Annotated in this window: 49 protein-coding genes (2 of these 49 running past the window's edge); 24 read left to right on the forward strand and 25 right to left on the reverse strand. The window is 62.4% G+C overall.

Annotated features, from left to right (window positions below; all coding sequences use genetic code 11):
* The 3 genes from chrA to QOL82_RS09770 all read right to left on the reverse strand — a co-directional run.
* A protein-coding gene (chrA, locus tag QOL82_RS09760; protein ID WP_283442055.1) for a chromate efflux transporter crosses the window boundary here: on the reverse strand, positions 1-881 show its 5' portion. The gene continues 487 nt to the left of window position 1, outside the view; the window shows 881 of its 1,368 coding nt (coding positions 1-881); its start codon is at positions 879-881; the stop codon falls past the left edge of the window.
* Entirely contained in the window at positions 878-1,816 is a 939-nt protein-coding gene (locus QOL82_RS09765; RefSeq protein WP_283442056.1) for a chromate resistance protein ChrB domain-containing protein, read from the reverse strand. The genes chrA and QOL82_RS09765 overlap by 4 nt, the downstream gene beginning before the upstream one ends.
* 74 nt (positions 1,817-1,890) lie before the next feature.
* The gene (locus tag QOL82_RS09770; protein WP_283442057.1) at positions 1,891-2,094 is read right to left on the reverse strand and encodes a CNNM domain-containing protein; all 204 of its coding nucleotides are present in this window, start codon (positions 2,092-2,094) and stop codon (positions 1,891-1,893) included.
* A 632-nt stretch (positions 2,095-2,726) separates the two neighbouring features.
* Here QOL82_RS09770 and QOL82_RS09775 point away from each other — a divergent pair.
* The 7 genes from QOL82_RS09775 to QOL82_RS09805 all read left to right on the forward strand — a co-directional run bounded on the left by QOL82_RS09775 (position 2,727) and on the right by QOL82_RS09805 (position 11,190).
* The gene (locus QOL82_RS09775; protein ID WP_283442058.1) at positions 2,727-3,941 is read left to right on the forward strand and encodes a TolC family protein; all 1,215 of its coding nucleotides are present in this window, start codon (positions 2,727-2,729) and stop codon (positions 3,939-3,941) included.
* Entirely contained in the window at positions 3,938-4,492 is a 555-nt protein-coding gene (locus tag QOL82_RS09780; RefSeq protein ID WP_283442059.1) for a hypothetical protein, read from the forward strand. The genes QOL82_RS09775 and QOL82_RS09780 overlap by 4 nt, the downstream gene beginning before the upstream one ends.
* 2 nt (positions 4,493-4,494) lie before the next feature.
* The gene (locus tag QOL82_RS09785; RefSeq protein WP_430438461.1) at positions 4,495-5,616 is read left to right on the forward strand and encodes an efflux RND transporter periplasmic adaptor subunit; all 1,122 of its coding nucleotides are present in this window, start codon (positions 4,495-4,497) and stop codon (positions 5,614-5,616) included.
* Between the two features lie 10 nt (positions 5,617-5,626).
* Complete coding sequence (locus tag QOL82_RS09790; RefSeq protein WP_283442061.1) at positions 5,627-8,731, forward strand: efflux RND transporter permease subunit; 3,105 nt, start codon at positions 5,627-5,629, stop codon at positions 8,729-8,731.
* 56 nt (positions 8,732-8,787) lie between these two features.
* Entirely contained in the window at positions 8,788-9,162 is a 375-nt protein-coding gene (locus tag QOL82_RS09795) for a hypothetical protein (RefSeq protein ID WP_283442062.1), read from the forward strand.
* 60 nt (positions 9,163-9,222) lie between these two features.
* Entirely contained in the window at positions 9,223-9,531 is a 309-nt protein-coding gene (locus tag QOL82_RS09800; protein ID WP_283442063.1) for a hypothetical protein, read from the forward strand.
* A gap of 312 nt (positions 9,532-9,843) precedes the next feature.
* Entirely contained in the window at positions 9,844-11,190 is a 1,347-nt protein-coding gene (locus QOL82_RS09805) for an MFS transporter (RefSeq protein ID WP_283442064.1), read from the forward strand.
* A gap of 18 nt (positions 11,191-11,208) precedes the next feature.
* Here QOL82_RS09805 and QOL82_RS09810 read toward each other — a convergent pair whose 3' ends face one another.
* Together QOL82_RS09810 and QOL82_RS09815 are read right to left on the reverse strand one after the other, a co-directional pair.
* Complete coding sequence (locus tag QOL82_RS09810; protein WP_283442065.1) at positions 11,209-11,853, reverse strand: IS630 family transposase; 645 nt, start codon at positions 11,851-11,853, stop codon at positions 11,209-11,211.
* Positions 11,775-11,999: a winged helix-turn-helix domain-containing protein gene (locus tag QOL82_RS09815; protein ID WP_283442066.1), complete on the reverse strand. Its 225-nt coding sequence runs from the start codon at positions 11,997-11,999 to the stop codon at positions 11,775-11,777. The genes QOL82_RS09810 and QOL82_RS09815 overlap by 79 nt, the downstream gene beginning before the upstream one ends.
* Before the next feature lie 35 nt (positions 12,000-12,034).
* On the opposite strand from QOL82_RS09815, the gene QOL82_RS09820 reads away from it, so the two are divergent.
* Complete coding sequence (locus QOL82_RS09820) at positions 12,035-12,691, forward strand: hypothetical protein (RefSeq protein WP_283442067.1); 657 nt, start codon at positions 12,035-12,037, stop codon at positions 12,689-12,691.
* Positions 12,692-12,789: 98 nt separating this feature from the next.
* Here the strand turns inward: QOL82_RS09820 and QOL82_RS29360 are convergent, their stop codons facing one another.
* Positions 12,790-13,053 (reverse strand): cation transporter dimerization domain-containing protein, encoded by a 264-nt coding sequence (locus QOL82_RS29360; protein ID WP_488158808.1) that lies wholly within the window; start codon positions 13,051-13,053, stop codon positions 12,790-12,792.
* Between QOL82_RS29360 and QOL82_RS09825 the strand changes: the two genes are divergently transcribed.
* Positions 12,970-13,179 (forward strand): hypothetical protein, encoded by a 210-nt coding sequence (locus QOL82_RS09825; RefSeq protein WP_283442068.1) that lies wholly within the window; start codon positions 12,970-12,972, stop codon positions 13,177-13,179. The genes QOL82_RS29360 and QOL82_RS09825 overlap by 84 nt on opposite strands.
* Here the strand turns inward: QOL82_RS09825 and QOL82_RS09830 are convergent.
* Positions 13,168-13,902: a hypothetical protein gene (locus QOL82_RS09830; RefSeq protein WP_283442069.1), complete on the reverse strand. Its 735-nt coding sequence runs from the start codon at positions 13,900-13,902 to the stop codon at positions 13,168-13,170. The two genes, QOL82_RS09825 and QOL82_RS09830, sit on opposite strands and share 12 nt — an antisense overlap.
* 104 nt (positions 13,903-14,006) lie before the next feature.
* A complete protein-coding gene (locus tag QOL82_RS09835) occupies positions 14,007-14,795 on the reverse strand; it encodes a hypothetical protein (RefSeq protein WP_283442070.1) in 789 nt (262 codons plus the stop codon).
* Between the two features lie 87 nt (positions 14,796-14,882).
* Here QOL82_RS09835 and QOL82_RS29250 point away from each other — a divergent pair, with 87 nt between their 5' ends.
* Positions 14,883-15,113: a helix-turn-helix domain-containing protein gene (locus QOL82_RS29250; RefSeq protein ID WP_430438462.1), complete on the forward strand. Its 231-nt coding sequence runs from the start codon at positions 14,883-14,885 to the stop codon at positions 15,111-15,113.
* 230 nt (positions 15,114-15,343) lie between these two features.
* Here the strand turns inward: QOL82_RS29250 and QOL82_RS09840 are convergent, their stop codons facing one another.
* The gene (locus QOL82_RS09840) at positions 15,344-17,272 is read right to left on the reverse strand and encodes an ORC-CDC6 family AAA ATPase (RefSeq protein WP_283442071.1); all 1,929 of its coding nucleotides are present in this window, start codon (positions 17,270-17,272) and stop codon (positions 15,344-15,346) included.
* Between the two features lie 463 nt (positions 17,273-17,735).
* On the opposite strand from QOL82_RS09840, the gene QOL82_RS09845 reads away from it, so the two are divergent.
* Positions 17,736-18,419 (forward strand): cysteine hydrolase family protein, encoded by a 684-nt coding sequence (locus QOL82_RS09845; protein WP_283442072.1) that lies wholly within the window; start codon positions 17,736-17,738, stop codon positions 18,417-18,419.
* 375 nt (positions 18,420-18,794) lie between these two features.
* Here the strand turns inward: QOL82_RS09845 and QOL82_RS09850 are convergent, their stop codons facing one another.
* On the reverse strand, positions 18,795-19,379 hold the full coding sequence (locus tag QOL82_RS09850; RefSeq protein ID WP_430438463.1) for an MBL fold metallo-hydrolase: 585 nt from the start codon (positions 19,377-19,379) through the stop codon (positions 18,795-18,797).
* A gap of 91 nt (positions 19,380-19,470) precedes the next feature.
* Positions 19,471-19,668 carry a hypothetical protein gene (locus QOL82_RS09855; protein ID WP_283442073.1) on the reverse strand — a complete coding sequence of 66 codons (198 nt, stop codon included), beginning with the start codon at positions 19,666-19,668 and terminating at the stop codon, positions 19,471-19,473.
* Positions 19,669-19,871: 203 nt separating this feature from the next.
* On the opposite strand from QOL82_RS09855, the gene ku reads away from it, so the two are divergent.
* Complete coding sequence (ku, locus tag QOL82_RS09860) at positions 19,872-20,768, forward strand: non-homologous end joining protein Ku (protein WP_283442074.1); 897 nt, start codon at positions 19,872-19,874, stop codon at positions 20,766-20,768.
* The gene (gene ligD, locus QOL82_RS09865; protein WP_283442075.1) at positions 20,765-23,419 is read left to right on the forward strand and encodes a DNA ligase D; all 2,655 of its coding nucleotides are present in this window, start codon (positions 20,765-20,767) and stop codon (positions 23,417-23,419) included. The genes ku and ligD overlap by 4 nt, the downstream gene beginning before the upstream one ends.
* A 105-nt stretch (positions 23,420-23,524) precedes the next feature.
* Here the strand turns inward: ligD and phaP are convergent, their stop codons facing one another.
* Together phaP and QOL82_RS09875 are read right to left on the reverse strand one after the other, a co-directional pair.
* Positions 23,525-24,115, reverse strand: a complete 591-nt coding sequence (gene phaP / locus QOL82_RS09870; RefSeq protein ID WP_283442076.1) for a TIGR01841 family phasin — start codon at positions 24,113-24,115, stop codon at positions 23,525-23,527.
* Positions 24,116-24,290: 175 nt separating this feature from the next.
* Positions 24,291-25,085: a phasin family protein gene (locus tag QOL82_RS09875; RefSeq protein ID WP_283442077.1), complete on the reverse strand. Its 795-nt coding sequence runs from the start codon at positions 25,083-25,085 to the stop codon at positions 24,291-24,293.
* A 352-nt stretch (positions 25,086-25,437) separates the two neighbouring features.
* On the opposite strand from QOL82_RS09875, the gene QOL82_RS09880 reads away from it, so the two are divergent.
* Positions 25,438-26,883: a hypothetical protein gene (locus QOL82_RS09880; RefSeq protein WP_283442078.1), complete on the forward strand. Its 1,446-nt coding sequence runs from the start codon at positions 25,438-25,440 to the stop codon at positions 26,881-26,883.
* Positions 26,884-26,956: 73 nt separating this feature from the next.
* Here the strand turns inward: QOL82_RS09880 and QOL82_RS09885 are convergent, their stop codons facing one another.
* Positions 26,957-29,611, reverse strand: coding sequence for a bifunctional diguanylate cyclase/phosphodiesterase (locus tag QOL82_RS09885; protein WP_283442079.1), 2,655 nt, complete (start codon positions 29,609-29,611; stop codon positions 26,957-26,959).
* 260 nt (positions 29,612-29,871) lie between these two features.
* Positions 29,872-30,582 (reverse strand): GntR family transcriptional regulator, encoded by a 711-nt coding sequence (locus QOL82_RS09890; protein ID WP_283442080.1) that lies wholly within the window; start codon positions 30,580-30,582, stop codon positions 29,872-29,874.
* A gap of 177 nt (positions 30,583-30,759) precedes the next feature.
* Between QOL82_RS09890 and QOL82_RS09895 the strand changes: the two genes are divergently transcribed.
* Positions 30,760-32,037, forward strand: coding sequence for an allantoate amidohydrolase (locus QOL82_RS09895; protein ID WP_283442081.1), 1,278 nt, complete (start codon positions 30,760-30,762; stop codon positions 32,035-32,037).
* Positions 32,038-32,080: 43 nt separating this feature from the next.
* Complete coding sequence (locus tag QOL82_RS09900; RefSeq protein ID WP_283442082.1) at positions 32,081-33,706, forward strand: HAL/PAL/TAL family ammonia-lyase; 1,626 nt, start codon at positions 32,081-32,083, stop codon at positions 33,704-33,706.
* 24 nt (positions 33,707-33,730) lie between these two features.
* Here the strand turns inward: QOL82_RS09900 and QOL82_RS09905 are convergent, their stop codons facing one another.
* From QOL82_RS09905 to QOL82_RS09920, 4 genes are all read right to left on the reverse strand, one after another.
* The gene (locus QOL82_RS09905; RefSeq protein WP_283442083.1) at positions 33,731-35,059 is read right to left on the reverse strand and encodes an HlyD family type I secretion periplasmic adaptor subunit; all 1,329 of its coding nucleotides are present in this window, start codon (positions 35,057-35,059) and stop codon (positions 33,731-33,733) included.
* 11 nt (positions 35,060-35,070) lie between these two features.
* Complete coding sequence (locus QOL82_RS09910) at positions 35,071-36,750, reverse strand: type I secretion system permease/ATPase (protein WP_283442084.1); 1,680 nt, start codon at positions 36,748-36,750, stop codon at positions 35,071-35,073.
* A 12-nt stretch (positions 36,751-36,762) separates the two neighbouring features.
* Positions 36,763-43,608, reverse strand: coding sequence for a peroxidase family protein (locus tag QOL82_RS09915; protein WP_283442085.1), 6,846 nt, complete (start codon positions 43,606-43,608; stop codon positions 36,763-36,765).
* A gap of 361 nt (positions 43,609-43,969) precedes the next feature.
* Positions 43,970-44,113 (reverse strand): hypothetical protein, encoded by a 144-nt coding sequence (locus QOL82_RS09920; RefSeq protein WP_283442086.1) that lies wholly within the window; start codon positions 44,111-44,113, stop codon positions 43,970-43,972.
* A gap of 20 nt (positions 44,114-44,133) precedes the next feature.
* Between QOL82_RS09920 and QOL82_RS09925 the strand changes: the two genes are divergently transcribed.
* The 5 genes from QOL82_RS09925 to QOL82_RS09945 all read left to right on the forward strand — a co-directional run bounded on the left by QOL82_RS09925 (position 44,134) and on the right by QOL82_RS09945 (position 49,999).
* Entirely contained in the window at positions 44,134-44,928 is a 795-nt protein-coding gene (locus tag QOL82_RS09925; RefSeq protein ID WP_283442087.1) for a response regulator, read from the forward strand.
* A 45-nt stretch (positions 44,929-44,973) separates the two neighbouring features.
* A complete protein-coding gene (locus QOL82_RS09930) occupies positions 44,974-46,353 on the forward strand; it encodes a sensor histidine kinase (protein WP_283442088.1) in 1,380 nt (459 codons plus the stop codon).
* Between the two features lie 243 nt (positions 46,354-46,596).
* Complete coding sequence (locus tag QOL82_RS09935; RefSeq protein ID WP_283442089.1) at positions 46,597-48,324, forward strand: multicopper oxidase family protein; 1,728 nt, start codon at positions 46,597-46,599, stop codon at positions 48,322-48,324.
* A gap of 26 nt (positions 48,325-48,350) precedes the next feature.
* Positions 48,351-48,929 carry an SCO family protein gene (locus QOL82_RS09940; RefSeq protein ID WP_283442090.1) on the forward strand — a complete coding sequence of 193 codons (579 nt, stop codon included), beginning with the start codon at positions 48,351-48,353 and terminating at the stop codon, positions 48,927-48,929.
* A gap of 278 nt (positions 48,930-49,207) precedes the next feature.
* A complete protein-coding gene (locus QOL82_RS09945; protein ID WP_283442091.1) occupies positions 49,208-49,999 on the forward strand; it encodes an XDD4 family exosortase-dependent surface protein in 792 nt (263 codons plus the stop codon).
* Between the two features lie 22 nt (positions 50,000-50,021).
* Here the strand turns inward: QOL82_RS09945 and uraD are convergent, their stop codons facing one another.
* From uraD to QOL82_RS09965, 4 genes are all read right to left on the reverse strand, one after another.
* Positions 50,022-50,540: a 2-oxo-4-hydroxy-4-carboxy-5-ureidoimidazoline decarboxylase gene (gene uraD / locus QOL82_RS09950; protein ID WP_283442092.1), complete on the reverse strand. Its 519-nt coding sequence runs from the start codon at positions 50,538-50,540 to the stop codon at positions 50,022-50,024.
* Complete coding sequence (gene puuE, locus QOL82_RS09955; protein ID WP_283442093.1) at positions 50,537-51,484, reverse strand: allantoinase PuuE; 948 nt, start codon at positions 51,482-51,484, stop codon at positions 50,537-50,539. The genes uraD and puuE overlap by 4 nt, the downstream gene beginning before the upstream one ends.
* A 21-nt stretch (positions 51,485-51,505) precedes the next feature.
* The gene (locus tag QOL82_RS09960) at positions 51,506-52,987 is read right to left on the reverse strand and encodes a nucleobase:cation symporter-2 family protein (protein ID WP_283442117.1); all 1,482 of its coding nucleotides are present in this window, start codon (positions 52,985-52,987) and stop codon (positions 51,506-51,508) included.
* Positions 52,988-53,133: 146 nt separating this feature from the next.
* Entirely contained in the window at positions 53,134-53,868 is a 735-nt protein-coding gene (locus QOL82_RS09965; RefSeq protein ID WP_283442094.1) for a GntR family transcriptional regulator, read from the reverse strand.
* Between the two features lie 232 nt (positions 53,869-54,100).
* On the opposite strand from QOL82_RS09965, the gene uraH reads away from it, so the two are divergent.
* From uraH to QOL82_RS09980, 3 genes are all read left to right on the forward strand, one after another.
* A complete protein-coding gene (gene uraH / locus QOL82_RS09970) occupies positions 54,101-54,454 on the forward strand; it encodes a hydroxyisourate hydrolase (RefSeq protein WP_283442095.1) in 354 nt (117 codons plus the stop codon).
* Between the two features lie 30 nt (positions 54,455-54,484).
* Positions 54,485-55,675 (forward strand): urate hydroxylase PuuD, encoded by a 1,191-nt coding sequence (locus QOL82_RS09975; protein WP_283442096.1) that lies wholly within the window; start codon positions 54,485-54,487, stop codon positions 55,673-55,675.
* A 272-nt stretch (positions 55,676-55,947) separates the two neighbouring features.
* Positions 55,948-56,415, forward strand: a complete 468-nt coding sequence (locus QOL82_RS09980; RefSeq protein ID WP_283442097.1) for a pilin — start codon at positions 55,948-55,950, stop codon at positions 56,413-56,415.
* A gap of 79 nt (positions 56,416-56,494) precedes the next feature.
* Here QOL82_RS09980 and QOL82_RS09985 read toward each other — a convergent pair whose 3' ends face one another.
* Positions 56,495-57,256: a PP2C family protein-serine/threonine phosphatase gene (locus QOL82_RS09985; RefSeq protein ID WP_283442098.1), complete on the reverse strand. Its 762-nt coding sequence runs from the start codon at positions 57,254-57,256 to the stop codon at positions 56,495-56,497.
* Positions 57,257-57,531: 275 nt separating this feature from the next.
* Positions 57,532-57,671, reverse strand: partial view of a succinate--CoA ligase subunit alpha gene (sucD, locus tag QOL82_RS09990; RefSeq protein ID WP_283442099.1) — the 3' end only. 742 nt of this gene lie beyond the right edge of the window; the window shows 140 of its 882 coding nt (coding positions 743-882); the start codon falls outside the window, past its right edge; the stop codon is at positions 57,532-57,534.

Consider the following 57,671-nt stretch of genomic DNA (forward strand, 5'->3'; position numbering starts at 1 on the left):
CCATAATTGCCAATCGCCCCCTGGTAAATGTAGGGCAGAACGGCGTACGCGCCTCCAAAGGTCAGGAGTGCCGCCTTGGTGAAAAACCAACTCATCTGCGTAAACGTATGATCCCAGCCGTAAATCATGTTTAACAACACCATTGGGACCGCCCAAAGTATTGCACCGATGATTAATACGCGTGCCAAACCTGACCAGTGGAACAATGCATGTGCCGGAGTGGGCATGTCATCGTCAATAACCGCCGGACCGTACGACTGCTTGGCACTTCCATGGCCGCCTCCTAATGCGAACTTGTCGGGTGCCATGCGTCCGCCGATATAGCCGATCACTATTGCTGCTACAACAATGGCTGGAAACGGCATATTGAACGCGAAGACTGCTACAAATGCCGTTGCTGCAATTGCCCACAACACATTATTTTTCAAGGCGCGCGAACCAATGCGATGCACCGCGTGCACCACAACAGCGGTTACTGCAGGTTTGATGCCATAAAACAGTCCTGCCACCAAAGGAACGTCCCCATAAGCGATATAAAGCCACGACAACCCAATCAGGAAACATAGACCTGGCAAGACAAACAGGGTGCCAGCAACGATACCGCCCCAGGTGCGGTGCATGAGCCACCCCATGTAAGTAGCGAGCTGCTGCGCCTCCGGGCCAGGGAGCAACATGCAATAGTTCAGGGCATGCAAAAATCGGCCCTCGCTAATCCAGTGTCTTTGCTCAACCAGTTCTCGATGCATGAGCGCGATTTGTGCAGCCGGTCCGCCAAAACCCGTGCAACCAAGTTTTAGCCATAATCTGAATGCTTCCCAGAAGCCGACATCGGCTGGCCTGGTCAGTGGCACATTGTCGGCCACGCCCTTGGTATTACTCATTTAGTTTGCACCTTTTCAAAAGAAACCAGTAAGCCATCGAACACGCTGCTGGCCATGGCTAAAAGTTGATCGTCGTCTGTAATTGTTTCTCGCAGCCCGGCCAATACGGTTTCAATCCCGACCGATTCAACAGGCTGCACACCGCCGACATCGAGGTAATGCACGAGTGCGCCGATGCGCTGCAAGCCAGGACGATCCAAACCAAAGCTGGTGACTAAGACTTCAAACGTCACTTTGGCGCCGACATGGCTGAAGGTAGCTCCATCAAAATCAAAGCCCAATGCATCGCTGGGACAGTCGGAGGGATGGGCGAGCCAGAGAATAGTTGCAGCCTGGTCAATAAACCGGCGAATTAGCCAGGCGCTAGCTAACCGATCTACCCAAGGTCGGTGGCGGGTCGCCCATGTTTGACCTTGATACTCAGCAATCTTTAAGCACTGAATTTGCCCTATGCCGGGTTGCGGTTCATTGGGTGACAATACGCGATTGACCGCGACTTCCAATTCCTGAAGGGCAGCATCGGCCTGTTTTTGCGCTTCGCCGGGGAAGAAATCGACTTCGGAAATGGTAGCAAAGGTCTTGCGTAGCTTGCGGATGTGTTTCGCGACACTCAAAGCCATATCAGCAGTGAGCTCACTGCGCACTGTTTGAATGTCTACAAGCAAATTAGCATAGTCGTCACCGCGGTCGAATTGTTCTTGAAAATAAAGATCAGATGGCTCTTCAGCTCGTAGCACATAAGCACTACCGCTATTTGCAACCACATCCGCAGCGACCGCATCAAAAGTAGAGCGGCAGTTGTGCTGATCAGGCAAAAGATAAACGCCATCCCGCAAGACGGCTGCGCCTGATGCTTTCAGAGAGCGCCAGGCACGCATGCGGGCCGTTGCGTTTTCAGTTGGCAAGCTAATAATAAGGATAAGCCACATATTCATGTAGCGAACTCTACTTAACTGTATCGATCAATACAAGATAATTTTGAATTTTTAAAGAGGTGAATTAGGGTTTCTTAAAATCTTTGCAATGAAAATAACACCATAAGTTCTATGTGAGCTGGTACCGCATTTTCAAGATGAAGCGCGGCGCGTGCGCCTCGGCTACCGTTCTCTGAAAGCTTCTCCAGCCATATTCGTTTGGATGACACCACGGCAAGTTCAGACATTGCAAACACGCCGTTCAGAAAAATCAAACCCAAGATAATCAATATATCCACTGCGAAAGAACCCCTTGGTTTCCCACTGACTCTCGTATTTGAAGAAAAAAGACTTTGTACTCGGTACGCTTTTGCGCCGTTGTAGGCGGAGCGGCCCCCAAAGTAGGTTAAAGACCGGCTGTTATAATCTCAGCCCTCATTCTCAGATTGGTGTCTCGTGCGTCGCCTACTGTGCATTTTCTTGCTGATGCTTCTCCCCTTACATAGCTTTGCTATGCAAGGCGGGGGGCTGTTCGCAGGAAAGATGTTCGACATCGCGCACGAGGTTGAGCACTTGGAAGCCACAAGCCATCATCACGACGATGACGGTTCGGTCCACTATGACGACTCTGGCGAATCCGCAGCCCATTTCGCGGACCATTCAGCTTCCCAGCAGTCAGCTTCCTTGCCGTCCGGGGCAATGCCGTCCCTGATGATAGAACCGTACACAATCAAGCTCCATGAGCCTGCGTATTACTTTCCCGACCCCTTCCTCGAAGACCCTCAGCGTCCTCCCTCATCCCTCGGTTAATCTGCCGAGGGTGTTATTGCACTTTTGATAACCCTTAAGTCTGTCTGCGCGGCGCTTTGCCGTTTGTGCTGCCACTGCCCTCGGCCACTCTGTTTTTCATTGAAAACCGAATGGAGAAGGCATGCGTGCTTGTTATCTGATTTCCCGTATTTGTATTTTGTCTGCCATGGTGCTCGCGTCGCCATTGGCGCTATCCCAAGCCGGGTTGCCCGGGTTGAAAGCAGCCGTGGACGCGGCCTGGCAACGCTCTCCCCAAGGGCGCACATTGGAAGCGCGGCGCGACGAGACACTCGCTGGCCGGGAGGCGGCGCAGTCTTGGATAGCCGGTTCGCCCTCAGTGGGGCTATCTCAGCGTAGCGACCGTTGGACTGACCGGAACGGCATGCGGGAAACCGATCTCTCCTTGTCTGCGCCGGTCTGGCTGCCGGGGCAGAAGTCGGCTCGCCAGGCGTTGGCACAGACGAGCGCTGACGACTTGGAAGCCCAGATTGCCAGTGCGCGACTAGCCATCGCAGGCGAAGTCCGGGAACGTCTTTGGGCCGTCGCAGCTGCCCGTGAAGCATTGACTGAAGTACAAGACCACCTGCACCACCTTGAAGGCTTGGCCGAGGAAGTGAGTAGCCGAGTCAAGGCTGGCGATTTGGCACGAACTGACGAGTTGCTTTCCCGACAGGAGGTTCTGGCTGCTCAAGGTTCCGTGACTGCGGCACAGGCGAAGCTGCAAGAAGCCCAAGCCCGCTACACGGCACTTACTGGGCAACAGGAGATTGCGAAGCCTGAACTGGAACCGGTCGTCACACAGAATGGCCTGCATCCACGTCTGCTGGCTGCCCGCAGCTCTCTGGACCGTGCGCAGGCGGCCCATAAAGTTGTCACGGCAACCCGTAGCGACCCGCCAACGGTCGGCGTTTCCATGCGCCGCGAACAGGACAGTTTCGCTGGTGGTAATAGCCGCAGTGTCGGTATCGCCGTCCAAATTCCCCTTGGGACCAATGCCAGGAACCGTCCACTGGAAACTGCGGCGCTAACTCAAATCCAGTCGGCCGCGGCGGAAGCGGCGCAGGCCGAAGCGGTCCTGCAGGGTGACGTCGAGCTGGCGCGCAAGCAGTTTGCAACGGCTGAGCAGGCGCTAGGTACGGCGACTACGCGTGCGGCCCTGATGCATGAGCACACGCAGCTTATTGAAAAGGCCTTTCGCTTAGGAGAACGCGGGCTGGCTGAACTGCTGCGCTCGGAAGCCTTGTCGCATGAAGCAGATGTCGCCGTGCACCAACAGCAAATTGCAGTGGGCCTCGCACGGGCCCGCCTGAACCAAGCATTCGGAGTCCTTCCATGAAAAATTTAGCAAAATTCCTCTCTATTTCTTTTCTCAGCATGTCCGCCGCTTTTGCCGCGCCAGGCGCGCACGGGCCGAACGGCGAACACCTGGACGCTCCCGGTGGGCAGGCTCAAGGCACCTCCGGCCCACGCGTGGAAACGTTCACCGAGTCATTTGAGCTTGTTGGGAAGGTGCAAGGCGGCGAGTTCTCGATTTTGATTGACCGCTATGAAACCAATGAGCCAGTGCTTAACGCCACGTTGGAAGTAGAAGCCAATGGTTTGAAAGCACCTGCCAAATTTCATGCCGACCTTGGCGACTATGCCGTCGACGATGCGAAGTTTCTTGAGGCACTCGCCGTGCCCGGCAAACACGCAGTGATCTTCACGCTCACTGCAGGTGGCGAAAGCGACCTACTGGAGGGCACCTTGGAAGTGAAGGCCGCCGATCGTGCGGACGATCATTCGCATTCCCTAACCCGCTGGGCCGTTGCAGGGGGGCTTGTTGCAGCTGCGCTCACAGCGTTGGTTGTCGCCCTGCTCCGCCGTAAATCCCAGACTCGGAAATGACCATGTTAAACAAAATTTCTACCCTCATTGTTATGTTAGTCGCCGCCAGCGCCTTCTCGCCGGCCACCATAGCCGCCCCCGGCGCCCACGGCCCGAATGGCGAGCACCTGGACGCCCCTGCTGCAGGTGGCGGAAGCGGCCTCGCGCGGCTGCCTGATGGCAGCGTCAACGTGCCGAAACTCGCCCAGCGCCGCATGGCTATCCAGACCGTCATGGCGAAAGAGACTGAACACCCGTTGACAGTGGAACTGAACGGGCGCATTGGCATTGACCCGAACGCCGGTGGCCGGGTGCAAGCACCTTTTGCCGGTCGTATCGAGCCCGGCCCGAAGGGACTGCCAGTCGCTGGCCAGCGGGTTGAGAAAGGGCAGGTCCTGGCGCATGTGCGTCCAGTCGCCAGCGCCATCGACCGTGGCAACCAGCAAGCAACGTTGGCCGATATCCGGGCCAACCGCCGCTTGGCCGAGCAGCGGGTCAAGCGGCTGGAGTCCTTGGAAGGCACCGTTCCACAAAAGGAAATCGAGGCGGCCCGCGCCGAACTGACCAGCCTGGGCGGCCGGGAACGCGCAGTATCGGGCAGCGTGGGCGGGAGTGAAGCGCTTGTTGCTCCCGCATCAGGTGTCATCGCCACGGCAAACATCCTGAATGGTCAAATTGTCGAGGCGCGTGATGTGTTGTTCGACATCGTTGACCCGAACCGCATGGTCGTGGAGGCAGTGACTACGGATGCAGCGCTTGCCGGCCGGATTGGCGACGCTACCCTTGCCGGCTACCCCGGTGTGCAATTGAGCTTCCTGGGTGGTGGCCGCGTTCTTCGTGAAGGTGCCTTGCCCCTGACGTTCCGGGCAAGCGCCAAGGACGTCGCTCTTGCGGTCGGGCAGCCAGTCACCGTAGTGGTCGGGCTGACGGACAAGGTCAAGGGAATAGCACTGCCGGCGGAGGCGCTGGTGCGCAACCAGGCCAACGAATCGGTCGTCTGGATCAAATCGGGCGCCGAGCGCTTCATTGCTCAACCGGTCGAGGTCAAGCCTCTCGATGGCAAGACGATTGTGGTGGTCAAGGGTCTGGCTGCAGATAACCGCGTTGTCGTGTCCGGCAGCTCGCTCATCAACCAGATTCGATAGGAACGACCACATGTTTAATTGGATCGTTCGTTTCAGCCTTGGCAACCGGCTCTTTGTCCTGGTCGCGGCATTGCTGTTGGTGGTGTATGGCACGTTCATGGCTTCCCGTACGCCGGTCGATGTGTTTCCGGCGCTGGACAAGCCGCTTGTCACTGTACTCACGGAAGCAGGCGGGATGGCGCCGGAAGAGGTGGAGCAACTGGTGTCCTTCCCCATCGAGACGACGTTGAACGGGATGCCAGGCGTGACAAGGGTGCGTTCCGTCTCCGGCGTCGGCCTGTCTATCGTCTATGCCGAGTTCGACTGGGGCACCGACGTCTATCGCAATCGGCAGCTTGTCTCCGAGCGTCTCGGCTTGGTCAAGGAACAGCTGCCCGGCAGCATCACGCCGATCATGGGCCCGGTGTCGTCCATCATGGGCGAGATCATGCTGATCGCGCTGCCCATCGACATTGCGAAGGCGACCCCGATGCAAGCGCGGGAATATGCCGACTTCGTCCTGCGGCCCAGGTTGTTGTCGATTCCCGGCGTATCCCAAGTCATCCCCATAGGCGGCGAAGTGCGGCAACTGCGGGTTGAACCCGATACGGCGCGCATGGCCCAGTTCAACGTGAAGCTCGATCAGGTGGAGGCGTCATTGCGTGGCTTTGCGGCCAATACCAGTGGCGGCTTCATTGACCTGAACAGCCGGGAATACCTGATTCGCAACCTTGGCCGTACCAATCGCCTTGAAGACATCAAGGGCTTGGCGGTTGCATATCGCGATGGCGCGCCGGTATTGCTGGAGCAGGTGGCGACGGTTCGTTATGCGCCAGCATTCAAGCGCGGCGACGCCGGTATGAATGGCAAGCCCGCCGTGATTGTCAGCGTGCAGAAACAGCCAGCCGCCGATACAGTGAAGCTGACTCGCCAGATTGAAAACGCGTTGTCGGAACTCAAGCAAGGGCTGCCTGCAGGCTTGTCCGCGCCGGAAGTGCTGTTCCGCCAGGCGGACTTCATCGAGTCGTCCATCAACAACGTGGTGGAGGCGCTGCGCGACGGCGCCATCCTGGTGGCGGTCATCCTCTTCCTGTTCCTGCTGAATGTCCGCACCACCGTCATTTCGCTCATTGCCATACCGCTGTCTCTGGCAGTGACCGCGGCCGCGTTTCACCTGCTCGGCCAGTCCATCAATGTGATGACGCTCGGCGGCCTGGCGATCGCCATTGGCGAACTGGTGGACGACGCGGTGGTCGATGTCGAGAACATCCTGCGACGGCTGAAGCAACGCAAGGAGGAAGATAATTCCGTGTCCGTGCTGGAAACAATCTGGCACGCCTCGGTAGAAGTGCGCTCGGGCATCGTCTATGCCACGGTCATCGTTGTCCTGGTGTTTGTGCCGCTGTTCGTCTTGCCTGGCATCGAAGGCCGCCTGTTCGCCCCTCTGGGCATCGCCTACATCGTCTCTATCCTGGCGTCGATGCTGGTCTCGATGACAGTCACGCCGGTATTGGCTTACTACCTGCTGCCACGCATGAAGCAGCTAGGCCATGGCGACAGCCCGGTCGTGCGCCGTCTGAAGGCTTGGGATACGCGCATTCTGGAATGGTCTTTTCCGCGCGCGAAACCGATCCTGGCTACCGCAGTGCTGGCAGTCATTCTGGCACTGGCCACCGTCCCGTTTTTCCCGCGCGCCTTTCTGCCCGCGTTCAACGAGGGTTCGTTGGTGATGGGGATGACCTTCACGCCGGGTACGTCGCTGGCCGAGGCCAACCGCATGGGTAGCCTGGCGGAAACGCTGGTTCAGGGCGTGCCTGAAGTGACGAAAGTCGGCCGGCGTACTGGTCGCGCCGAGCTGGATGAGCATGCGGAAGGCGTGCACTCGTCGGAAATCGACGTCGACCTGAAGCGGTCCGGCCGCGACCGGGAAGCCGTCATGGCGGATATTCGTGCCCGGCTGGCAGTGATTCCAGCCTCGATCGCGATCGGCCAGCCAATATCCCATCGGCTTGACCATCTGTTGTCAGGTGTTCGCGCACAGATTGCCTTGAAAATTTATGGCGACGACATCGATACGCTGCGGGGCCTGGCCGAGGGCTTGCGCGGCAGGTTGGCCGCAGTTCCTGGACTGGTCGATTTGTCGGTGGAGCGTCAGGTGCTTATCCCGCAGATCAAGGTGCGCATCGATTATCGGAAAGCGGCGCAGTACGGCTTGGCGCCCGGCGAGATACTGAAGACCTTGCAAACGCTGTCTGAGGGTGAGCGCATCACGCAGGTGGTCGACGGCCCGCGTCGCTTTGACCTCGTGGTGCGTTTGCCAGACGAAGGACGTTCTCCGCAGGACCTGGCGCGTGTCATGCTGGACAGCCCCGCAGGCCGCATTCCCCTTTCCGCAGTGGCCACGGTCGAGGAAGGCGATGGGCCGAACCAGATTGGACGGGAGAATGGCCGGCGCCGCATTGTGGTGTACGCCAACACTGACGGATCCGACATGTCGCGGGTGATTGGCGATGTCCGCAAGGCGATCGCGGCAACCCCGCTCCCGGGTAGCTACTTTGTTAGCATCGAAGGCCAGTTCCAGGCGCAGGAACAGTCGACCAGGCTTATTGCCGGCCTGTCTCTGGTGTCGCTGGCGATGATTTTCATGGTTCTGTATTCACGTTACCGATCCAGTGTGCTAGCTCTGGTCATCATGGGCAATATTCCCTTTGCCCTGATCGGCAGCGTTATTGCGATGTGGATTGCCGGCGTCTCATTATCTGTGGCATCTATGGTGGGCTTCATTACGCTGGCCGGTATCGCGACTCGCAATGGCATTCTCAAGGTCAGCCACTACATCAACCTGTGCAAGTTTGAAGGCGAAACGTTTGGCCTGCCGATGATCGTGCGCGGCTCGCTCGAACGCCTGACACCTGTGCTGATGACCGCGCTGGTGGCGGCATGTGCGCTGGTGCCGCTCCTTCTGGCCGCGGACGCCCCTGGCAAGGAAATCCTTCACCCCGTCGCGGTTGTCATCTTTGGCGGCCTCATCAGCTCGACGATTCTCGATTCGCTCCTCACACCGCTGATTTTCTGGCTGGTTGGCCGCAAGCCGCTGGAGGCTTTGGTGGCGGGTGAAGCGACAGAAGCATATTAAAAATGGGCTATTGCAGCGGCGCCCATCTCAGAGCCGCTGCTCCTATGGAGAACGCAATGAAGAAGTTGATAACCCTCGCAGCAATGGTCATGGCCGTAGCAGCATCCGGCAACGTCTTGGCCCACGGCGACAAGCCAAAACATGGCGGCGTGGTGCAGTCGGCCAGCGACCTGAGCTTCGAGCTGGTCAACAAGGACGGCAAAGCCACGATTTACGTGGAAGACCATGGCAAACCAGTGTCCACTGCCGGTGTCACTGGCAAGCTGACCGTATTGAACGGTGCTGAGAAGTCCGAGCTGCCCCTTGAGCCGGCTGGCGACAATACGTTGGCCACAAAAGGCGAGGCAAAGCTGGCCAAAGGCGCCAAAGCGATTGCGGCGCTGACATTCGCAGACAAAAAGGCCGTGAACGTGCGATTTTCAGTGAAGTAAAGCATGGCTAGCGGTATGGCAGGAGATGCCGTACCGCTAGCCTGTAATGAGGACAACGCTATGGAAACTGAAAAAAGACTCAACCACTTAGAGGTCAACATTGCCGGTTTGTACGACATGGTGGCGGGAGTCACTCAGGTAACAACCTACTTGGTGGAACATATACTGACCTACGAACAGCGTGCAATTTTGGTCGAATGGCTTGCCAGGAGAGCTTCTGAATCAGATGCACCCGGGCGGGTCTATTTTGCGCAATTGGGTGCCAACATTTCGGAGCAGGCACGCTTTGTCGAGCTCATGCATATCGCTGGTCAGGAGTTTATGGCTGAAAAGGCGCAGGCTCTGCGCGATGGAAAAGGCATCCTTTAAATGAATTTGGGATCACCAAGACCTTGAGCCGGCTGGCGACAATACGTTGGCCACAAAGGGTGAGGGAAAGCTGGCCAAAGGCGCCAAAGCGATTGCGGCGCTGACATTCGCGGACAACAAGGCCGTGAACGTCCGATTTTCAATGAAATGAAGGCCAAGGCTAGCGGCGATGGCCCGCCTCACTCGCCGTTATCCCGCGACGGCATCGCGTAAAACGACAAGCCGTGTGCTTCGACGATCGGTTTTTACACCGCATCTGAGATGCGGTTGAATAACTAGACGATAGCACCAGGCATTTTTGAGGAGGTCAAATTGTTAGACGTGCTTGCAAACCGGACGTACCGGCATCTTTTTCTGGCGCAGGTGATTGCGCTGATCGGCACCGGGTTGGCAACGGTCGCCCTGGGCTTGCTAGCCTACAATCTGGCGGGGGCGCAAGCCGGCAGCGTGCTGGGAACCGCGCTCGCCATCAAAATGGTCGCCTATGTGGGTGTGGCTCCGATCGTCGGCGCGTTTGCCGATCGCCTGCCGCGCCGCGCGTTTCTCGTGACAATGGACCTGGTGCGAGCAGCGGTCGCGCTGTCGCTGCCCTTCGTCAACCAGATATGGCAAATCTACATTTTGATTTTTCTGCTGCAGTCAGCGTCAGCGGCATTCACGCCAACCTTTCAGGCGACGATTCCGGATGTGCTGCCGGAAGAGAAGGACTACACCAGGGCGCTTTCGCTTTCCCGGCTGGCGTACGATATGGAAAACCTGATCAGCCCTATTCTGGCCGCGGCCTTGCTGACAGTCATCAGCTTTCACTGGCTGTTCGGCGGTACCGTCATCGGCTTCCTGGCGTCGGCTGCATTGGTGGTGTCAGTGCGCTTGCCGCAGGTGCGAACCGTAGCAAAGCGCACTGGCAGCATTTACGCAAAAACCTTTCGCGGCATGTCGATTTACTTGCGCACGCCTCGCCTGAAAGGTCTGCTGGCGCTGAACCTTGCCGCGGCAGCCGCCAGCGCGATGGTGATTGTCAACACCGTGGTCTATATCCAGAGCAAGCTGGGACGGCCGAGCACGGATGTGCCGCTCGGGCTGGCTGCTTTTGGCGCCGGTTCCATGGTCATGGCGCTGTTGCTGCCAAAGTTGCTGGAAACCCGTGCGGACCGGCCCGCCATGATGACCGGTGCGGCAATCATGGCAGTGAGCCTTGCGGCGGGCGTCGGCGTGACGCAACTGGGCTCGCCCTATGAATGGCCCGCGTTACTCGCCTTATGGTTTGCGATGGGACTAGGCTATTCCATGACGCTGACGCCGAGCGGCCGGCTGCTCAAGCGCTCCGCAAATCCTCAGGATCGCCCTGCTGTGTTTGCCGCGCAGTTCTCCTTGTCGCACTGCTGCTGGCTGATTACCTACCCGCTTGCAGGCCAGCTTGGTGCAAGATTCGGCATGACCGCAGCCTTCGCCGCGCTGGCAACCATTACTGCGGCAGGTCTTGCTATCGCCTGGAAAGTCTGGCCTGCAAATGACCCGGACGTGATTGTGCACACACATGCCGACGCCGAGGATCTGGGTGCGCATTTGGCTCAAGGTGAACTGACAGCGGCGACAACCCATAGCCATCCTTACATGATTGACGATCATCATCCTCGATGGCCTGGTGAACGCAGTTAGGGATGCGCTAGAGCGTTTTCATCCTGACTGGCCATAACCCGCATGGCGGATATAGCGCTCGCATTCGTCGCGAGGGAATCGATCAAGTAAGTCGCCGATAGTGGCCCACAGTGTGTCGACAGTGCGCCTGGCTGCCTTCCTGAGCAATGTTTTGAGCTTGGCAAAGACCTGTTCGATTGGATTGTAATCAGGGCTGTAAGGCGGCAAGTAACGCAATTGGGCGCCGACGGCTTGCACTGCTTCGGCTATACCTGTGACCTTGTGCGAGCCAAGATTGTCCAGCACCACAATATCGCCGGGACGCAGTTGGGGAGCCAGCATCTGTTCTACCCACGCCCGGAAAGCCGGGCCATTGATCGGGCCATCCAGTACCAGCGGTGCGACTAATCCTGTAGTGCGCAAGGCGCAAACAAACGTTGTGGTTTTCCAGTGCCCGTAAGGTGCCCGCCCCAAACAGCGCTCGCCAATTGCCGAACGACCACGGGTCGGCGTCATATTCGTGCTGGCCCAAGTCTCGTCAAGAAAGACCAGGCGGCTCACCGGCGTGTCAGGCTGGCTGGCCTGCCATGCCGCTCTTGCCTGTGCTACATCTGGACGCGTTTGCTCGCTGGCATGGAGTGACTTTTTTTCAGGCTCAGGCCAAGCCGCGCCAAGGTCTTCCACATTGTGCTCACCCCGACCCGGATACCATGTTCAGTCTGCACCCAGTCGCATAACTGCTGCAGAGTCCAGTCGTTCACGGCGGCCACCTGATTGGCCAAGGCTTGTTTCAGGCCACCGAGTTTGAGCGGCACATGGTTGCATTGCATTGCGGGCGCATCCTCGTTATGTGGTTTTTAGGCAGGTGGTTTCGCACCTCTCTTCGATCCAGGATCGCCATGCTTTGTATGTTGAGCCACTGCACTTCCAGCGCACATGGACTGTGCCAGCGGCGGCTGTGACACCAGAAACTTTCACGACAATCTACAAAGATTATTCCTTAAACTACCTTGGGCATCAGCAGGCTTACCTTGTATCAAAGCGGGTTAATGGTCGCGTGATGATTACCAACTATCATCCAAGTATTTTATCGAACGAAGAAAGGCTGAAGCTTCATGCAGAAGCCGAAGAAGCCCCGGTTAATGACATTTTCTTGGATATTCGCAAAGGATACATTGGAGGCGAATATCCATTGCACGGACGACTACGGCTCCGTAGTTTTCACGAAATTTTAACGTTTATAGGGCGGGGCATAAACGAAGAGCCAGAGTTTGATGTTGTCCCGAATCCATCCACGCCTTTTGTAACCGAAAACCCGGTAAACACCCTTGAAATTGTAGAAGCGAATCGAATACCTCTTGGCGCTGATCTTTCCGTTGCGTCCCATGGGTTCTACTATGCAGTGCGGGAACAAAATGGCTACCAATGGAATAAAAAAGCGTTCAGTCTGTTGTATCAATTGTTTCAAATGAGCGTTTACGCTGATCAAAAATCCGGGCCAGTAATTTCAATTTCAAAATAAAACGTCTACCTTGTGGCAGCAGCTTCGAATGTGGCAGCAATTCTAAAAGCTGATTTATACTCGCCTCGCTCTCAGTGTGTGAAGCATAGCCAGCCAAGTTAGTGACTGTGCCCTACATGCGAACCATGTGCCTTGGCTAGTGAGTTAAAATGATAGTCCTCATCGATTTGCTCGCACTCCACTAATTCGCACTGGATGGTTACGTGAGTAAGGCGAAAGTCGTGTGCCAGACGTTCCCATATCGCGTCCAACACCGAAGACGCTGACACTTCCGGGGCATGGACGACATGAACCGTCAGGCTGACTTTGCCACTGGTGATAGCCCAGACATGGAGGTCGTGGTAGCTCTGCACGCCTGGCACGGCCGCTATTGCGTCGCCAACGTGGCCAACGTCGATTTCCTCGGGTACGCCTTCCAGATTGACGCGTGCCGACTGCACTATACCGGGGCAACAAAAGTTTTCCCCAAAAAAACATTAAGGCTGTAACAACCATTTGGTCGTCTGAAGTACGTCATAGACTCGTCCCATACGTATGGCTTGTATGGGAGTTCCACCATTTATTAACCAATGAGAATCGGTCGTTAAAAATTGGTATTTTGCATATGCGGGAATGTCGCCAAGAGCTTGGCAAACTTTCCCTAGACATTGCCTGACGTAGTCACTGGAATCAGCGAAGAAAGTGGGATAGTAGTCCTGCCCATCCGGGCCAGTGATGCAAAACATCCGACCCCACGCCAGTGCGCTGCCAACCGCCCGTTTGCTCACTCCCCTAGTATCTAGAAACTCAGGCAGTGTCAGCAATTCTTTGGATTTTATTTTCTGCGAAATCACATTTTGGTCTGTGACACGCCACTTGTGCAAACTCTTTTGAGCTTCATCTCGTAGCCGCTCGGCCTGTATCGGCCGCATGCTGTGCAGACGTTCCTCCTGCGCCTTCAGCGCAACCTGAAACGCTCGATTTGCCTCTTCAGTTTCACGCAACTCTATCTGGCTCTCTAACGTTTCCAACTGTACAAGCAATTTGCTTAGCAAACATTTTACCGTTGTGACATCAGACTTAGCTGCGTTCAGAAACTGAGCTATCAATGTACCAACCTGGTCAGTTGAAATGCTCCCACCTATGACCGCTTCGGGAGTGAAAAGAAGCATCATAATTTCGTTTAATATGCGACGGGCGTTTGGCGGATAGTCCTGCACATTCTGGGTCATAAATTGTCCGTCTTATTCGTTTATACTGTAGTCAAACCGTCGGTATCCATTGGCGTCATCAAGTTTTATGTAGCTTTATAGAACTCACAGCTACAGTCTTTTTCCTAAAGGTTGTCTAACCTTGTCATTGTCTGCCTTCGAAACGCTTTCGCCGCATTGACCACGCGTTCAAGTTCCCCACCCGCTATTACCTCTAAAGGCGTTTTGTTGCCTAACGTTGGAGTAGAAGTCGTGAAAAAGCGGTATTTTCTTTCGTCAGGAGATGCACGCAGAGCCATTGATACTGCTTCAAGCGAAGATCGGTCGTACCGAGGATCGACGAAAAAAACCGCGTAGTAGTTCTCGCCTGGATCTTTGTGAATCCACTCAGGAATACTGAAGATTCGACGCTCGCGAAGCTTTTGAGAGAGATCTTCTTTTGTTATGCCAGCGCGGGCCAGAAACTCGGACTCAATAATAATGTGCTTTTCGTTAACGATTTGAGGAAACTGCTTTGCAATATCTTTGTCGCGGCTGGACTCTATCCTGTATTGGTGAATCCTATTCTGCTTAAATTCCTCGGGCTGCTGGATGAGCCGCAGCATGAACAGCAGCAGCGCAGTCTTTTCGTGCTTTGATAGTCCTGCCGTTGCTTTGTCGAACGCACCCGCGACAGTTTTTACCTCAGGGGACCTTCGAGCATCTGCGGGCATGCTTTGATACGCAGCAACTGCAGCTGTAAAAAAAGAATAAGACGTGAGGAACTGAGACGAAATCATAGCGCTATCCAAATTATTTCTTCGTGCAGGAAATCTCGCACCTTCAACATTTTCGTTACATAGACGAAAGGCAGCATCAAATGCATTAGAATCTCGACTGATGGATTTTTTCTTTAATGCATTGTATTTTGGCAAGTTATGTAAGCTGCCTTTTAGAACACACTTCAGTGTACCGTATACAGCACATAAAAGAAGTAGTGGCGCGCCGGAAGAAGGGCAGCCATGAGTCAACCCACGAAGTATCAATCTGCGAGGGAGAGAGTCGCTCGTAACGTTACACGATGGCGCAAGGAACGTGGAGTTTCACAGTTGTCCTTGTCAAAAGATGCCGGTCTGTCACGGACGTTTCTATCTCGGGTCGAGAATGGAGTAGAAACAGTCTCTTTAGACCATTTAGAAAAGCTGGCCATAGCACTTCAGGTGGACATCGTTGAACTTCTTAAACCTGAGTAATAATTTAAAGGGCTGCAGCATTTGTCTGGCATGAAGTAGTCAATGTGACAAAAATCTATACTTGCTGCCGGCCGAATTTTTCCAATTGCGGTCAACGCAGATCGAACCAACGACTGCTTAGTAAAAATCCAAATTGGATTCTCGCTTAAGATTACTTAACACTCTTCTCTCAACTTTGTTAAAGTGAAGCTTTTTAGTCAAAGCTCCTTTCGATACGACTACAAAACTTTTTATTCAAGGCGGTCATTTGAATAATATTTGTTAGGCTTATTAGTTTTATCAATACTTATATCGCCTGATCTTTCCAGCACCCTTCCGCCCCATGCAGAAACTTTCTGCACCGTACATCCCACTGAGTCCGCTACTTCTCTTGCAGTCATAGCTTCAGCTATAGGTAGTTGGGATATTAGCCCCAAAATTTTTATCTCGACTTCTGCAAAGTTTCCCTGCGAAACAGGAGCCTCTTGATGAATAATCTCTCTGAGCACAGCATCATCGTCAAAGCACCGTTTAACTTTAAACTGCTTAACTTCCTCTTCACCGTATATTTTTTCGCAAACATCGCACTTATAGCTCTTCTGCTTTGCACCAAAAAAATAAGCATCATACTGTGATAATACTGAGTCATAAATAAACCGAATTGGCGTGTACTCATCCTTTTTATCAGCATATTTAATATTGTATTCGCTGCACACATCATAATCGATTGAGTATAAATTATAGTTCCCACCATGCTTGGAGGATACATTCTCTGACATAAAATGAATCAGGAAATTTTCGCATAGTACATTTAAATAATCTTTTCGCAATGTGTCAACCATGAAATGGCTAGCTGGCCGATCAGGAAACTTATTTTTTTCTATTAAAGACCTTTCTAGGATGGAATTCCACATATCCATCTGAAAGCCTGGCACTAACTTCTTTTTCACACTTCCGATAAATTGCTTCTGATATGTTTTTCTGGAGCTACTAATGCCGTAATTTATTTCAGACAGACCGATCTTACCGTCTTGCGAAGACTGAGATTGCACAAAAGCATTCTGCAGAATCATTCCTATTGTTCTTGAAACGCCAATAGTCTCTCTCGTAATTCGATAGAACATTTCCTGCGTACCAGACTTAAAAACATCAGATAGACCTAGATCCGGGCAAAATATTTCTATCCTTTTTTTTATTAACAACTCAACAAACTCTTGCATTTTATTGATAGCGGCAATTGCACCATTGTACCTCTCCACATATTCATTAAAATCTAATGGAATTGGAAATATGTCTCGACCAACAATAATTTTTTGTCCAAAGTCATATCTATCAGTTATTACCCCAACTTTGAAAAACATTCCGATACGAGATCCAAGGAAGGATTTCAAAAGTGAGCTAAATTTCAACTGCGACGATGAATTTAGATCTGAATACTCATCAATGAAAACATATATAGAGTCAATTCCTGCTTTTTTCTTAATATCGCTTATTTTATTTAAGAACTCTTGAACATTAAGGCCTTTGAGTTGTGAAACGGTCTGGCTCTGCTCTACGCTTTGGGAACCATTTTCTTTCGCAGCTAATTTTGCACTTGCAGCTGATAATTCCAGTGATATTTCTGATGAGTTTGTTTGTTTTTTTGAAGAAGTGATATTTATTTGCCTACCAGCACTTATGGTAATACCTTCAACAAGGACTTTTTCGATATAATCTAAATCATCTAATGCCGGGTTTTCTCTCGTAAATACTGCAAGAAATTTATCATCAAACATCAATGCCAACTGTGCTTTAAGTGACTGGATAATTTGACGAACGAAATGTATTTCTATTAAATTGAAATCGTTTTCATAATCAAATAAGTCATTGCAAGTAGTTAGATCTATATAGATCGGCAGAATTTTGTTACCTTCTATCAAACTGCCCTTATTTTTCAGTTTGGGCGATATGGTTTTTAGGCATTCATAGTAGCCCCTTAATAAGTTCGTCGTTTTACCTGTACCGCGTCTGCCGGATATAAAGTTATCCTGCCTCTGCAATAAATTTTGAAGTATTCCAAAGAAATCAATGAAGTAATCTTCAAGGTCACCAAGTTCTTCGACGTTATCTAAGGTAATATAATCTGCTCGCAATATTGAATCAAATGCGTTTCTAAGATTTTGTCGCTGTTTGCCGTTCATTTTTTTCTCTTATTTATTAATATTAACTGTATAAAAAATTATGAGTAAGCCTAATTTTTTAAGAAGAGTGGCCTGTTTTTTTGCATTGGCTCAAGTGATTGAAGCTCGTCGCACACGAATGTATTTCTTGCGACCTCGGTCATTAGATAAAACTAAGAGTTTAATGTTGCCCTCAGCGACCTTAACCTTATGAAAAGTTATACAGACTGCCGTAGGAAAGCAATCTTTAGTAGGGCTAACGACTGCACTACCTTTTATCGCTTTTGATATGAAAAAAATTGGAAACTGATACGCGGGCCGGTATTGCGGGAAAATAATGCTTCAGTCGAGTTTTAGAAAAAATATCGTGTTTGTGATGGGCGTTCGCTCTTGGTATGGTAGATTCGAATCAAGCATGATACTCTATGACCTGTCATTATTAATACAGTATTGCAATCGACATATCCTAACGTGGAGCTATACGATGATTAAAACTAATAAGGCTAAAACAACTCTCTTGTGTCTGTCTTTCTCTTTAGTAGGAGCGTGTAGCACAATTCCAACCTCGAATCTTTCGCCGGATTCTTCTTCCCTTCATTCTAGTAATGTCGCCATTCCTAATGTTCCACCTGCTGTTTCAGTGACGCTTGATGCTAAGACTACTGCATTATTAATATTAGACATTAACGTGGTTATATGTCAACCGAATCCAGAATGCGTTAAAACTGTGCCTGCTATTTCACGGTTGCTGAGCAAAGCGCGAAGTTCAAAGGTTCCTGTACTTTATGCTAGTACCGTTAATCCTGCAGGTCCTCCGCCGATGTTAGCACCGGTTGCGCCACAGTCAGGGGAGCCAACGGTAGTAGCACGCGCGAACAAATTTACCGACACAGACCTTGAGAATCTTCTGAAGCAACGAAATGTCAGTACGCTAGTCATTGTCGGAAGCGCAGCAAACGGTGCAGTAATGTACTCAGCGTTTCATGCAAACACAAAAGGGTTTACCGTAGTGGTTGCGACTGACGGCATATCTAGCCCTGTGCTTATTAATACTGAGCTGGCCAAATATCAGCTTTTGAATCAGCCTGGTTTTATTAATTCCAACAACACACCGTTGGCTGATAAGAGGGTTACTCTCAGCAGGAGCGATCTAATTGATTTTAGATAAGCGGAAAATGGTAAATGGTTGTAAACACCGCTACGCGCTGCTTACGACATACTAGACGACGCACTAATTAGTAGAGTTTTAGTGGAAAAATCTTTGATTGCTCTTATAAACCGTGCTTGCACGGCTCGTTAGAAGTTAGCCAGCTTATAACCTGTTGTGGTCGGAACTTTGAAATAAACCGTGTTTGAGTAGATCGCTTTGCCGATCTGCTTCTTATTGCTTCCGGACTTGGCAGGAAATTTCTCACCTTCTCAGCCTCCTCTTATGGACACTTTTTATGGACGATCCACCGACTTCATATTCCTAGATTTTTGTGAAAGAAGCGTGAAATAGGACACGTTAGCTCACTCACCCACCCCTTATGGACAATTCCAATTATGCAAAATACCTGTTTTCCATCTCGATGATGAAGCCGGCCGGCTCGCCGCCGACATGGACCTCGTCCTTGCCGGCGGCATTCTTGTGCGCCAGCTCGGAGCTGTGTTCGGCATGCACCTGGGTGATCTTGATGTTGGCGCCCAGCGGCGTGACTGTCCCGCTCTTGCCGAAGCGCACCGCCTGCTCGGCCGGCAGGATGCCCAGCGCGGCGACCGACTGCATCAGCCCGGCCGGGCCATAGACCGGCGCGTTGTTGAGCTTGGCCAGCGCCGGCGCGTCGGCGAAATGGTCGAAGTGCCCGTGCGTGACGAGAACCAGGTCGACCTTGCCGAGCGACTCCAGGGTCTTGAACTGCGCCGGGGTCTTCGGGTTGCTGGTGATCCAGGGGTCGATCACGATCACCTTGCCGCCCGGCGTGGTGATGCGGGTGGTGGCCTGGCCCAGCCACTGTATTTCGGTCTTGCCCCCGGTCTTTGCCGTCGCGCCTGCGTCCATCGGAGCGGCGGTCGGCATCGGCGCGCAGGCCGTCAGTCCTGTCAGTCCTGCAAGCGCGGCAGTGGCGAACAGCGTGGTCTGTCTCATTTTTTTCCTTGTTGGATGCCGTGCCTGCAGGCGCCGGCTGTCTGCAAAAAAACAGCGCCCCCGAAAGGACGCTGTCCGTCATCGCCGGCTGTCAGGCCAGCGCTTCCTTCGCCGCTTCCTCGGGCGTCAGGCCGTCGTAGAACTGGTCGGTAAACCATTCGATCTGTTCCTCGATATGGTCCTGCGCCTCGTCCACCGTGGCGCCGCCCGCGACCAGGAAGCCTTCCACTTCGATGCACCAGTGGATCAGCGCCAGCGTTTCCTCGTCTAGTTCCTCTTTCTTGGCCATCGCTTCACCTTTCGTGTTGTTGGTCGGCACGCCCGTTTTATATCATGGACGCCGCCTTGTGCAGGGTCCGCGAGGCAGGCGGCACGGCAATGCGCAAGGATGGTCGCGGCCATCCGTTTGGCTTTCCTACAAGTGTTTGAGAACTTGTCCTATTGGCAGCGCTTGACCGGCGGCGCTAACGTTGGCCGAAATAGGAGGACACCATGCAGAGAAGCCTGTGGAAAGGGGCGATCAGCTTCGGCCTCGTGCACATCCCGGTGCAAATGTTTTCCGCCGAGGACCGCAGGCATGAACTCGACCTGACGATGCTGGACAAGCGCGACTTCGCGCCCATCGGCTACAAGCGGGTCAACAAGGACACCGGCCGCGAGGTCGACTGGGACGACATCGTCAAGGGCTACGAATACGAGAAGGACCATTTCGTCGTGCTGTCGCCGGAAGACCTGCGGCGGGCCAACGTGGAAGCCAGCCAGACCATCGACATCGTGACCTTCGTCAACCGCGACGAGGTGCCTGCGGTCTACTTCGAGCAGCCGTATTACCTGACGCCGGACAAGGGCGGGGAAAAGGTCTACGCGCTGCTGCGCGAGGCGCTGAACCGCTCCGGCATGGTCGGCATCGCGCAGGTCGTGATGCGGGCGCGGCAGCACCTGGTAGCGCTGCTGCCGATGGGCGACATGGTGGTGATGAACACGCTGCGCTATCACGACGAGCTGAAGGCCGTCGACGACTTTGAACTCCCGCGCAGCAACAGCCGGAAGCTGGCGCTGCAGGACAAGGAAGTGGAGATGGCGCTGGCGCTGGTCAAGGGCATGGCCGGCGAGTTCGAGCCGGACCAGTTCCACGACACCTACCGCGAGGACGTGATGACCGTGGTGCAGCGCAAGATCAAGGCCAAGCAGACCACGCTGATCACGGAGCCGGAGCCGGAAGAGGAAGCGCAGGCCAAGGAAAGCAATATCGTGGACCTGATGGCCCTGCTGCGCGAAAGCATGAAGCAGCGCGGCGCAAAGGCGCCTGCCACGAAGGCGCCGGCCGCCAAGACGCCCGCGCGCAAAACCGCGCATGAACCGGCGAAGAAAACCAGGGCACGCGCATGACGCTGGAAAAGTACCAGGCGAAACGCCATTTCGACAAGACCGCGGAACCGCGCGGCGCCGACGCGCCCGCCGCTTCCCCGGCCGGCCGGCTGTCGTTCGTGATCCAGAAACATGCGGCCCGCAAGCTGCATTACGATTTCCGGCTGGAGCTGGACGGCACGCTGAAAAGCTGGGCCGTGCCCAAGGGCCCGAGCCTGGACCCGAAGGAAAAGCGGCTGGCCGTGCATGTCGAGGACCATCCGCTCGAATACGGCAGCTTCGAGGGCGACATACCCGAACACGAGTATGGCGCCGGCAATGTGATCGTCTGGGATCGCGGGGTGTGGACGCCGGTGGGCGACGCCGCCGCCGGGTATAGCAAGGGCCACATGAAATTCACGCTGGACGGCGAGAAGCTGTCCGGCGGCTGGGCGCTGGTGCGCATGGGCCGGCAGCAGGAAGGCAAGGACAACTGGCTGCTGGTCAAGGAACGCGACGATGCTGCCCGCGAAGGCCGGGAAGCCGAGGTCACCGAACTGCTGCCCGACAGCGTATTGTCCGGCAAGGCCGCCCGGCCCGCGAAGGCCGCCGCCAGGAAGACCGCCGCGAAAAAGGTTGCCGCAAAAAAGCCCAAAGCAAAGCCCGAAGCGGCTTCCGCTATACCTGCGGCCGCATCCGCAGCGACAGCCGCGCCCACGCCAGCGGCCGCCGGCGTCAAGGCGGCGCTGCCGGCGATGATCGAGCCTATGCTGGCCACGCTGACCGACCGCGCGCCGGAAGGCGACGAATGGCTGTCCGAGATCAAGTTCGACGGCTACCGGGCGCTGTGCCGGCTGCAGGATGGCAAGGCAACGCTGTACACCCGCGCCGGCAATGACTGGACCGCCAAGTGGAAGGGCATCGCCGAGGCCGCCGCCGCGCTGCCGGCCGAGGAAGCATGGCTGGACGGCGAAGTGGTCGCGCTGGACGAACAGGGCAATGTCAGCTTCCAGATGCTGCAGAACATGTCGCAGGCCGGCAGCCGGCTTGCCTACTACGCATTCGACCTGCCCTACCTGAACGGCTACGACCTGCGCGGCATGCCGCTGGCGCAGCGCAAGGAACTGCTGCGCTCGCTGCTGGAAAAAACCGACCCGTCCGGGCCGGTGCGCTACAGCGACCACCTTGCCGGCAACGCGGAAGACGCGTTCTCGCATGCCTGCATGCACGGCCTCGAAGGCATCATGGTCAAGCTGGCCAGCGCGCCGTATGCGGCCACCCGCAGCCAGGCCTGGCTGAAGGTCAAGTGCCAGCAGCGCCAGGAGTTCGTGCTCGGCGGCTATACCGACCCGGCCGGGAAACGGGAGAAGTTCGGCGCGCTGCTGCTGGGCGTCTACGAGGACGACGGCAGCCTGCGCTACGCCGGCCGGGTCGGCACCGGCTTCGACGCCGCGATGCTGCACAGCCTGTCCAAAGACTTCGCGGCGCTGGCGACCGACACGCCGCCGTTCCGCGACCCGCCGAGGAAACGCGGCGCACCCGGCCTGCACTGGCTTGAGCCGAAACTGATCGCCGAGGTGAAATTCGCGCAGTGGACCAACGACGGCCTGATACGGCAAGGCGCGTTCATGGGCATGCGCAGCGACAAGCCGGCGCGCGAGGTCGTCAAGGAAGCGCCGGTGCCGGTGGAGCAGGCCGGGGAGCATGCGCGGGAGGAAGCGGAAGGGGTGGAAGGGGCGGAAACGACGGCTGCGGCCAAGGCGCCTGCGGCCAGGACCGCGCGCAGCAGCCGGGAGAAGGACGGGGAAGCCACGGTCGCCGGCGTGCGCCTGTCGCATCCGTCGCGGGTGCTGTTCGCGAAGGCCGGCGTCACCAAGCTCGACCTGGCCCGCTACTACGAAGACATTGCGCCGTGGATTTTGCCGCACCTGGCGCAGCGCCCGCTCACGCTGGTGCGCTGCCCGCAGGGCCACCACTGCTTCTTCCAGAAGCATGCGAATGACACGACGGTGGAAGGCGTCGGCCGGATCGAGGTGCCGACCGGCGGCACGACCGCGACCTACATGACCGCCGGCACGCTGCCCGAACTGGTGCGGCTGGTGCAGATGGGCGTGCTGGAGCTGCATACCTGGGGCGCCTGCGCCGGCCACCTGGACCGGCCTGACCGCATGATCTTCGACCTCGATCCGGACACCGCGCTGGCATGGAAGGACGTGGTCGACGGCGCGCTGCTGGTGCGCTCGCTGCTGGCCGACATCGGCCTGGACAGCTTCGTCAAGACCACGGGCGGCAAGGGCCTGCATGTCGTCGTGCCGCTGGCGCCGGACCGGTCATGGGACGAGGTGAAGGCGTTTTCCAGGGCAGTGGCGCAGCAGCTCGAACGGGTCCTGCCCGACCGCTTCATCGCCACGATGAGCAAGGCCAAGCGCGGCGGCCGCATTTTCGTCGATTACCTGCGCAACGCGTCCGAGTCGACCGCGGTAGCCGCCTACTCGACCCGGGCAAAGCCGGAAGCGCCGGTATCGACGCCGCTGGACTGGGATGAACTGGAGGACGGCAAGCTGCGTTCGGACAGCTACACCGTGCTCAACCTGCGGCAGCGGCTGGAAGGGCTGAAGCAGGATCCGTGGGCCAGGTATTTCAGCAGCCGGCAGAAGCTGACCGCGAAGATGCTGGACGCATTCGAGAGCTAGCCGGCCTGCGCGCCGCGCGGGGGCTTGCCGCCCGGCGCGATCGATCTGCCGGACGAAAAAAAGGCCGCTCGCGCGGCCTTCCGGGTACGACGCAGCCTGTGAAAATCAGGCGGCTTCGGTGCTGCTGTTGGCGGCGGTCGCGGCGGCCTTCTGCATGGTCTGCAGCGGCTGCGTGTACTGGCCTGCCAGGCTGGCGGTCTGGGCCTGGATGGCTTCGCCGGTCTGCTTGGCAACCTTGTTGACCTGCTCGTAGACCGCGTTCGCGGTGCCCATCATCGACTTGACCAGCGCCATCGCGTCGGACGAGCCGGCTGGCGAGGCGGCAGCCACCTGGTCGACCATCGCGGCGGCGGCGCGGCTGACTTCGGCGATCTGCGCTTCCGCAGCCTTGGAAAATACCGACTGGGTTTCAGCGAAGATCTCGCCGAGGTAACGTGCATACGATGCCGCTTTTTCGGCGTTCGGCTGGAACTGGGCAGTCATCAGCGCAAACAGCGCCTGCGGATCGCGCGCCGAGGTTGCCTGGGTCATCACGTTGCCGGCGTCGGCGGCCGAAGCCTTCAATGCCGCCAGGTTCAGCGTGGTGACTTTCTCGGTGCTTTCCAGTGCGGTGCTTGCGAGGGTCTTGAATGCGGTAGTTTGCGATTCAAGAAATGCCTTGCTGGAATTCATGTATTGCTCAACGTTCGGGACCATTGCATTCTCCATTTAAAATAACTTTATATTCGCGGTGCGCAATTTATATTGCAGCGCAACATAACGAAGTTTAACCTATTCGGCGCTGAATGGACAATCGCTGCATTTAAATGCGAAACGCCCTTGTTGCAGCAATGCCGATTCAATTCCCGTATTCAATTCCCTGATTCAATTCCTATCCCTTGCGGGCGCGCCCTGCAGCGGAACGGGCCGGGCCGGACGCCTTTTTCGGCACGGGCGCCGGCTTGCGGCCGGAACGGGCGGCCGCGGACTTCGCGACGGCCTTGACTTCCGATACCGCGGGCGAGTCCGGCGGCAGCGTCGATGCCGCCATCACGACCGGCGGCGTCTTGATCGCGCCGGTCATCGCTTCAGCCACTTCCTTGATCGCTTCGACCGCTTCGGCCGGCGTGCTGACGACAGCCGGCAACACTGGCGCGCTGTCTTCCGCGGGCGCCGCAGCCGACGGGATGCTTGCCGGCGTCGGAACGTCAGGGGCCGGCGCCAGCGCCGCTTCGAGCGGCGCCTCGTCCGGCAGCACGGCCTCCGCCCCGGCCTGCGTGGCTTTCACGCCAGCCTCCACCGCGTCCGCGACGGTCTTGGGCCAGGTCGCCGCGGCGGCGGCCATCGGCGCAAGCATCGCCATCGGGGAGGGCATGGGCACGCCCGCCGGGCGGCTCATCTTGCCGGCGATGCCCTGCAGCTGCGCGACATAATCGGTCCAGATCTGCATGTCCGGCCGCATCACGGATGCGGCCAGCTGCAGGAATTCGCCGGGGTTGCCGGCGCCAAGCAGCTTCTGCATCGCGCCGCCCAGTTGTTGGGCGGATGCGCTGGTCGTGCGTATATTCAGCATGCCGATCTCGCGGCCCAGATCCAGGATAGTTCCTGCAATGCGTTGTGCGTCGCTGACTCGGTAATTCATCTGTGCAAGCGCATCGGTCTTGAACTGTTCTTGTATCGAATACATGGATTCCTCTTGGAAAGAACATTAGGTCTTTACGAATGCTGCTATGCAGCAAACCGAATTCTAGCCGAGTATTTCGGGTTTTTCATGGTTTTGTCAAAAATAGAATTGATTGCCGGAATCACTTTGCGCGATAAGGATCGCGCTGTTTTCCACCCGCAGAACATCGGCGGATCTTCTAGAGACGGCACGGAGACCGGCGACGCCCGGCCGGGCAGGCGTCCCGGCGAATTGAACCCGGCGTGTGTTATGCGGTCAACATCATTGGCGCGTCCGCGCGCCTCGCCTCCCGACGACGCTCCTTCCCATTCCATTACCCTTACACGGAGCAGCACAGCGATTGCATGAAACGGCAATGATCCCCTCCCCTGCGAGCCAGGAAAGCACGGAAAGCCCGCAAGCCGGGTCCGGCGCCCTGGCCAACATCATCGAACTGGCCCGCCTGTCGCGTCTTACCCTGCTGTATCAGAGTGCCGGCGAGGCCGGCCGGCTGCAGGCGGCTGCGCTGGCCGACGCGGCCAGCGCAGCCGCGGTGGACGGCGATGTCGTCGTGGTCTTCGACGCCGGCAGCGAGTTCCCGGTGCCGGACCTGCTGGCGGGCATCGAGGCCGCGGTGCTGGAGGCGGCCCCGCAGGCGCCGCTGGCGCCGCCGATGGCCGGCCCGGTGGAAGCGCTCGCGTTCTGGCAGCAGGCGCTGGACAGGCAGTTCCTGCTGATCGTCCACCGCTTCGACATTGCGCTGTCCAGGCCGGACCCCGAATTCGACGAGATATTGCTGAAGCTGGTCCATGACCCGCTGGACGTCAGCCTGCTGCTGGTGATGGACGAAGCCGCCGCGCCCTTGCTGCAGCGCCTGAAGGAAGCGCTGCCGGAACTGGGCGAAACCTTCCTGCGCCTGCCCGAGCCTGCGGGCGCGACGCCGGCGGCAGCGCCGGCGCTGCCCGATGCGGCTGTGCCGGAGGCGTCCGCTTTCGCGCCGGACGCGCCGCCGGACACGACGGCGACATTGCCGCCCGCGCCGCCGCGCTTCGGGCCTGCGCCCTTCCTCTTCGACGACCCGGCGGACGAGACGGACGAACTCGCCGCGCAGGCGCCCCCGGTCCACGAGGCCCGGCACGAAGCGCCGCCGGCGGCAGCGCCTCAGCCGGCGGCGGCCGCGCCGCAGCAGGAAAAGGCGGAAGAGCCGCGCCGCAGCCGGCGCTTCTCGTCGCTGCTGGAGCAGGCGCGCATCGCCACCGACACCTTCGATGCGCCGGCCGAGGCCGCGTCCGCACCGCCGGCCCAGTCGCCGCCCGACGACCTGGCCTTCATGACGGCGTCCATCGCCCCGGCGTCCATCCCTCCTCTGCCCACCGCCCCGGCGCCGGACATGACCGCGCCGCAGATCTATCCGGCGGCAGTGCCGCCAGCCTTCGCGCCGCCCGACCCGGTGATGCCCGACGGCAGGGCCGAGCCCACGCTGTCTGCGCTCGCGCTGCCCGCCATGCCGCCTGAAGCCGCCGAACCTGCGCCCGCTGCGCCTGCCGAGCCGGCCGCAGCACGCGTCTACCGCGAGCGCCGCCCGATGCAGGTGGCGGCCTGGATGCAGAAACGCCGCAGCCGCCGCCGGCGCAGCACCGTGGGAATGGCAAGCCGCGTCGCCAGCAGTTCCACGGTGCTGTTCGTCCTGCTGCTGATGGTGGCCGTGCTGGGCTGGCAGATGCCGCAGTTCACGCCGACGGCGGGCGCGTCGGCGCGCGGGCACGCAGCGGCGGCGCCGCAGGCTTCCGTCCAGCGGTCGCATGCGAGTCCGCGCCGCTAGGGCGCCGGCGGTTCCCCATCAGGCTTGCGGGCGGCCCCGGTCACGCGCAATTATCGGCATCAGGCATCAGGCATCAGGCCGCGGCCTTGTGCGGAAACAGGTAGCGCCGCTCCATCAGCGCGGCGACCTCGTCCGCCGGCACCGGGCGCGACACCAGGTAGCCCTGGATCTCGTCGCAGCCCAGCTTCTGCAGCACCTGCAGCTCGGCGGCGGTCTCGACGCCTTCGGCAACCACGCTCATCCCCAGCGCATGGGCCATCGAGACGATGGCCCGGTAGAACACCTCGCCTTCCCGGCCACGCGCCAGCGCGGTCGTGAAGGAACGGTCCACTTTAAGCCCGTCCAGGCGCAGCCGCTGCAATTGCGACAGCGACGCATAGCCGGTGCCGAAATCGTCGACCAGCAGCCGTATGCCCAGCTGCTCCAGCAGCGCCAGGTTGGCGGCAATCTCGTCGGTGTCGGCCATGATGCCGGACTCCGTGACTTCCACTTCCACCAGGCTGGCGTCGATCCGGTGCAGCGCGATCTGTTCGGCGAACATCGGGCCGAGCGATTTTTCGCTGAACTGGCGCGGCGACACGTTGATGGACACCGGCACCAGCCGCAGGTCCTGCGCCTGCCAGGCGGCGATCTGGGCGCAGGCCTTCATGATGACCAGTTCGCCGAGCGCGACGATCATGCCGGTGCGCTCGGCGGTCTCGATGAACTCCAGCGGCGGCACCACGCCCCGCTGCGGATGCTGCCAGCGCACCAGCGCCTCCATGCTCCGCAGTTCGCCGGTCATCGCGTCGACGCGGGGCTGGTAATGAAGCACGAACTCATCCCGCGCAATCGCCGCCCGCAGCGCCTGCTCGCGCTCCAGGCGCAGCAGCAGCCGTTCCGAAAACTCGGCATGGAAGAACAGGAAGCTGCCCCTGGCGCGCGCCTTGGCCTCGTAGAGCGCGATGTCGGCATGCCGCTGAAGCGTGTCGGCGCTGCCGCCGTCCTCGGGGAACATGCTGCCGCCGATCGAGGCCCGCACCGCGTGGCGGCTTCCGTCGGCCAGCTCGATCGGCGCGTCCAGCGCTTCCAGCATCGCGGCGGTGGCCTGCGCCGCCTGCTCCCGGCATCCGGCGGCAGGCATGACGACGGCGAATTCGTCGCCGCCCAGGCGCGCCAGGCAATGCCCGGCCGGCAGCCGTTCCCGCAGCCGCTGCGCGACGGACTGCAGCAGCGCGTCGCCGACGGCCAGGCCCAGCGCATCGTTGATGTCCTTGAAATTGTCGAGGTCGACAAGGAGCAGGCCCAGCCGCTCGCCGCCGGCGCGCGCCGCCGCCAGCGCGTCGGGCAGGTAGCCGGCCAGCCAGTTGCGGTTCGGCAGCCCGGTCAGCTGGTCTTCGTTCGCCAGCCGCGACAGCATCTGCTCCTGCGCCTTCAGGTCCGATATGTCGCGCAGCGTGACGGCCAGCCCGTCCTGCGAGCGCATCAGGCGGCGGTGCAGCCAGCGCGGCTGCAGCGGGCTGCTGTCGGGCGCCTGGAATTCATCCTCGTGATAGCCGGTCTCCATCGCCCCGGCGAACAGCCGTATGACTTCCTGCACGTAGGCGCCGGGGTAGGCGAAGCTGCCGAAGCGCCGGCCAAGCAGCTGGCCGCGGTCCAGGCCGTAGTAGCTGGCGCCGCGCTGGTTGCAGTCGGCCACCTCGAAGTCGACGATGGCGCCGGCGGCGTCGTGGACCGGGCGCACCATGTAGAAGCCCTCGCGCGCGGCGTCCACCGCCATCCGGTAGGTGTTCTTCACTTCTTCCGCCTGCAGCCTGCGCCACAGCAGGCGCGCCGTGATCGCCATGCCGGCCACGCCCAGCAGGGCCAGCAGCGCGGCAACGCCCAGTTTCACCTGCGCGAATCGCGCCTGCATTGCCATCCACGGCGCCATGGCCGACGCGGCGGACAGTCCGGCGACGGCGGTCAGCGGATAGCCGCCGGCAGACGACCGGGCCAGGAAGTGCGGCGGTTCGCCGGCCGCGCCGGCGGCGTCGGGCGCGCAGCCGCCGGCGGGCGGCGACGATGCGCGACCGGCGCCCGCGGCCTGTCCGTCCGCCTGCTGCGCGTGGATGACGCCGGCAGCGCTGCAGGCGAGCAGGAAATCGCCGGGCCGCAGGGCGCGACCGTCCAGCAGCGGCGCCAGGTAGCCGGACTCGACCGACACCAGAACCAGCCCGGCGAAGCCGCCGTCCGCGGCATTGACGCGGCGCGAGAAGACCATGGCGTCGCGGCCGGTGACGCGGCCCCGCAGCGGGCCGCTGATCAGCAGGCCCTGCGTGCCGCCGGCCTTGTGCGCCTTGAAATAATCGCGACCGGAGAGGTCGACGGCGTCGGCCTTGTCCAGCGTCGCATGCAGCACCCGCCCATCGCGGTCGACCAGCAGGATGTAGAGCCGCTCGTCCGGCGGATAGACGCCGGTGCTGACCTGCGGCGCCAGCGCGGCGGCGTCGCAGGCCCGTTCCCACTGGTACTTGAAGCCCAGCGCGATCTGGTCCAGGTGCGACACCGTGCGTTCGAGTTCGCGCGCGTACTGGCGTGAAAGGATGACCGCGTCGCGCTCGGTGGCGGCGCGCAGCGCGGCGTTTTCTTCGGCCAGCATCGACGCCATGATTGCCCACGCGACCGCGCCTGTCAGCAGCACAAGGCAAGGACACAGGAACAGCAGCTTCAGGTTGCCCCGCAGGTAATCGAGGCGACGCGCTAGCATCGCCATGTCTGGGGACGGGCCGGCGCCTTGTTCGAAGCGAGTGGAGAGATAGTCAAGTCGATGGCCCTGTCTTCGTGCCCGGAAAAATGAATTGATGGAGGGTCGAGGAGGCCGAGTCTATTTCCTTTTAGAAATACACTCAGTCATTTCCGGTGCCTGATTTCAGGTTAGTTGGGAGGACGACATCGGTTTCGTCGCATCCGCGCAACGATAGCCGGCGATGGATTCCCTGCCAGCTTTCCAGCCCTTCCTGCCGGCGTTCATGCCAGCAGGCCGGCGACCAGGTCCAGCGGACCGGTTTCGCCGCCGCCGTCGAAGCGCAACGCGGCTTCCACGTGGTCCAGGTGGGCCAGCATCAGCGCGACCGCCGATGCGCTGTCGCCGGCGCGGGCCGCCTTCAGGAAGGCGACATGCTCGTCCGACGAGCAGGCGGCGTCCCGCACCGACTGGTAGAGCATGGTGATGAGCGAGCTACGCGCGACCAGTTCCTGCAGGATCTCGGTCAGCACATGGTTGCCGACGACCTGCGCCAGCAGCACGTGGAAGTCGCCCAGCAGCTGCGAGCGCTGCTTCGGGTCCTGGCTCGCCATCGCGGCGCGCTCGCTGCGTATGTGCTTTTCCAGCCGCGCGTAATCGGCCGGGCGCGCCTTGCCGACGAATTGCGCAGCCAGCGCCGCCTCGATGATGCGGCGCGTGGCGAACACGTCGCGCGCCTCGGCCTCGCTCGGCTGGCTGACGAATGCCCCCTTGTCGGGCACGATATTGATCAGCTTGTCCTTGGAAAGGATCAGCAGCGCGGCCCTGATCTTGGTGCGGCTGACCGAATACACCCGCGACAGCGCCTCTTCCCGCAGCTTGGTGCCGGGCGGCAGCTTGCGCGCCGCAATCGCGGCGGCGATGTCTTCGGCGATGTCGGCCGAACTGCGGGCCGGCAGCTTGCCATCGTCGTCGGGCGGGGTTGTCTTGGGCATGCGCTTGCTGGGCGAAATCCGGTTAAGGTTAAGTGGCGGGGACCGAGCGCCCCGCGCGGCGCTGCCGTCACTATACCAGCCGCGCCGACTCGCCGCATCCATGATGTACACGCTTTTTGTATACAATAATTGCATGCATAGGCTATACTCAAATCCAGATTCGAGCCAGGAGACACCATGATTTCCGGAACAGACACAGCAAACGCGGCAGGCAATCCGGCGGCAGCCGCTGAAACCGGCGCGGCCATCATGCGCAGCGCAGCGCAGCTGGCGCAGCACACCGAGGCGCCGGGCATGATGACCCGCACCTACCTGACCGACGCGCACCACGCCGCCGCCGCCCTGCTCGCGCAGTGGATGACGGAAGCCGGCATGAACGTGCGCCGCGACGCCGCCGGCAATGTCATCGGCCGCTACGAGGGACTGACGCCCAATGCGCCGGCGCTGCTGACCGGCTCGCATTTCGACACCGTGCGCAACGGCGGCTGGTACGACGGCAACCTCGGCATCATCCTGCCGATCGCCTGCATCGCGCGCTGGCACCGCGAGGGCCGGCGCTTCCCGCACGCGATCGAGGTCATCGGTTTCGCCGAAGAGGAAGGCGTGCGCTTCAAGGCCACGCTGCTGGGCAGCCGCGCGATCGCCGGCACCTTCGACTACAGCGTGCTGGAACGGCGCGACGACGCCGGCATCAGCATGCGCGAGGCGATTGCCGCGGCCGGCTTCGATGCGGCCGCGCTGCCCGCCGCCGCCCATGCGCGCGACGCGGTGCTGGCCTTCGTCGAGGTGCATATCGAGCAGGGACCGGTGCTGCTGGACGAAGGCCTGCCGGTGGGCGTGGTCACCGCCATCTCCGGCGCGACCCGCTTCATGGTGCGCGCTACCGGCCTGGCCGGCCATGCCGGCACGGTGCCCATGGGCCTGCGCCGCGACGCCGCGATGACCGCGGCCGAGATCGGCCTGTACATAGAACGCCGCTGTTCCGGCACGCCGGGACTGGTCGGCACCGTCGGCGTGCTCGAGGTGCCCAACGGCGCGGCCAACGTGGTGCCGGGCAATGCGGTGTTCACCATCGACATCCGCGCCGAGCAGGACGCGGTGCGGCAGGCCGCGGTGGCCGACGTGCAGCGCGAGATGCAGGCGATCGCGGCGCGCCGCCAGGTCCATCTCGACATCAACCAGACCCATGACGCCGCCAGCGTGCCCTGCGCGCCCTGGCTGCAGGCGCAGTTTGCCCAGGCCGTCGCCGGGCTGGGCATGCCGCTGCGCCACCTGCCTTCCGGAGCCGGCCACGATGCGATGGCCATCGCCGCGCTGACCGACGTCGCGATGCTGTTCGTCCGCTGCGGCAACGGCGGCATCAGCCACCATCCGGACGAGACCATGACCGCCGGCGACGCGCAGGCGGCGGCCGATGTCTTCAGCCGTTTCGTCGAACATTTCCAGCCGCAGTGAGCTGCCGGCGCCCGACCCCAACCCACTTCATAGAAGGACCAGCATGAGCGAGACCCTAATCGACGGCTTCACCCTTACCGCGGACCAGGTGCTGGCCGTGGCGCGCGACCCTTCCATCAAGGTCGGCCTGGCGCAATCCTCGCGCGACGCGCTGGCGGAAAGCCGCGCCTATATCGAGGCCAACTGGATGCATGACGAAGCGCCGATGATGTACAGCTTCAACACCGGCGTCGGCCTGCTGAAGGACACCCGCATCAGCGTCGACCATATCGCGCTGTTCCAGACCCAGATGATCCGCGCGCATGCCGCCGGCATGGGCGAGCCGTTTTCCGAGGAAATCAGCCGCGCCACCATGCTGCTGCGGGCCAATGCCTTCGCCAGCAATTATTCGGCGCCGCGCGTCGAGGTGGTGGACCGCCTGCTGGCCTTCGTCAATGCCGGCATCCACCCGGTGATGCCGCAGAAGGGTTCGGTCGGCGCGTCCGGCGACCTCGCGCCGCTGGCCTACCTGGCCGCCGCGATTGCCGGATTCGACGAGGCCGAAGTGATGTACCGCGGCCGCCGCATGCCGGCGGCGCAGGCCATCGCCGAGGCCGGCATCGGGCCGGTGAAGTTCGACCTGCAGGCCAAGGACGCGTCGGCGCTGATCAATGGCTGCACGGTCTCGCTGGCGGTGGCCGTGCTGGCCGCGGCCGACGCGCGCGACCTGCTGGCCGACGCCTGCGTGTCGCTGGGGCTGACGCTCGAAGCGATGCGCGCCGAGATGGCCGGCTTCGACGAGCGCATCCACAAGGCGCGCCCGCATCCGGGCCAGATCAAGACCGCGGCCATCGTCAGGAAGCTGCTGGCCGGCTCCACCCGCGCCACGCACGAGGCGCGCGCGGTGCAGTTCCCGGACGAGCTGCGGCGCACCGACATCGCCTATACGCCGCGGATACAGGACGTCTACTCGCTGCGCTGCGCGCCGCAGGTCTACGGCCCGGTGTTCGATGCGCTCGACTATATCGACACCATCGTCGGCAACGAGATCAACGCGGCCACCGACAATCCGCTGATCTTCCCCAAGGACGGCGGCGGCTTCGAGATCATCTCGGGCGGCAATTTCCACGGCCAGTACCTGGCGCAGGCGATGGACCTGCTGGCCATGGTGGTGACCGACCTCGGCAGCATCTGCGAGCGCCGCATCGCGCGCCTGATCGACCCGACGCTGTCATGGGGCCTGCCGCGCAACCTGATGACCGGCATCCGCGGCGTCAACACCGGCTACCCGGTCGTGCAATGCTCGATGAGCGCCTTGGTGATGGAGAACCGCACGCTGTGCACGCCGGGCAGCGTCGACAGCATCCCGTCCAAGGGCAACAGCGAGGACCACATCTCCAACTCGACCTGGTGCGCCCGCAAGGCGGCCACGGTGGTGGCCAACACGCGCTACATCGTCGGCGTCGAGATGCTGCTGGCCGCGCAGGCGCTGACCATGACCGAGTCGCTGCTGCCCGGCGTCGCGCTGGGCGCCGGCACCCAGGCCGCCTACGACGAAGTGCGCCGGCAGATACCGGCGTGCCTGGACGGCGACCGCTGGTTCCACAATGACATCGAGGTCGCGCATTCATTCGTCACGAGCGGCTCGGTGCGCAAGGCGGTGGAACAGAAGGTCGGCAGGTTCGCCTGACCGGTTTTCTTGCCGGGCGAGGCGCTACAGCTCGCGCCCAGCCCGGCGCAGCGTCGCCATCACCGGCTCGGCCATGTACTGCAGCGGCGTCTGCCTGGAGCCTTCGATATAGACCTCCGCCGGCATGCCGGCCTGCAGCTTCATGTCGCCGGCGCCCAGCAGCGATGCGGCATCGGTGACGATGGTCACGCTGAAATACGGCTGGTTGCTGGCGCGGTCGACGAAGCGGTCCGCCGACACGTAGCTGACCCGGCCCTCGACCATCATCGTGCTGCGGTAGCGGAAGGCGGTGAACTTGATGCGGGCCAGCTGGCCGAGATGGATGTGGTTGATCTCCTCGGGCCGCACGCGCGCCTCCAGCGTCAGCTTCGCGTCGTCCGGCACGATTTCGGCGATCGAGTCGCCGGGCCGCAGCACCGCGCCCGGCGAGGTGAACTTCAGGTCCATGATCTCGCCGCTGGCCGGCGCCGTCACGACCTGGCGCGCGGCGGCGTCGTCGGTCTTGCGCGCCTCCTGCTCGATCTCGGTCAAACGCGCCGCGCTGACCTTCATCTGGTCGCTGGCGTTCTGCACGTAGGCATTCTGCAGCGACTTGATGCGCAGGTCGATGTCGCCGCGCCGCTGCCCCACCCGCGCCAGCTCGGAGCGCCGCTCCTCCAGCTTGGACGCATAGTCGGCGACCGTGGCCTCCAGCTGCGAGATCTTTGCCGCCGAGATGAAGTTCTCGCGCAGCAGGCCGCGGTTGACCTCCAGGTCGCGCCGCTGCAGGTCCAGGGAATTGGCGACCTGCTCGATCTGCGCGCGCAGCGCCACCGTCTCGTCGTCGATGCGCTGGCGCTGGCTCTTCATCAGCGCGACCTCGCTTTCCAGCGAGTCGCGGCGGGCGTCGAACAGCGCTTCCTCCTTCTTCAGCGCATCCCGTATGCGTTCGTCCCGCTGCGCCGCCTCCGTCACGTCGGCGGGAAACAGCACGCGCCGTCCGCGCACCTGCTCGCTGTCCAGCCGCGCGATGCCGGCCCGTTCCACCATGGCGCGGTAGGCCAGCCGGTTGCGGTCGGCGTCGACGCCGACGTCGCCCAGCATCAGCACCGGTTCGCCGGCCTTGACCCGCTGGCCATCCCGCACCAGCACCGCGCGCACGATGCCGCCTTCCAGGTGCTGCACCGGGCGACGGTTCAGGTCGACCTTGACAAAGGCCGGCGCCACCACGGCCATCGACAATTCGGCCAGGCTCATCCAGAGGCCCACCGGCACCAGCGCTCCCAGCACGATGGCGATGCCGGCCCGCCCCAGCCGCCGGCCCTGCGCCACGTGGATTGCCGCCGCGCCGCGCGCGTTGACTGCATTGCTCATGTCCGCTCCTTTCATGCTGCCCTGTCCACCGCGGCCTGCGACTGCCGCTGCATTTCCTTCATGACCTCGGCCGCCGGGCCGAAGCGCTTGACGCGGCCACCGTCCATCACCAGGATCTTGTCGACATGCGCGATCAGCGACGGCCGGTGGGTGACGATGATGGTCGTCACGCCCTGGCTGCGCAGGCCGCTGACGGCGCGCGCCAGCGCCACCTCGCCGGCGCCGTCGAGGTTGGAGTTCGGCTCGTCCAGCACCACCAGGCGCGGGTCGCCATACAGTGCGCGGGCCAGCGCGATGCGCTGCCGCTGCCCGGGCGACAGCCGCAGCCCGTGCTCGCCCACCTGGGTGTCGTAGCCCGCGGCCAGGCCGACGATCATCTCGTGCGCATTGGCCCGCACCGCAGCCGCCACCACCGCCTCGGCGTCGACCTGTCCGAGCCGGGCGATGTTTTCCGCCACGGTGCCGTCGAACAGCTCGATGTCCTGCGGCACGTAGCCTATCCACGGCCCCAGGTCCCTGCGCGGCCAGCAGGCGACATCGACGCCGTCGAGCCGCACCGCGCCGGTGCTGGCGGCCCAGACGCCGGTCATCAGCCGCGCCAGCGTCGACTTGCCGGCGGCGCTCGGGCCGATCACGGCAAGCGACTCGCCGGGCGCCAGGCTCAGCGCGATGCTGTACAGGATGGGCTTGTCGGAGCCGGCGGCGCGATACGACAGGTTGTCGACATCGATGCGGCCGGCGGGACCGGGCAGCGCCATCTGCTCGCCGCGCTGCCCGGCCTCGGCCATCAGCCCGCGCAGCCGGCGATAGGCGGCGCGGGCGTCGACCAGCATCCGCCAGCTGCCGACGACCTGTTCGACCGGCTGGATCGCGCGCCCCAGCAGCACCGTGGTGGCGATCATCACGCCGGCCGACGCCTGCTGGCTCAGCACCAGGTAGGCGCCGAGCGCGACCATCAGCATCTGGATCGCCTGGCGCACGAAACGGGTCAGCGCGGCGAACAGCACGCTGCCGCGGCTGGCGCTGGCCTGCATCGCCGTCACCTCGTCCTGCAGCGCGCGCCAGCGCGCCAGCAGCTTGTGCGTCATGCCCAGCGCCTGCAGCACCTCGGCGTTGCGCAGCGAGCTCTCGACATACTGCGACGCGCGCCGGCCGTCCTTCTGCAGGCCCTCGAGCGCGCGCCGGCTGAGCCTGTCGTTGAGCCACGCCAGCGCCAGCATCAGCGCCACCGCGAGCACGGCGCCCATGCCCAGCATCGGATGGCAGGCATAGATGGCAAGCAGGTAGATCGGCGCCCACGGCGCGTCGAACAGCGCGGTCAGGCCGGGCGAGGTGAAGAGGTTCTTCAGCGCGGCGACGTCGCGTATGCCTTCCTGCCCGCCGGCATGCGGCGCGCGCGCCGTGCGCTCGACCACGGTGCAGACCACGGTCGGCGCAAGCCGCTGCTCGACCAGGTTGCCGAGCACCGCCTGCAGGCTGTGCCGCACGAAGTCCAGCAGCAGCATGACGACGAGCGCGCCAGCGGTGCCGGCCAGCAGCACCAGCAGGGTTTCCTGGCTGTTGGTCGGCAGCACCCGGTCGAACACCTGCAGCATGAACAGCGCCGGCGCCAGGTACAGCAGGTTGATGCAGAAGGAAAACAGCCCCAGGTAGCCCAGCAGGGGGCGCAGGTCGGTCCACAGCAGGTTCATCTGGCGCTCCGGTCAGGACAGGATGAAGTCGTCGATCGTCACCAGCAGGTGATTCCCGACGCCGGAGAGCAGGATGGAATCCGCCCCTATCGTCACCAGCGTGTCGGCCCCGGCGTCGGTGATGTGCACCTGGCTGAAGGTCGCCGCCGTGATGCCCAGCCCGGTCAGGTTGAGCAGGTCCTGGCCGCCGACCGGGTTGGCGTCGAAGCCGGTCAGCGTGTCGTGGCCGAAGCCTGGCCCGAACATGAACACGTCGTTGCCGGCGCCGCCGATCAGCGTGTCGTCCCCGCCGCCGCCGATCAGCACGTCGTCGCCGTCCAGCCCGCGCAGCGTGTCGGCGCCGGTGTCGCCGGTCAGCACATTGTTCAGCGCATTGCCGTTCAACGTCCCGGCGCCGCCGCGCTGCGTCAGGTTCTCGACGTTGGCGCCCAGCGTATAGCCGTTGCCGGTCGAGATTACCGTGTCGATGCCGCCGCCGGCGTCCTCATTGACCACGTCGCCGTTGATGTTGACGACATAGGTGTCATTGCCCAGGCCGCCGGTCATGGTGTCGGCGCCGCCCAGCCCGTCCAGCAGGTCGTTGCCGGCGCCGCCGACCAGGAGGTTGGCCAGATTGTTGCCGGTGCCGGCGAAGCTGCCGGCGCCGGTGAAGGTGAGGTTTTCCACATTCACGCCCAGCGCGTACGCGTTCGCGGTGGAGCGGACCAGGTCGATGCCGGCATTGTTCAGTTCCACCACCAGGTCCAGCGTGTTGTCGACCAGGTAGATGTCGTCGCCGCCGCCGCCCGAGAGCCGGTCCGCGCCGCCGCCGCCGTCCAGCGTGTCGTTGCCGGCGCCGCTGGCGATCTCGTTGTCCAGCGCGTTGCCGGTACCGGCGAAGCTGGTCGTGCCGACGTAGCTCAGGTTCTCGACGTCGGCGGAGAGCTGGTACGACGACGCGCTGGCGCGGACCAGGTCGGTGCCGCTGTTGGGCGCCTCGATCACCACGTCGGCGGCATTGTCGACGACGTAGATATCGTTGCCGGCGCCGCCGGTCAGCGTGTCGATGCCGGCCAGCCCGTCCAGCAGGTCATTGCCGGCGCCGCCGGTGATGACGTTGCCGAGCGCGTTGCCGGCGCCGGTGAAGCCGGCGACGCCGGTGTAGGACAGGTTCTCGACATTCGCCCCGAGGATATAGCTGCCCAGCGCGGTCTGGACGGTGTCGCTGCCCTCGCCGGCCAGCTCGGTCACGGTGTCGCCGTTATTGTCGACGACGTAGGTGTCGTTGCCGGCGCCGCCGGCAAGCGTGTCCTGGCCGGCGCCGCCGACCAGCGTGTCATCGCCGCCGCCGCCCGCCAGGCTGTCGTTGCCGCTGCCGCCGGTGATGGTGTTGGCCAGCGCGTTGCCGGTGCCGGCGAAGGCCGCGGCGCCGGTGTACCGCAGGTTCTCCAGCTCGCTGCCCAGCGTGTAGCTGCCCAGGGAGGTTTGCACGGTGTCGATGCCGCCGCCGGCCAGCTCGACGGCGACGTCCAGCGCATTGTCGACGACGTAAGTGTCGTCGCCCGCGCCGCCGGTCATCGTGTCGGCGCCGGCGCCGCCGTCCAGCGTGTCCCGTCCGCCGCCGCCCGACAGCTCATTGTTCAGCGCATTGCCGGTGCCGCTGAAGTTGCCGCTGCCGATGTAGGCCAGGTTCTCCACGTTGTTCCCCAGCGCATAGGCCTGCAGCGTGGTCTGCACCAGGTCCGCGCCCTCGCCGGCGGCTTCGGTCACCGTGTCGCCGGCGCTGTCGACGATATAGGTGTCGTTGCCGACGCCGCCTGCCATTCTGTCGGCGCCGCCGTTGCCGTTCAGGGTGTCGTTGCCCTCGCCGCCCGCGAGGATGTCGGCGCCGTTGCCGCCGTTCAGGATGTCGTCGCCCGCGCCGCCGTCCAGCGCGTCGATGCCGGCGCCGCCGGTGATGACGTTGTTCAGCGCATTGCCGGCGCCGGTGAAGTCGGCATTGCCCAGCCTTTCCAGGTTCTCGGCGTTGGCGCCCAGCGCATAGGCCGCCAGCGTGGTCTGCACGGTGTCGATGCCCTGGCCGGCCAGTTCGGTCACCACGTCGGCGGCGCTGTCGACGACGTAGGTGTCGCCGCCCATGCCGCCGGCCATCGTGTCGTCGCCGGCATTGCCGTTCAGCGTGTCGTCGCCCGCGCCGCCGAAGAGCTTGTCATTGCCCGCGTTGCCGTTGAGGATGTCATTGCCGTTGCCGCCGTCCAGGATGTCGTCGCCGCCGAGGCCGGACAGCGTGTCGTTGCCGTCCAGGCCCATGATCTGGTCGACGCCGCCGGTGCCGGCCAGGACGTCCGCGCCGGCGGTGCCGACGATCAGGTTGGGCTGCACGTTGATGATGAAATTGTCGGTGACGGTCAGCGGCGTGCCCGGCCCGGCGTCGGTGGCGCTGACGCGGATCTCGATGGCGCCGATGAAGTTGTCCGGCGGCGAGCCGGTCACGCGCGCGCCGGTGACCTGTCCGGCGGCATTGGTCGTCATGGCGAAGGACAGTCCCATGCTGGCCAGCGGCTGGCCGTTGGCCAGCGTCGCCGCGTAGACCAGCTGGTTCGACGGCGTCTGCGCATCGGCGAACACGGTCAGCAGCGGCAGGAACAGGTTGATCTGCGTGTGCTCCTTCATGGTGGTGTCGGGCAGGCCGGTCACGGCCTGCTGCTGCACCACGAAGGGCGCGGTGTTGACCTGCGGCGGGAACGCCACGTTCGCGGTCTGCGCGGACACCACGGTCTCGGTGATGCCCAGCCCGTCGACATAGCGCACCTGCACCCGCAGCGCCGAACCCTGCTGGAAGTCGCTGGGGGTATAGCTGGCGCCGGTGGCGCCGGTGATCGGCACCCAGCGCAGCCGGGCGGCGTCCTGCGTCTGCCACTGGTAGGTGAACGGGCCGACGATGCCGTCGCCGTCGAACAGGTCGGCGGTGTTGACCGTCAGCGCCTGGCCGACCACCGGGTCGACGATGGCGGTCGCCGGGTTGCTGTCGCCGAGGATCAGCGGCACGCCGAACGGCACGCCGTTCGGCCCCTGCAGGCTGATCATGCCGTCGGAAAACTGCAGCCGCTCGATATTGCGCACGCGGTCCACGCCGTCGATGCCGACGGCCCCGGTCGGCAGGATGTGGCTGACGGTGTAGAAACCCTGCGCGTCGGGGAATTCGACGATGTAGTTGCCCATCACGTCGCGGTAGCGCGCGACGTCGATGTCGCCGGCGCGGCCGTCGCTGGTGATTTCCCGGACAATCGACGCGCCCGCGCCGCTGCCGGCCAGCCGCACGTGCAGCGCGGCGTCGCCGTCGATGATGTCATTGCCGCCGCGGCCCTCGATGATGTCGCTGCCGCCGCCGCCCAGCATGATGTTGCCGTTCGAGTAGTTGACCCGCGCGCCGGGGAAGAAGCTGCGCAGCCCGTTGATCAGGCTCAGGTTGTTGAGCTCGTTGAAGGTGTCGGCCAGCCGGTTGTCCGTCCCCTGCAGCACGTCGTCGTGGGACGAGCCGCTGACGCCCTCGGTCTCGATGAACACGTCCCGGATCGCGTCGCCGGCCGGGATGTTGGGCGCGGTGATGAACTCCTTGCGGTTCATGTCGACGCTGACGCCCTGCGTCTCGTCCTGGTAGACCGCCCAGTCGTATCCCAGCTTGCCCTCGAAGCGGTCGAAGCCGCCCAGGCCGGTCATGATGTCGTCGCCGCTGAAGCCCTGCATGCGGTCGCCTTCGGTGCCGCCGATCAACACGTCGTTGCCGCCGAACAACGGCACCTGGCCGGTCGGCGCGGCGCTGTCGCCGACCAGCAGGTCGCCGCCGGCCCCGCCCTCGATCCAGTCGTCGCCTTCGTTGCCCTGCACTTCGTCGTCGCCCTCGCCGGCCAGGATGATGTCGTTGCCCAGGCCGCCGGCGACGACGTCGATGCCCTTTCCGCCGTCGATCAGGTCGTTGCCGTCGCCGCCGAAGACGATGTCGTCGCCGATGCCGGCGCGGATCGTGTCATTGCCTTCGTCGCCGTGGATGGTGTCGTTGCCGGCGGAGTCCGAAATGAAGTCGTTGCCGGTGCCGCCGTACAGGAAGTCGTTGCCGTTGCCGCCGTCGATGATGTCGTCGCCGCCGTCGCCATACACCGTGTCGTCGTCCGCCTGCCCCGCCAGCAGCCGGTCGTTGCCGGCCGTGCCGCCGAGCACGATGGTGTTGCCGAGGAAGTTGTCGTCGCCGATGAAGCGCACCGTGCCGTCGGCCATCACATCGACCAGCAGCTTGCCGGTCTCGGGGTTGCGCAGCCAGGTCGACGGGTCGTTCGGATTGATGCGGCCGGCTTCCACCACGTATTCGGGCGTCAGGAAAATGCTGGCGCTCAGGTGATGCGTGCCGGTGTTGCGCATGATCAGGTCGGCGAAGGAATTGCCTTCCACTTCGGTGCCCCAGTGCGTGCCTTCCAGCCGCGGCAGGTAGTACAGCCGGTCGCCGTCCTGCAGGCTCTCGAGCTGGGTCTCGAAGATGAAATTGAACGTGGAGCCGAGCAGGCCGCCGAACAGGCTCTGCTTCTCGGCCAGGCCGCCTATCCAGAGGTCGACCGCGTCCACCCCGGTGACCGAGCCGGTGCCCCATTGCGGATGCGGGCTGTCCGGCTGGTTGGCATAGGCGCCGGCGCTGTGGATGAAGTCGTACGCATCCTGGCTGAAGCCGGCGCTGCCGGGCGTGGCGCTGCCGTGCGTGACCAGGTCGAGCGCCGCGCTGCGCTTGTCGGCGAGCGTGGCCGCGCCGGCGATGCTGGCATGGGCGCCATAGGCGGCGATGAAGTTCACCAGCGACGCCGGGTGCTTCAGGAACTGCCCGAACTCTTCCCAGTTGTCGTAGGGCTTGAGCGCGGTGTCCTGGGTCTGGCTGTAGAGCTGGTTGCGCAGCAGGTTCAGCGACGGCACGCCGGTTTCGCGGCCGCGCGCGATGTTGAGCGCGGCCAGGTCCAGCGGCAGGCCCAGCAGGTTGTTGCGCAGCGTGCCCGTGACGAATTCGTCGATCTCGTTGCCGACCTGGTTGACCGAGCCCAGCACGATCTCGCCGGCGGCGTCGGCGCCGGCCGCGGCATACGCGAGCGGATTGGTGAAGGCGTCGATCAGGCCCATTTCGCTGAGCACCGGCCGGCCATGCGCATCCAGCACCGGCGTGCCGTCGGCGGCCAGTTCATAGCGGGTGAAGGTTTCATTGAGCATCGAATGCCCGAAGCGGTAGACCGCGTGGGCGAACTCGGCCGTCACCGCCGGGTCGAGGTGGATGTCGCTGTTGCCGAACGCGTGGATGGTCGGCGCGACCTTCCTTGCGAATTCCTCGAACACCAGGTGCTGGTACTGGGTCTCGGTGCCGAACTTGGCGACCTGGAACAGCCGCTCGCCGTTCCACTCGTTCTCGGCGATGCCGTCGGCCAGGTTGGCGCCGGCCACCACCCAGTTGCTGGCGAAGGCCGTGTCGCCGTTGGCCAGCTCGGCGCGGATCAGCGCCTTGGTCTGCTCGATCAGGCGGTTGTGCTCGGAGTGGAAGACTTCGTGGACCGCGGTCAGTCCCATGTTCTCGTTGGCGCGGCCGTCGCCGGCGATGTAATGCGCATCCAGCAGCTCGTTGTCGTATGCGCCGGCGGCCACCGGGCCGCCCGCCGCCAGGTCGGCGTCGGCCACCAGGTGCGTGCCGACCGCGCCCGGTTCGGTGGGCGCGGCGCCGTGCGCGATGTCATTCAGGAACGCATGGCCGGTGCGCACCGCGTCGGCCAGGGACACCGGACTGGCGGGGGTGCCGGACACCAGCACGTCGTCGGCGGTGCCGGCGCGCTGGTCCGCGCCGCGCATCACGACCTGCGCCATGCCGGTCACCGGGTGCGGGATGAAGTTGCCGTAGGCGTCGGTCGCCAGCAGCGGCACATTGTGCACGTCCTCGTCGGAAAGGCGGATGCCCAGCTTGAGCGCATTGGACTTGACGTCGGCCCAGGTCGCCATGTGATGGCTGCCGTCCGGGGCGACATGGTCGAGCAGCCGGCCCGTCGCGTGGATGCGGCCGTCCGCGCCGGTCGCATATTCGCGCAGGAACACCTGGTGCGACGGGTGCGACGAGTAGGTCTGGTTCTGGTCGACGAAGGGCGTGACCGAGTTCGTGCCCTCGTGCAGGTCGTCGCTGGTGCCCAGTATGCCGTCGGCGCCGGGCTGGTTGGTGGCGCGCGTGAGCACCATGAAATTGGTCGGGCTGCCGGCGACATAGAGCGGGTCGTCCGGCATGAGCGGGATGAAGACCGTGCCGCTGCCGCCCTTGTTGACCAGGTCCACCCCGTGGTCGAAGAACTGGCCGAAGTAGGCCATCCAGGTGTTGAACGGCGCCGACAGGCCGTTGTCCGGGGTGACATTGTTGATGAACAGGCTGGCGTCGCTGCCGGCCGGCGTGTTCGCGTTGACCAGCAGGTCGTCGGCGGTGCCGAGCACGCCGTCCGCGCCCGGCAGGCTGTGCTGGTAGCCGGTGCCCAGCGCATCGCTGGCCGTGGCGGCCGCCTGCACCGCCGCCGCATTGCCGCTGCTCTGGTCGGCGATCAGGTTGCTGATGGTGCGCGGCGCCGAGTCGATCACCAGGCCGGTCGACGACGCATACGACGTGCCGGCCTCGGCCTGGTTGAACACCGGCTCGCCCACCCGTGGAAACAGGCCGTCGGCCGCGCCATAGTCGACCTGCCCCGGCACGATGCTGTTGTTCTCGCCGTTGACCTGGCGCAGGCCGAAGGAAAGATGGGTGTTGACCGGGGGTTGGCCGGCCTCGGCCATCCTGATCTGGGTCAGGATGAAATCGAGGTCCGACCTGATGAATGTTGCCATTGCAGCTCTCCCATGCAGTTCAAGAATGATGGCCGGCCGTGGCCAAAAACATTGCTTATTTCGCAATACCGTGACATCAGCATATTGGGTTTACTTGCGGAACGGAGGCGCCTGCACGGGGCTGGAAGCTTGCGTAGTAGAACTCCTACCTCAAAAGTAGGACTTTCCTCAAAAGCCCGAAAAATTATCTTTGCGAATGTTTACTTTAAGTAAGTATCGTTAATTTTAAGTATTAAAAATAATTGGCGACAATATTGCTTTTCACCCCAAAAAACCGTAATACTAATAACAAAATAACCATAAAAATATTGGTTCCATAAACCGGCATTTTTTAGGATCATTAATGCAAACCGTTTTGGATTCACCCGTCCTTTATCGCCTTCCGCCGGAAAACTGCTTCTCCTGCATCCAATGCAATACGGGCGCATTCGGTCTGCTGATCGACATGCGGCGACGAGATACGACCTCCTGATTTGCCCAGCACGTTCCAACCTGTTGAAAACATGGAATTTCCGGAGAAAAATAATGACAATTCGCGTACTGATCGCCGAGGACCACCAACTGCTGCGCAAGGGCCTGCATTCGATGATTTCCGCAATGCCCAATTACGAAGTCGTTGGAGAAGCAGGCGATGGGAGAGAAGCGATAAGAGAAGCGGCGATATTGCATCCCGATCTGGTCCTGATGGATCTGTCCATGCCGGGCATTACCGGATTCGAGGCGCTGGTCCAGATCAAGAGGCGGTCTCCCGAGGTGCGCAGCGTTATTCTCACCGGCTATGACAACGAGGAGTTCATCCGCGAAGCGCTGCGCGTCGGCGCCGACGGCTATGTGCTCAAGGGCGCGTCGTTCGAGGAGTTTGCCTTCGCGCTGCAGCTGGTGGTGCGCGGCAAGAAATTCATCTGCAACCAGGTGTCGATGCAGATGCTGGACAATTACCTGCAGGGAGATGCGGCGCCCGCCCAGAAAAGCGAATGGGACATGCTGACGGAACGCGAACGCAACATCATGAAGCTGATCGGCGAAGGCTATACGAACCGCGCGGCCGGCGAATTCCTCTGCATCAGTTCCAAGACCGTTGAAAAGCACCGCGCCAGCCTGATGCGCAAGCTCGGCCTGCGCAACGCAGCCGAACTCGTCGTCAAGGCCATGGAAATGGGCCTGGTCGAGCGGCCGGCGCGGCGCGCGCCGCCACCGCCCGCCGTGGCCAGGGACGCGTCGTACACGCTGCCGGCCATGGACCTTTCGGTCATGGCGGACTTTCAGGATCTCCCGGGCATGGCCGGCCTGCATGCCGACGCCGCCTGCCAGGCCGGCTGACGCAGGCAGCAGCGCCGCGGGTGGCGCTGCGACATCCCACCGGCCATGTCGGCGATAGAACCCAGGCGCAGCACGGGCGCAGCGGCGGCAGGAAAAGCCGCCTTCGCCTGCGCGGCCATCGCGCTGCTTTCCGCATTGGGCATTTTCCTCCATAGCAGCGCGATGTCCTTCGAAACCACGCGCCAGATGGAACGCAGCATGGCCTCGCTGACGGCATTCCAGCGGCTGGCGATGGACGCGATCCGCGCCGAAGTGGCCGGGCTGCATTACCTGGCCGACGGGCGCACGGAATACCTGGCCGAGGCGCGCAGCGCCCTGGCGGCGATGCAGTCGACGCTGGACGCCGCCGGCGCCGGCGCGCTCCATGACGACCCGCACCAGCAGCACCTGGACGCCGTGGGCGACATGGGCGACATCATCGCCGGCTACCTGGCGCTGGCGCGCGCCCGTCCCGGCGGCATGCAGGGCGCGGCGACGCTTCCGTCGGGCCTGCGCCAGATGGCTGCCGACATGGTCGCCAGCGAGCTCGCCGGCCTGGCCGAGCTGCGCAGGAAACACGCGGCATGGGAGCGCAGGGCCTACCTGGGCCTGGGCGCCGCTGTCGCCATCCTCGCCACCAGCCTGCTGTTCATGGCGGGCTCGTGGCGCCAGGCGCGCGCACTGCCGCACTTGCAGGAGCGCGAACGCGCGGCGGAACTGGAGAGCGCCAACCGGCTGCTGACGGCCGAGAACGACGAGCGCCTGCGCGCCCAGGAGGCGCTGGCCGCGTCGCGCGAGGCATTGCGCAAGCTGTATGCCCGGCAGGAATCCGTGCGCGAGCAGGAGCGCAAGCACATGGCGAGAGAGGTGCACGACGGCCTCGGGCAGGACCTGTATGCATTGAAGATCGCCATCGCACAGCTCGACCGGCATGCCGGCAAGCGCAACGCGCCGCTGCAGCAGGGCATTGCGCAGGCGCTGGCGCAGATGGACGGGCTGATCGCCAGCGTGCGCGCGGTGATCTATCACCTGCGTCCCGAAGTGCTGGACCTCGGGCTGATACCGGCGGCGCGCTGGCAGGTCCGCGAATTCGAGAAGCGCTCGGGCATCCGCTGCAACTTCACCTGCGCCGCGACGCACTGTGCGCTGCCCGAAGACACCGCCATGGCGCTGTTCCGGATACTGCAGGAAGCCCTGACCAATGCAATGCGCCATGCCGGGGCGACGGAAGTCAGCGTCACCATCTCCAGGGCGCCGAACGCGCTCATCCTGCGCATCGCCGACAACGGCCGCGGCTTTACGCCCTGCGCCGAAACCGGCGAAAGCGGCCTCGGGCTGTCGGGCATGCGGGAACGGGCGCTGGGCGTCGGCGGCGACTTCAATCTCGCCAGCGCGCCCGGCCGCGGCACCGCGCTGACCGTGAGCGTGCCGCTGGACCCGGCCTGAGCGCGCCGCCTTTTTCACGCTCCCATTTCTTCTGGGAAAAGCGGCCGGGCGGTGTCTCCCTACTTCCCGCGTAGGGTTGTTCCTACTTATCCAATTTACAACGTTTTGCTGGTCCCGCACCGGTTTCCCAGCGCCTAAGATCATTCCGTGCCGACCGTTTTCCGGCAGCCGGACGTTCCGGTTCGCCAGGCAGCGAACGGACGCGTGCGCCCAGGCAAACCCAGACTCTGTGAAGGACAAGCAATGGAAAACCCGATGTTCTCTGGCCGCCGGCTGACCCGGCGGCAGCTGCTCGCGCAGGGCGCGACCCTGACGGCAGGCGCGGCGGCGGCCGCGGTCGCGCCTGCCGCCCGGGCCGCCGTGACCGCCGTGACCCCCACCCCCGTCAAGCCGTCGAGTCCCGCCACCACGCCGTTCGTCGAGCCGCTGCCGGTCTACCTGCCCAAGCAGCCGGTCTCCGGCAGCCTTTACCCGGCGCCGGCCAACACGCCAGGCGCAGGCGAATGCGGCCGGCCCGACCACCAGCGCTGGGCCAATTTCGCGCCGGCGAAGTTTTATGAGCTGCGGGTCAAGCCCGCGCGGCATTCCTTCCATCCCGAGCTGCCCGAGCAGGATGTCTGGGGCTACGACGGGATGATGCCTGGCCCTACTTTCGTCGCCCGCTACGGCGAGCCGGTGCTGGTGCGCATCCACAATGAGCTGCCGGCCAACCATGTCGGCTACGGTTCGCCGGAAATCTCGACGCACCTGCACAACCTGCACTGCGGCTCCGAAAGCGATGGGTTCACCGGCGACTACTACAGCGCCACCAAGTACGGGCCGACGATGACCGGTCCCGGCGCGTACAAGGACCATCTCTATTCCAACTGCTATGCCGGCTACGACAGCAGCAGCAGCACCGACGGCGATTCCCGCGAGGCGCTGGGCACACTGTGGTACCACGACCACCGGCTCGACTACACCGCGCAGAATGTCTACCGCGGACTGAGCGGCTTCTACCTGCTGTTCGACGAGCTCGATTCGGGCGACGAGAACGATCCCAACCCGGCCGCGCTGCGGCTGCCTTCCGGCGTCGGGAAATACGACATCCCGCTGGTGTTCCAGGACAAGCAGTTCGACTCCGGCGGCTACCTGGCGTTCGACCAGTTCGAGACCGACGGCATCCTCGGCGACAAGTTCTGCGTCAACGGCAAGATACAGCCCTACTTCAAGGTCGAGCCGCGCAAGTACCGTTTCCGCCTGCTCGATGGCGGGCCGTCGCGGTTCTACGAGTTCTACCTGACCTTCCGCGGCGCGGACCAGATGTTCACCTACATCGCCAACGACGGCAACCTGCTGCCCAAGCCGCTGATGATGTCCAAGATCCGGCTGGGCGTGGCCGAACGGGCCGACATCATCATCGACTTTTCCAAGTACGCCGGCGGCACGCTGTATCTCGAAAACCGGCTGGAACAGGTCAATGGCAGGGGACCGACCGGCAACATCCTGAAGCCGGGCACGCAGTTGCTGCGCTTCGATGTCGCCACGACCAGGACCGGCCCGGACAACAGCCGCATTCCCAGCAAGCTGCGCGAACTGCCGCCGGTCGACCTGTCCGAAGTCGTCGCCACCCGCACCTTCATCTTCGACCGCAGCAATGGCGGCTGGACGGTCAACGGCAAGCTGTTCGACGTCAGCAAGGCGACGGTCAAGCCCAAGCGCGGCACGGCCGAGATCTGGATCCTCAAGGTGAACGGCGACTGGAGCCACCCGGTGCATATCCACTTCGAGGAAGGCCGCATCCTCAAGCGCAATGGCGTGGCGCCGCCGCCGCATGAACAGGGGCGCAAGGACGTCTACGTGCTGGGGAATAACGAGGAACTGCGCGTCTTCCTGCGTTTCCGCGACTACGTCGGCAAGTACATGATGCATTGCCATAACCTGATCCACGAAGACCACGCGATGATGATCCGCTTCGACATCGAAGACTGAACCCGCGGGCACACAGGAGAACACGGATGAACAGCAAGCGATTGTTCCTCAAGGGCGGCCTGGTGGCGGCGCCCGCGCTGGCCCTGACGGCGGCGCTCAAACCCGCGCCCGCCGGCGCCGCGGTCTATTTTCCCAACACGGTGCTGCAGACGCACGACGGCCGCAAGGTGCGCTTCTATGACGACCTGCTGAAGGGAAAACTGGTCGTCATCAACATGATGTATACGGTCTGCACCGGCGTCTGCCCGGCCAACACGGCCAGCCTGAAGGCGGTGCAGCAGGCGCTCGGGCCGCGTGTCGGGCGCGACATCTTCATGTATTCGCTGTCGCTGCGGCCCGAGTTCGACTCGCCCGAGGCGCTGCGCGACTATGTGCGGCAGTACGACATCGGGCCCGGCTGGACCTTCCTGACCGGCGCGCCGCAGGACATGGAGGTGCTGCGGCGCAAGCTGGGTTTCTACGACAGCGACCCGGTGGCGGACGCCGACATTTCCAACCATACCGGCGTGGTCCGCATCGGCAACCTGCCGGCCGAGCGCTGGTGCATGGTGCCGGCCCAGAGTTCAACCAGCCAGATCGTCACCAGCATCCTCGGTGCGGCCTGAAGGACCGTAGCGCGATGCCGGTGCGGGCGCCGGTGTGTCAGCCTGTCGCGCCCGGTGTCGGAAATATTGACATTCATACAATTAATTCCGCATGGAAAAGGCACAAGTACTTGTTTTTTTGAAACATTTTTTACTGGCATGTTTTCTGCTAGAACTAATTGCAGCAAGGAAAACAAGCGAGAAAAAATGATCGCTTCCCTGGCGTCCGGTTTCAATGGCCGTCCAGGGAAGCGGTATCAAGGGAATGCGTGCTGATTAACCTTTTTAACGGCGGAACGATGAACCGATACCTGAAATCCATGCTGTGCACCGCTGCGCTTGCAGCCTTCTCGGCGCCGGCGGCGGCCGACACCATCACCTTTGCCGGCGCCGGCACGACCATAGGCAACGGCGCGCCGGCCCAACGGGTCGACGTCAGCGCCGAGGCGATCTTCGACATCAGCGGCGACCTGCTGACCGTCACGCTGCGCAACACGTCCGGCCCGAACAACAAGACGGATACCGCAAAAAACACGCTGACCGGCGTGTTCTGGGACTTGTCGGGCGACCCCAGGCTGACCACGGTATCCGCGCAACTGGCAAGCGGATCGAGCATCTACAATCCCGGGGTATGCAGCAGTACCTGCGACGGCGCGACGGACCTGAGCGGCGAATTCGGCTACCAGGAGCGGGACTTCGCCGGCGAAGCCGACCGCGGTATCGCCAGCGCGAATTACCTGCAGACCGGGCTGCAGGGCAACATCGGCAATTTCAACAACAATGGCGCGGGACCCAACCTAGACGACCCGCGGAACATCAACGGGATCAACTTCGGCATCATCAGCAACGCCGCCGGCTTCAACCCCAACGAGGCATTGGGCGACGTGCCGCTGGTGCAGGACGCGGCGGTCTTCACGCTCAGGGGCGTGAACGGCCTGACGATCGCCGACATCGCCCATGTCAGCTTCCAGTTCGGCACCATCGAAAGCGACTTCAACCTGCCGGCGAACCAGGTGCCGGAACCGCTGACGGGCGCCCTGCTGGGCGTGGGCCTGCTGGGGATGGCGGCCGTCCGCCGCCGCCGCGCGTAGGCAGGCGCCGGGGCGCCCCTGCTCAGGCCGTCACCGCATCCGCCAGCCGGAAGCCGCCGATGCGGATGATCTGCTCGATGCACGTCGCCGCTTCCACGTCGCGGTCGTTTTCAAGGCGATCGGCGAATGCCCGCAGGATGCTGTGGCGGTCGTGGCCCTTGACCGCGATGACGAAGGGGAAGCCGAACTTCTCGTTGTAGCGCCGGTTCAGGTCCTGCATCCGCTCGAATTCCTCGACGCTGCACTGGTCCAGCCCCGCGCCCTTCTGCTCGCGGGTCGACTCGTCGGTCAGCTCGCCGCGCACCGCCGCCTTGCCGGCCAGCTCCGGGTGAACGCGGATCAGCTGCAGCCGCTCGTCCTCGCTGGCCGAACGCACCGCGTCCGCCATCGCGGCATGCAGTTCCCCGACGCTGCCGAACGGCCGGCGCGCAGCGGCGCGCTCGGCGACCCACGGCGAATGCTCGAAGATGGCGCCCAGCCGGGCGGTGAAGTCGGCGGCCGGCATCGCGTTCAGCTCGGCCAGTGTGATGGTGGCGCTCATGCCTGTGCCTCATAGGGATGGGTTGCGATCCAGTGCTCGGCCACGTCGATGCGGCGGCAGATCCAGACCTGTTCGTGCGACTGCACGTAATCGAGAAAACGCTGCAGCGCGCGGAAGCGGCCGGGACGGCCCAGCAGCCGGCAATGCATGCCGACCGACAGCATCTTCGGCCTGTCCTGGCCTTCCGGGTCGCCCTCCGCGTACAGCACGTCGAAGCTGTCCTTCAGGTACTGGTAGAACTGCTCGCCGGTGTTGAAGCCCTGCGGCGTGGCGAAGCGCATGTCGTTGGCGTCCAGCGTGTAGGGCACCACCAGGTGCGGCCGTTCGGCGCCGCCGCCGACCTTGACCTCGGTCCAGAACGGCAGGTCGTCGCCGTAGTAGTCGGCGTCGTAGACGAAGCCGCCGTGCTCGACCACGAGGCGGCGCGTGTTGGGCGAATCGCGGCCGGTGTACCAGCCCAGCGGCGCGCTGCCGGTCAGCTCGCGCAGGATGGCCACCGCCTCCCGCATGTGCCGCCGCTCGGTTTCCTCGTCGATGTGCTGGTAGTGTATCCAGCGCAGGCCGTGGCAGGCGATCTCGTGGCCGAGCTCCTCGAACGCGCTGGTCAGTTCGGGATGGCGCTTCAGCGCCATGGCGACCCCGAACACGGTCAGCGGCAGGCCGCGCGACTCGAACTCGCGCAGGATGCGCCAGACCCCGGCGCGCGAGCCGTACTCGTAGATGGACTCCATCGACATGTGGCGCGCCGGGTAGGACGCCGCGCCGACGATCTCGGACAGGAACTGCTCCGACCCCGCGTCGCCATGCAGCACGTTGTTCTCGCCGCCCTCCTCGTAGTTCAGCACGAACTGGACGGCGATGCGGGCGCCGCCGGGCCAGCGGGCATGGGGAAGGTCGCGCCCGTATCCGATCAGGTCGCGTGGGTAGGCTTCATGTCTAGGCATAGGTTCTCAGGCTCAGGTTGGTCATTCGGACCCGTGGGTATTGTCGCGCGCGGCGGCATGCGCTTCCTCGCTGGACGCCAGTCCGTTGAAGAACAGGTTCAGCAGCACCGCCGAGATGGCGGCCAGCAGGATGCCGCTGTGCAGCAGCGAGGACAGCGACTTGGGCATGTGCTGCGCATACTGCTCGGCCACCAGCGGCAGCATGCCGAAGCCGATCGACAGCGCGACGATGAACTGGTTATAGCGGTTGTGCTTGTAGTCGACGCCGGACAGGATGCGGATGCCGGTGGCCGCGACCATGCCGAACATCACGAGGCCGGCGCCGCCGAGCACGAACTGCGGCACCGCTTCGGCGGCCTGCGCGATCTTGGGCAGCACGCCCATCACCACCAGGATCACCCCGGCGGCCACGCACACCCAGCGGCTCTTGACGCCTGTGACGCCGACCAGGCCGACGTTCTGGGAAAACGAGGTGTACGGAAAGGTGTTGAAGATGCCGCCGATGATGGTGCCCAGGCCGTCGACCCGCAAGCCGCGGCTGATGTCGTCCTGGCGGATCGGCTTGCCAACCATTTCGCCCAGCGCGAGGAACATGCCGGTCGACTCGATCATCACCACCAGCATCACCATGGTCATGGTCAGGATGGCGACGACGTCGAAGGTCGGCAGGCCGAACTGGAAGGGCGTGACCAGCGCGAAGGTCTTGGCCGCGGCCACCTTGGCGAAGCTGACCTTGCCCAGCGCATAGGCAAGCACGGTGCCGGCGACGATGCCGGACAGCACCGCGATGTTGGCGAGGAAACCGCGGCCGTACTTGGCCATCAGCAGGATCACGACCAGCACGAACAGCGCGATGCCGAGGTTGTCCAGCGCCGCATAGGCCGGGTTGGCGATCATCGGGGCCGGGCCGGCGGGCAGCGCCGCGCCGGCGGCCTTTGCCGCCTCGACCGTGGCGGCAAAGGCCGGGTCGGGTATCTTCGCCATGTTGGGCGGGCCGCCGACCGCCCAGTTGACGCCGACCCGCATCAGCGAGATGCCGATCACCGCGATCACGCTGCCGGTGACCACCGGCGGGAACAGCCGCAGGATGCGGCTGACGAAGGGCGCGAGCAGCAGCGAGATCACGCCGGCGCCGATGACGGCGCCGAAGATGCCTGTTACGCCCAGCGTCGGGTCGTTCGCCATGGCCAGCATCGGGCTGACCGATGCGAAGGTCACGCCCATCATCACTGGCAGCCGGATGCCGAAGAGGCGGCCCAGGCCCAGCGACTGGATGATGGTGACCAGGCCGCAGCAGAACAGGTCGGCGCTGATCAGCGCCGCCACCTGCTCGGGCGGCAGCTTGAGCGCGCGGCCGACGATCAGCGGCACGGCGATCGCGCCTGCATACATGACCAGCACATGCTGCAGGCCCAGCGTGACCAGCTTGCCGGCGGGCAGGCGTTCGTCGACGGCCGACGGGGAAGCGTCGATGTCGACGGCGGGCGCGGCCGCCGGCGGCATCGCGCCGGGCTGCCCGGCGCGCGGGCTTTCGGGTATTGCGGAAGTGGCTTGTGATATGGACATGCTTGTCTCCGGTTTCCTGTAAGGACGGGTTATGTCTTGTTATTTTGTTGTGCGACGGGGTTGGTGATGGGTGCTGCGCCGGCTCAGGTCTGCCCGGCCTTGCCGAGCGCCGCCCGCAGGTCGAAGCGGCGTTCGCCGCCGCTGAGCATCCGGCATGCGCATTGTTCGAGGTGGCGCGCCATCGCCTTCTGCGCCTGCGCGTCGTCCTTGCGTTCCAGCGCGTCGACCACGGCCAGGTGCTCGTCGAACGAACAGGGCTGCTGGCCGCCGGCCTTGTCGGCATCCGAGATCAGCAGGGTCGTGCGCGAGACCAGGCGGCGCAGGATGTCGACCACCAGCGCATTGCCGCCGAGGCGGGCCAGCGCGATGTGGAAGTCGGCCGACAGCCGTATCCACAAGGGCCGGTTGCCCTGCATGTAGGCGTCGCGCTCGCGCCCTATCATGTCGCGCAGCGTGGCAAAGTCTTCCGGGCCGGCCTGCCGCGCGAGCTTCTGCACCACGCTCTGCTCCAGCGTCTGGCGCAGGTCGAACATGTCCTGCGCTTCCTCGGCGCCGGGGCTGGCGATATAGGCGCCGCGGTTCGGCTCGATGTCGACCAGGCCGTCGGCGGCCAGCCGCGCCAGCACTTTGCGCACATGGTGGCGCGCCAGCCCGTAGATCTCGCCCAGCGTCTGCTCCGCCATCTTGGTGCCGGCCGGCAGCCGGTGCTCCATGATGGCGTCGTAGACCTCCAGGTACATGCGCTCGTCGTTTGCCGGCTCGGCCTGTGGCGGATTCGACGGGGCGGAAGCAGTGACCAGCCGGGGACGTGTACTCATGCTGCCCTGTTGAATTGAGTGAGGATGATGAAACGATGTTGACGAGGATGCCAACCGAGGCTAGGATTGTCAACAATTTATTTCGTATTTTGTCCAACCCCCCGCCGGTGGCATGCAGTCTCAGCCGAGATACGTCCACCCAGCGATGCCTGGCACCATGCACTGCTGAATGCCGTTCAGGTTCCGGAAGCATCTCCCCTCGTCGCAACATCCCTTTTTCAGTGGAGTATCAATGAGCCGCTTGACGACACACGTCCTCGACACTGCCCACGGCAGGCCGGGACAGAATATCCAGATTTCTCTCTACAAAATTGTTGACAATAATCGCCAGCATTTGTTGTCAACGAAGACTAATAACGATGGACGCTGCGATGCGCCCCTGCTGGAGGGCGATGCCTTCCAGCCCGGCGTCTACGAACTCGACTTCAGCCTCGGCGCCTATTTCGCCGGACTCGGTCTGGCGCTGCCGCAGCCGAACTTCCTCGACGTGGTGACGCTGCGCTTCGGCGTGGCCGATGCCGGCAAGCATTACCATGTGCCGCTGGTCGCCAGCCCATGGAGCTACTCAACCTACCGCGGCAGCTAAGGCCGCAAGAACAAGCAAGGGGACACAAGGATGGAAGCTTATCTGCTCGAATGGGCCAACCTGCTGCTGCGCTGGCTGCACGTGATCGTCGCCATCGCCTATATCGGATCGTCGTTCTATTTCGTCTGGCTCGACAACAGCCTGCGCCCGCCGGTCGACGAGGCGCTCAAGGCCAAGGGCGTCGGCGGCGAACTATGGGCAGTGCATGCCGGCGCCTTCTACAATCCGCAGAAATACGTGCTGGCGCCGCCGCACCTGCCCAAGGACCTGCACTGGTTCTACTGGGAAGCGTACAGCACCTGGCTGTCGGGCTTCGGCCTGTTCTCGGTGCTCTACCTGTTCAATCCCAAGGTCTTCCTGATCGACAAAAATGTCGCCGACATCACGCCCACGGTGGCGGTGCTGGCCGCGCTCGGCTTCCTGGTCGGCGGCTGGGTGATCTACCACCTGCTGTGCAAGGCGCTGGAAAAGCAGGAGAAGCTGCTGGCCTTCCTGGTGGCCGTGTATGTCGGCGTGATCGCCTGGGGCGCCTGCCACGTGTTCTCGGGCCGCGCGGCCTTCCTGATCACCGGCGCGACGCTGGCCACCATCATCGCGGCCAACGTGTTCTTCGTCATCATCCCGAACCAGCGCAAGATGGTGGCGTCGATGAAGGCCAAGGAGCCGGTCAATCCGCTGCTGTCGCAGCGCAGCAAGCACCGCAGCATGCACAACAGCTATGTCACGCTGCCGGTCATCTTCGGGATGATCTCCAACCACTACAGCCTGACCTACAGCGCCCCGCACAACTGGGTGGTGCTGATCGCCATCATGGCCGCCGGCGCGCTGATCCGCCACTTCTACATCCAGCGCCACAAGCAGCGCGGCAACCCGGCCTACCCGGCCGCGGCCATCGCGATCCTGGCCGGCGTGGTGTTCTGGCTCGCGCCCGCGGCGCCGGTCGCCGGCGCCGCCGACAAGGCAGCCGCGGCGGTGGATATCGGCCAGGTGCAGAAGATCGTCGAGGCGCGCTGCGTGCAATGCCATGCGGCCAAGCCCAGCCTGATGCCGACGCCGGCCAAGGGCATCCTGCTGGAAAGCCCGGACCAGATCCGCGGCCATGCGCAGGCGGTCTACCAGCAGGTGGTGGTGACCAAGGCGATGCCGCTGGGGAATATGACCAACATCACCGACGATGAGCGGGCGGTGATCGGTAAGTGGTTTGAGGCTGGCGCAAAGTAAAACGCGTCTTGTCCTCACAGGGCGGCGCCGGCGACGGCGCCGTTTTTTTTCGCCTGCCTGCTGCGCAGTCCAAATGACGGCCGATCAACAATCATCTCTTTATGACAATTCCTTGCCCACTGGCCGTGGATTGTCAGCCGCCGGACAAGAGTCGTCCGATCTCGTCCCCCCGTACAACGAACGTCCGTTGATTGCAGCTTTTTTGCATGGCACGGGAATCGCGATAGCCGCTTTCGCAGTTTTGTTGTTCAACAACCCGGAGGGAGTGGCAAATGAAGAAATGGAACGTTGCAAAACAGGATGTGCAGAAGGGCTTTACGCTGATCGAACTGATGATCGTGGTTGCGATTATCGGCATCCTGGCGGCGGTGGCGATACCGGCCTATCAGAACTACATCGTGCGCAGCAAGGTGGCGAATGCGATCAGTGCAATCGATACGCTTAAAACCGCGGTCGCAGTGTGTTACCAGGAAGCCGGTGGCGCCATGGCAAGCTGCACGACCGGCGCAGCCAGTCAGATCCCGACCTTCACGCCGACCAAGGAAGTCGCTTCAGCCGCTGTGGCTGCCGGCATCATCACGATGACGTTCGCCACCGGCGTGGGCACTGGCGTGGATAACGCGGCGATCACGATCACGCCCAGCACCGTGGCAGACCAGACATCCATTACATGGACGGTGACCGCAACCACGGTCACAAACGATCAGGCCAGGACTGCGCTGACCAAGAACAATATTTAGGCGGCGCCAGAAACACCGTGAGTCGATGCCCGGCAGGCTTTAAAAATGGAGAGACCTGCCCGGGCAACGGATACCTGACCTAGCCAGCCGCACTATCCACGTACACGAGCACCACAGACACGTTGTCAGCGCCGCCGGCCTCATTGGCGGCGCCGACCAGTTCCTCGCAGGCCTGCTGCAGGCCGCCTGTCCCGCCCAGCAATATCCCGGTGATTTCCTCATCGGTCAGCATGTCATTCAGGCCGTCCGAACAGAACAGGTAGACATCGCCCCGCTCCGCCGCATGCTCGTGCACCTCCACCGACAGCAGCGCTTCCGCGCCCAGCGCCCGTGTCACCAGGTTGCGTATGTTCGACAGGCGCGCCTGCTCCGGCGTCACCAGCCCGGCGTCTATGCGCTCCTGCAGCACCGAATGGTCGCGCGTCAGCAGGGTCAGCAGCCCGTCGCGCAGCCGGTAGGCCCGCGAGTCGCCGACATGGGCCAGCACCAGCAGGCTGCCATGGAAGATCCCGGTCACCAGCGTTGCGCCCATGCCCCGGTACGACGGCTCGTCCACCGCCGCCGCGATGATCGCGGTGTTCGCCTCCAGCACCGCGTCGACCAGCACCTGCCACAGCGCGTCGGCGACGATGGGCTGGTGCAGGAAATGCTGCTCGACCACGTCCCGTATCACCGACACCGCGATATCGCTCGCCACCTCCCCGGCCGCATAGCCGCCCATGCCGTCGGCCAGCACCACGAGGCCGATCGCGGGCGCAACGGCCAGCGCGTCCTCGTTGTGCGCGCGCACCCGCCCGGTGTCGGTGACGGCGGCGTAGTCGAATACGGCGGGATCGGGCATGGCGGGAATGGTTGTCAGGGTTTAAACAATATAGCGCAGCGCGAGGCGATGCCGCAATCGGGGCTTGCCGCGTGGAAGAATTCGCCGCACGGCAGCGTCGCAGCGGCAATACGCGCTACGCCGACCGTCGGGCAGGCAGGAGCAGCCGCAGCCGGGAAAGCGCCCGGAAGTGCAATGCCGGTGCGGCCATCCCCTCCCGCAATGCCGTCGCGCGTTCATGCCGCGCAAAAAAAAGCCCCCCGTTGCCGGGGGGCTGTGCTGCAAGCCAGATGCGCTTACAGGATCGACTTCAGCAGGCGCGCCATTTCCGACGGGTTGCGCGTCACCTTGATGCCGCAGGCTTCCATGATGGCCAGCTTGGCTTCCGCGGTGTCCGCGCCGCCGGAGATCAACGCACCGGCATGGCCCATGCGCT

Origin of the sequence: Noviherbaspirillum suwonense (genome assembly GCF_900182955.1) — a bacterium.
GTDB classification, from domain to species: domain Bacteria; phylum Pseudomonadota; class Gammaproteobacteria; order Burkholderiales; family Burkholderiaceae_D; genus Noviherbaspirillum_A; species Noviherbaspirillum_A suwonense.

Excerpts from the sequence above, each read along its gene's own strand:
- QOL82_RS09910 (WP_283442084.1), bottom strand. The coding sequence starts at position 36,750 with ATGAACCTGCTGTGGACCGACCTGCGCCCCCTGCTGGGCTACCTGGGG.
- QOL82_RS09945 (WP_283442091.1), top strand. The coding sequence starts at position 49,208 with ATGAACCGATACCTGAAATCCATGCTGTGCACCGCTGCGCTTGCAGCC.
- QOL82_RS29250 (WP_430438462.1), top strand. The coding sequence starts at position 14,883 with ATGAGTCAACCCACGAAGTATCAATCTGCGAGGGAGAGAGTCGCTCGT.
- QOL82_RS09940 (WP_283442090.1), top strand. The coding sequence starts at position 48,351 with ATGAACAGCAAGCGATTGTTCCTCAAGGGCGGCCTGGTGGCGGCGCCC.
- QOL82_RS09895 (WP_283442081.1), top strand. The coding sequence starts at position 30,760 with ATGATTTCCGGAACAGACACAGCAAACGCGGCAGGCAATCCGGCGGCA.
- QOL82_RS09765 (WP_283442056.1), bottom strand. The coding sequence starts at position 1,816 with ATGAATATGTGGCTTATCCTTATTATTAGCTTGCCAACTGAAAACGCA.
- uraH (WP_283442095.1), top strand. The coding sequence starts at position 54,101 with ATGAGCCGCTTGACGACACACGTCCTCGACACTGCCCACGGCAGGCCG.
- ku (WP_283442074.1), top strand. The coding sequence starts at position 19,872 with ATGCAGAGAAGCCTGTGGAAAGGGGCGATCAGCTTCGGCCTCGTGCAC.
- QOL82_RS09840 (WP_283442071.1), bottom strand. The coding sequence starts at position 17,272 with ATGAACGGCAAACAGCGACAAAATCTTAGAAACGCATTTGATTCAATA.
- QOL82_RS09925 (WP_283442087.1), top strand. The coding sequence starts at position 44,134 with ATGACAATTCGCGTACTGATCGCCGAGGACCACCAACTGCTGCGCAAG.
- QOL82_RS09825 (WP_283442068.1), top strand. The coding sequence starts at position 12,970 with ATGGACGACATGAACCGTCAGGCTGACTTTGCCACTGGTGATAGCCCA.
- QOL82_RS09900 (WP_283442082.1), top strand. The coding sequence starts at position 32,081 with ATGAGCGAGACCCTAATCGACGGCTTCACCCTTACCGCGGACCAGGTG.
- QOL82_RS09935 (WP_283442089.1), top strand. The coding sequence starts at position 46,597 with ATGGAAAACCCGATGTTCTCTGGCCGCCGGCTGACCCGGCGGCAGCTG.
- QOL82_RS09780 (WP_283442059.1), top strand. The coding sequence starts at position 3,938 with ATGAAAAATTTAGCAAAATTCCTCTCTATTTCTTTTCTCAGCATGTCC.
- QOL82_RS09930 (WP_283442088.1), top strand. The coding sequence starts at position 44,974 with ATGTCGGCGATAGAACCCAGGCGCAGCACGGGCGCAGCGGCGGCAGGA.
- phaP (WP_283442076.1), bottom strand. The coding sequence starts at position 24,115 with ATGGTCCCGAACGTTGAGCAATACATGAATTCCAGCAAGGCATTTCTT.
- QOL82_RS09800 (WP_283442063.1), top strand. The coding sequence starts at position 9,223 with ATGGAAACTGAAAAAAGACTCAACCACTTAGAGGTCAACATTGCCGGT.
- QOL82_RS09880 (WP_283442078.1), top strand. The coding sequence starts at position 25,438 with ATGATCCCCTCCCCTGCGAGCCAGGAAAGCACGGAAAGCCCGCAAGCC.
- puuE (WP_283442093.1), bottom strand. The coding sequence starts at position 51,484 with ATGCCTAGACATGAAGCCTACCCACGCGACCTGATCGGATACGGGCGC.
- QOL82_RS09795 (WP_283442062.1), top strand. The coding sequence starts at position 8,788 with ATGAAGAAGTTGATAACCCTCGCAGCAATGGTCATGGCCGTAGCAGCA.
- QOL82_RS09815 (WP_283442066.1), bottom strand. The coding sequence starts at position 11,999 with ATGCAATGCAACCATGTGCCGCTCAAACTCGGTGGCCTGAAACAAGCC.
- ligD (WP_283442075.1), top strand. The coding sequence starts at position 20,765 with ATGACGCTGGAAAAGTACCAGGCGAAACGCCATTTCGACAAGACCGCG.
- uraD (WP_283442092.1), bottom strand. The coding sequence starts at position 50,540 with ATGAGCGCCACCATCACACTGGCCGAGCTGAACGCGATGCCGGCCGCC.
- QOL82_RS09775 (WP_283442058.1), top strand. The coding sequence starts at position 2,727 with ATGCGTGCTTGTTATCTGATTTCCCGTATTTGTATTTTGTCTGCCATG.
- QOL82_RS09975 (WP_283442096.1), top strand. The coding sequence starts at position 54,485 with ATGGAAGCTTATCTGCTCGAATGGGCCAACCTGCTGCTGCGCTGGCTG.
- QOL82_RS09830 (WP_283442069.1), bottom strand. The coding sequence starts at position 13,902 with ATGACCCAGAATGTGCAGGACTATCCGCCAAACGCCCGTCGCATATTA.
- QOL82_RS09920 (WP_283442086.1), bottom strand. The coding sequence starts at position 44,113 with ATGTTTTCAACAGGTTGGAACGTGCTGGGCAAATCAGGAGGTCGTATC.
- QOL82_RS09960 (WP_283442117.1), bottom strand. The coding sequence starts at position 52,987 with ATGCCGCCGGCGGCCGCGCCCGCCGTCGACATCGACGCTTCCCCGTCG.
- QOL82_RS09885 (WP_283442079.1), bottom strand. The coding sequence starts at position 29,611 with ATGCTAGCGCGTCGCCTCGATTACCTGCGGGGCAACCTGAAGCTGCTG.
- QOL82_RS09790 (WP_283442061.1), top strand. The coding sequence starts at position 5,627 with ATGTTTAATTGGATCGTTCGTTTCAGCCTTGGCAACCGGCTCTTTGTC.
- QOL82_RS09850 (WP_430438463.1), bottom strand. The coding sequence starts at position 19,379 with ATGAGACAGACCACGCTGTTCGCCACTGCCGCGCTTGCAGGACTGACA.
- QOL82_RS09855 (WP_283442073.1), bottom strand. The coding sequence starts at position 19,668 with ATGGCCAAGAAAGAGGAACTAGACGAGGAAACGCTGGCGCTGATCCAC.
- QOL82_RS09905 (WP_283442083.1), bottom strand. The coding sequence starts at position 35,059 with ATGAGCAATGCAGTCAACGCGCGCGGCGCGGCGGCAATCCACGTGGCG.
- QOL82_RS09985 (WP_283442098.1), bottom strand. The coding sequence starts at position 57,256 with ATGCCCGATCCCGCCGTATTCGACTACGCCGCCGTCACCGACACCGGG.
- QOL82_RS09845 (WP_283442072.1), top strand. The coding sequence starts at position 17,736 with ATGATTAAAACTAATAAGGCTAAAACAACTCTCTTGTGTCTGTCTTTC.
- QOL82_RS09915 (WP_283442085.1), bottom strand. The coding sequence starts at position 43,608 with ATGGCAACATTCATCAGGTCGGACCTCGATTTCATCCTGACCCAGATC.
- QOL82_RS09890 (WP_283442080.1), bottom strand. The coding sequence starts at position 30,582 with ATGCCCAAGACAACCCCGCCCGACGACGATGGCAAGCTGCCGGCCCGC.
- QOL82_RS09965 (WP_283442094.1), bottom strand. The coding sequence starts at position 53,868 with ATGAGTACACGTCCCCGGCTGGTCACTGCTTCCGCCCCGTCGAATCCG.
- QOL82_RS09875 (WP_283442077.1), bottom strand. The coding sequence starts at position 25,085 with ATGTATTCGATACAAGAACAGTTCAAGACCGATGCGCTTGCACAGATG.
- QOL82_RS09980 (WP_283442097.1), top strand. The coding sequence starts at position 55,948 with ATGAAGAAATGGAACGTTGCAAAACAGGATGTGCAGAAGGGCTTTACG.
- QOL82_RS09785 (WP_430438461.1), top strand. The coding sequence starts at position 4,495 with ATGTTAAACAAAATTTCTACCCTCATTGTTATGTTAGTCGCCGCCAGC.